The 57,510-nt window shown below is 68.4% G+C and carries 48 protein-coding genes and 1 pseudogene (2 of these 49 running past the window's edge); 29 read left to right on the top strand and 20 right to left on the bottom strand.

Annotated elements, in window-relative coordinates; genetic code table 11:
• Positions 1 to 532 carry the 5' end (the start) of a GumC family protein gene (locus AZL_RS18900; RefSeq protein WP_247894354.1) on the bottom strand. Its footprint begins 1,769 nt before the window's first position, so the window shows 532 of its 2,301 coding nt (coding positions 1-532); its start codon is at positions 530 to 532; its stop codon lies off the left edge, out of view.
• Positions 533 to 592: 60 nt separating this feature from the next.
• Positions 593 to 1,417 (bottom strand): WecB/TagA/CpsF family glycosyltransferase, encoded by an 825-nt coding sequence (locus tag AZL_RS18895; RefSeq protein WP_148219492.1) that lies wholly within the window; start codon positions 1,415 to 1,417, stop codon positions 593 to 595.
• Between the two features lie 448 nt (positions 1,418 to 1,865).
• Between AZL_RS18895 and AZL_RS18890 the strand changes: the two genes are divergently transcribed.
• Entirely contained in the window at positions 1,866 to 4,142 is a 2,277-nt protein-coding gene (locus AZL_RS18890; protein WP_012976087.1) for a helicase-related protein, read from the top strand.
• Between the two features lie 9 nt (positions 4,143 to 4,151).
• Here AZL_RS18890 and gpmA read toward each other — a convergent pair whose 3' ends face one another.
• The gene (gpmA, locus tag AZL_RS18885) at positions 4,152 to 4,913 is read right to left on the bottom strand and encodes a 2,3-diphosphoglycerate-dependent phosphoglycerate mutase (protein ID WP_012976086.1); all 762 of its coding nucleotides are present in this window, start codon (positions 4,911 to 4,913) and stop codon (positions 4,152 to 4,154) included.
• Between the two features lie 311 nt (positions 4,914 to 5,224).
• Here gpmA and AZL_RS18880 point away from each other — a divergent pair, with 311 nt between their 5' ends.
• The 4 genes from AZL_RS18880 (at position 5,225) to AZL_RS18865 (ending at position 10,240) form a co-directional block, all read left to right on the top strand.
• Positions 5,225 to 5,626, top strand: a complete 402-nt coding sequence (locus AZL_RS18880) for a MarR family transcriptional regulator (protein WP_012976085.1) — start codon at positions 5,225 to 5,227, stop codon at positions 5,624 to 5,626.
• A gap of 19 nt (positions 5,627 to 5,645) precedes the next feature.
• The gene (locus AZL_RS18875; protein ID WP_042444243.1) at positions 5,646 to 5,990 is read left to right on the top strand and encodes a hypothetical protein; all 345 of its coding nucleotides are present in this window, start codon (positions 5,646 to 5,648) and stop codon (positions 5,988 to 5,990) included.
• Positions 5,991 to 6,619: 629 nt separating this feature from the next.
• Positions 6,620 to 8,884, top strand: coding sequence for a hybrid sensor histidine kinase/response regulator (locus tag AZL_RS18870; protein WP_247894353.1), 2,265 nt, complete (start codon positions 6,620 to 6,622; stop codon positions 8,882 to 8,884).
• Positions 8,885 to 8,944: 60 nt separating this feature from the next.
• Complete coding sequence (locus AZL_RS18865) at positions 8,945 to 10,240, top strand: pentapeptide repeat-containing protein (RefSeq protein WP_012976083.1); 1,296 nt, start codon at positions 8,945 to 8,947, stop codon at positions 10,238 to 10,240.
• 97 nt (positions 10,241 to 10,337) lie between these two features.
• On the opposite strand, the gene AZL_RS18860 is transcribed toward AZL_RS18865, so the two are convergent.
• Entirely contained in the window at positions 10,338 to 10,556 is a 219-nt protein-coding gene (locus tag AZL_RS18860; protein ID WP_042444241.1) for a hypothetical protein, read from the bottom strand.
• A 180-nt stretch (positions 10,557 to 10,736) separates the two neighbouring features.
• On the opposite strand from AZL_RS18860, the gene AZL_RS18855 reads away from it, so the two are divergent.
• From AZL_RS18855 to AZL_RS18800, 12 genes are all read left to right on the top strand, one after another.
• Positions 10,737 to 12,335 (top strand): glycosyltransferase, encoded by a 1,599-nt coding sequence (locus tag AZL_RS18855; RefSeq protein ID WP_042444239.1) that lies wholly within the window; start codon positions 10,737 to 10,739, stop codon positions 12,333 to 12,335.
• 105 nt (positions 12,336 to 12,440) lie between these two features.
• A complete protein-coding gene (pseI, locus tag AZL_RS18850) occupies positions 12,441 to 13,496 on the top strand; it encodes a pseudaminic acid synthase (RefSeq protein ID WP_012976081.1) in 1,056 nt (351 codons plus the stop codon).
• A 7-nt stretch (positions 13,497 to 13,503) separates the two neighbouring features.
• Entirely contained in the window at positions 13,504 to 14,262 is a 759-nt protein-coding gene (locus AZL_RS18845) for a cytidylyltransferase domain-containing protein (protein ID WP_148219491.1), read from the top strand.
• Positions 14,263 to 14,293: 31 nt separating this feature from the next.
• Positions 14,294 to 14,527: a phosphopantetheine-binding protein gene (locus AZL_RS18840; RefSeq protein ID WP_012976079.1), complete on the top strand. Its 234-nt coding sequence runs from the start codon at positions 14,294 to 14,296 to the stop codon at positions 14,525 to 14,527.
• Positions 14,528 to 14,542: 15 nt separating this feature from the next.
• The gene (locus tag AZL_RS18835) at positions 14,543 to 15,406 is read left to right on the top strand and encodes an alpha/beta fold hydrolase (protein ID WP_042444237.1); all 864 of its coding nucleotides are present in this window, start codon (positions 14,543 to 14,545) and stop codon (positions 15,404 to 15,406) included.
• A complete protein-coding gene (locus tag AZL_RS18830) occupies positions 15,403 to 15,651 on the top strand; it encodes a phosphopantetheine-binding protein (protein WP_012976077.1) in 249 nt (82 codons plus the stop codon). Before AZL_RS18835 ends, AZL_RS18830 begins: the two co-directional genes overlap by 4 nt.
• Positions 15,648 to 16,862 (top strand): AMP-binding protein, encoded by a 1,215-nt coding sequence (locus AZL_RS18825; RefSeq protein WP_012976076.1) that lies wholly within the window; start codon positions 15,648 to 15,650, stop codon positions 16,860 to 16,862. The genes AZL_RS18830 and AZL_RS18825 overlap by 4 nt, the downstream gene beginning before the upstream one ends.
• Positions 16,859 to 17,620, top strand: a complete 762-nt coding sequence (locus tag AZL_RS18820; RefSeq protein WP_012976075.1) for an SDR family NAD(P)-dependent oxidoreductase — start codon at positions 16,859 to 16,861, stop codon at positions 17,618 to 17,620. The genes AZL_RS18825 and AZL_RS18820 overlap by 4 nt, the downstream gene beginning before the upstream one ends.
• A 27-nt stretch (positions 17,621 to 17,647) precedes the next feature.
• Entirely contained in the window at positions 17,648 to 18,706 is a 1,059-nt protein-coding gene (locus AZL_RS18815; protein ID WP_012976074.1) for a 3-oxoacyl-ACP synthase III family protein, read from the top strand.
• A 201-nt stretch (positions 18,707 to 18,907) separates the two neighbouring features.
• Positions 18,908 to 20,773, top strand: a complete 1,866-nt coding sequence (locus AZL_RS18810) for a flagellin (protein ID WP_042444235.1) — start codon at positions 18,908 to 18,910, stop codon at positions 20,771 to 20,773.
• 142 nt (positions 20,774 to 20,915) lie between these two features.
• Positions 20,916 to 21,335: a flagellar biosynthesis repressor FlbT gene (locus tag AZL_RS18805; RefSeq protein ID WP_012976072.1), complete on the top strand. Its 420-nt coding sequence runs from the start codon at positions 20,916 to 20,918 to the stop codon at positions 21,333 to 21,335.
• The gene (locus AZL_RS18800; protein WP_012976071.1) at positions 21,332 to 27,319 is read left to right on the top strand and encodes a tetratricopeptide repeat protein; all 5,988 of its coding nucleotides are present in this window, start codon (positions 21,332 to 21,334) and stop codon (positions 27,317 to 27,319) included. Before AZL_RS18805 ends, AZL_RS18800 begins: the two co-directional genes overlap by 4 nt.
• 134 nt (positions 27,320 to 27,453) lie before the next feature.
• On the opposite strand, the gene AZL_RS18795 is transcribed toward AZL_RS18800, so the two are convergent.
• The 3 genes from AZL_RS18795 to AZL_RS18785 all read right to left on the bottom strand — a co-directional run bounded on the left by AZL_RS18795 (position 27,454) and on the right by AZL_RS18785 (position 32,146).
• Positions 27,454 to 27,633, bottom strand: a complete 180-nt coding sequence (locus AZL_RS18795; RefSeq protein ID WP_012976070.1) for a YdcH family protein — start codon at positions 27,631 to 27,633, stop codon at positions 27,454 to 27,456.
• 233 nt (positions 27,634 to 27,866) lie between these two features.
• On the bottom strand, positions 27,867 to 28,550 hold the full coding sequence (locus AZL_RS18790) for a tetratricopeptide repeat protein (protein ID WP_012976069.1): 684 nt from the start codon (positions 28,548 to 28,550) through the stop codon (positions 27,867 to 27,869).
• Positions 28,547 to 32,146 carry a tetratricopeptide repeat protein gene (locus tag AZL_RS18785; protein WP_012976068.1) on the bottom strand — a complete coding sequence of 1,200 codons (3,600 nt, stop codon included), beginning with the start codon at positions 32,144 to 32,146 and terminating at the stop codon, positions 28,547 to 28,549. Before AZL_RS18785 ends, AZL_RS18790 begins: the two co-directional genes overlap by 4 nt.
• A gap of 135 nt (positions 32,147 to 32,281) precedes the next feature.
• On the opposite strand from AZL_RS18785, the gene AZL_RS18780 reads away from it, so the two are divergent.
• The gene (locus tag AZL_RS18780) at positions 32,282 to 33,535 is read left to right on the top strand and encodes a tetratricopeptide repeat protein (RefSeq protein ID WP_042444233.1); all 1,254 of its coding nucleotides are present in this window, start codon (positions 32,282 to 32,284) and stop codon (positions 33,533 to 33,535) included.
• A 31-nt stretch (positions 33,536 to 33,566) separates the two neighbouring features.
• On the opposite strand, the gene AZL_RS18775 is transcribed toward AZL_RS18780, so the two are convergent.
• Positions 33,567 to 34,475: a tetratricopeptide repeat protein gene (locus AZL_RS18775; RefSeq protein ID WP_012976066.1), complete on the bottom strand. Its 909-nt coding sequence runs from the start codon at positions 34,473 to 34,475 to the stop codon at positions 33,567 to 33,569.
• Positions 34,476 to 34,790: 315 nt separating this feature from the next.
• Here AZL_RS18775 and AZL_RS36700 point away from each other — a divergent pair, with 315 nt between their 5' ends.
• Together AZL_RS36700 and AZL_RS18765 are read left to right on the top strand one after the other, a co-directional pair.
• On the top strand, positions 34,791 to 35,330 hold the full coding sequence (locus tag AZL_RS36700) for a hypothetical protein (protein ID WP_052293708.1): 540 nt from the start codon (positions 34,791 to 34,793) through the stop codon (positions 35,328 to 35,330).
• A 40-nt stretch (positions 35,331 to 35,370) separates the two neighbouring features.
• Positions 35,371 to 35,577 (top strand): hypothetical protein, encoded by a 207-nt coding sequence (locus AZL_RS18765; protein WP_148219490.1) that lies wholly within the window; start codon positions 35,371 to 35,373, stop codon positions 35,575 to 35,577.
• A 55-nt stretch (positions 35,578 to 35,632) separates the two neighbouring features.
• On the opposite strand, the gene AZL_RS18760 is transcribed toward AZL_RS18765, so the two are convergent.
• Positions 35,633 to 36,037, bottom strand: a complete 405-nt coding sequence (locus AZL_RS18760; protein WP_012976065.1) for a flagellar basal body rod protein FlgC — start codon at positions 36,035 to 36,037, stop codon at positions 35,633 to 35,635.
• A 285-nt stretch (positions 36,038 to 36,322) separates the two neighbouring features.
• On the opposite strand from AZL_RS18760, the gene AZL_RS18755 reads away from it, so the two are divergent.
• Complete coding sequence (locus tag AZL_RS18755) at positions 36,323 to 37,165, top strand: PP2C family protein-serine/threonine phosphatase (protein WP_012976064.1); 843 nt, start codon at positions 36,323 to 36,325, stop codon at positions 37,163 to 37,165.
• A 9-nt stretch (positions 37,166 to 37,174) separates the two neighbouring features.
• On the opposite strand, the gene AZL_RS18750 is transcribed toward AZL_RS18755, so the two are convergent.
• A complete protein-coding gene (locus tag AZL_RS18750) occupies positions 37,175 to 38,824 on the bottom strand; it encodes a DUF4384 domain-containing protein (RefSeq protein ID WP_148219489.1) in 1,650 nt (549 codons plus the stop codon).
• Positions 38,825 to 39,063: 239 nt separating this feature from the next.
• Between AZL_RS18750 and AZL_RS18745 the strand changes: the two genes are divergently transcribed.
• From AZL_RS18745 to AZL_RS18735, 3 genes are all read left to right on the top strand, one after another.
• A complete protein-coding gene (locus AZL_RS18745) occupies positions 39,064 to 40,740 on the top strand; it encodes an alpha-amylase family glycosyl hydrolase (protein ID WP_247894352.1) in 1,677 nt (558 codons plus the stop codon).
• A 185-nt stretch (positions 40,741 to 40,925) separates the two neighbouring features.
• Positions 40,926 to 42,026, top strand: coding sequence for a TRAP transporter substrate-binding protein (locus tag AZL_RS18740; RefSeq protein WP_012976061.1), 1,101 nt, complete (start codon positions 40,926 to 40,928; stop codon positions 42,024 to 42,026).
• Between the two features lie 263 nt (positions 42,027 to 42,289).
• A complete protein-coding gene (locus tag AZL_RS18735) occupies positions 42,290 to 42,745 on the top strand; it encodes an RbsD/FucU family protein (protein ID WP_012976060.1) in 456 nt (151 codons plus the stop codon).
• Between the two features lie 151 nt (positions 42,746 to 42,896).
• Here the strand turns inward: AZL_RS18735 and AZL_RS18730 are convergent, their stop codons facing one another.
• The 9 genes from AZL_RS18730 to AZL_RS18690 all read right to left on the bottom strand — a co-directional run bounded on the left by AZL_RS18730 (position 42,897) and on the right by AZL_RS18690 (position 52,834).
• Positions 42,897 to 44,423 (bottom strand): UxaA family hydrolase, encoded by a 1,527-nt coding sequence (locus AZL_RS18730; RefSeq protein ID WP_012976059.1) that lies wholly within the window; start codon positions 44,421 to 44,423, stop codon positions 42,897 to 42,899.
• Positions 44,424 to 44,464: 41 nt separating this feature from the next.
• Positions 44,465 to 45,280, bottom strand: a complete 816-nt coding sequence (locus tag AZL_RS18725) for an amidohydrolase family protein (protein WP_012976058.1) — start codon at positions 45,278 to 45,280, stop codon at positions 44,465 to 44,467.
• Between the two features lie 3 nt (positions 45,281 to 45,283).
• A complete protein-coding gene (locus AZL_RS18720) occupies positions 45,284 to 46,345 on the bottom strand; it encodes an aldo/keto reductase (RefSeq protein WP_012976057.1) in 1,062 nt (353 codons plus the stop codon).
• A 107-nt stretch (positions 46,346 to 46,452) separates the two neighbouring features.
• Positions 46,453 to 47,397: an ABC transporter substrate-binding protein gene (locus tag AZL_RS18715; protein WP_012976056.1), complete on the bottom strand. Its 945-nt coding sequence runs from the start codon at positions 47,395 to 47,397 to the stop codon at positions 46,453 to 46,455.
• Positions 47,398 to 47,440: 43 nt separating this feature from the next.
• Positions 47,441 to 48,424 (bottom strand): ABC transporter permease, encoded by a 984-nt coding sequence (locus AZL_RS18710; RefSeq protein ID WP_173380509.1) that lies wholly within the window; start codon positions 48,422 to 48,424, stop codon positions 47,441 to 47,443.
• Between the two features lie 116 nt (positions 48,425 to 48,540).
• On the bottom strand, positions 48,541 to 50,115 hold the full coding sequence (locus AZL_RS18705; RefSeq protein ID WP_012976054.1) for a sugar ABC transporter ATP-binding protein: 1,575 nt from the start codon (positions 50,113 to 50,115) through the stop codon (positions 48,541 to 48,543).
• 115 nt (positions 50,116 to 50,230) lie between these two features.
• Entirely contained in the window at positions 50,231 to 51,076 is an 846-nt protein-coding gene (locus AZL_RS18700; RefSeq protein WP_012976053.1) for a fumarylacetoacetate hydrolase family protein, read from the bottom strand.
• A 75-nt stretch (positions 51,077 to 51,151) separates the two neighbouring features.
• Positions 51,152 to 51,895, bottom strand: coding sequence for an SDR family oxidoreductase (locus AZL_RS18695; RefSeq protein ID WP_012976052.1), 744 nt, complete (start codon positions 51,893 to 51,895; stop codon positions 51,152 to 51,154).
• A 135-nt stretch (positions 51,896 to 52,030) separates the two neighbouring features.
• Positions 52,031 to 52,834: an IclR family transcriptional regulator gene (locus AZL_RS18690; RefSeq protein WP_247894351.1), complete on the bottom strand. Its 804-nt coding sequence runs from the start codon at positions 52,832 to 52,834 to the stop codon at positions 52,031 to 52,033.
• Between the two features lie 921 nt (positions 52,835 to 53,755).
• Between AZL_RS18690 and AZL_RS35655 the strand changes: the two genes are divergently transcribed.
• Positions 53,756 to 54,241 (top strand): hypothetical protein, encoded by a 486-nt coding sequence (locus tag AZL_RS35655; RefSeq protein ID WP_148219487.1) that lies wholly within the window; start codon positions 53,756 to 53,758, stop codon positions 54,239 to 54,241.
• A gap of 183 nt (positions 54,242 to 54,424) precedes the next feature.
• Here AZL_RS35655 and AZL_RS37065 read toward each other — a convergent pair whose 3' ends face one another.
• Positions 54,425 to 54,778 carry an IS1 family transposase gene (locus tag AZL_RS37065; RefSeq protein ID WP_086935423.1) on the bottom strand — a complete coding sequence of 118 codons (354 nt, stop codon included), beginning with the start codon at positions 54,776 to 54,778 and terminating at the stop codon, positions 54,425 to 54,427.
• Between the two features lie 164 nt (positions 54,779 to 54,942).
• On the opposite strand from AZL_RS37065, the gene AZL_RS18685 reads away from it, so the two are divergent.
• The 4 genes and pseudogenes from AZL_RS18685 to AZL_RS18670 all read left to right on the top strand — a co-directional run.
• A complete protein-coding gene (locus AZL_RS18685) occupies positions 54,943 to 55,341 on the top strand; it encodes an IS66-like element accessory protein TnpA (RefSeq protein ID WP_042444229.1) in 399 nt (132 codons plus the stop codon).
• Positions 55,338 to 55,685 (top strand): IS66 family insertion sequence element accessory protein TnpB, encoded by a 348-nt coding sequence (tnpB, locus tag AZL_RS18680; protein WP_012976048.1) that lies wholly within the window; start codon positions 55,338 to 55,340, stop codon positions 55,683 to 55,685. Before AZL_RS18685 ends, tnpB begins: the two co-directional genes overlap by 4 nt.
• 84 nt (positions 55,686 to 55,769) lie before the next feature.
• Complete coding sequence (locus tag AZL_RS18675; protein ID WP_012976047.1) at positions 55,770 to 57,416, top strand: IS66-like element ISAzs21 family transposase; 1,647 nt, start codon at positions 55,770 to 55,772, stop codon at positions 57,414 to 57,416.
• Between the two features lie 18 nt (positions 57,417 to 57,434).
• Positions 57,435 to 57,510, top strand: a pseudogene (locus AZL_RS18670) (IS256 family transposase); its annotated part runs 1,136 nt beyond the window's last position; the annotation flags it as partial.

Raw genomic sequence — 57,510 nt, 5'->3', positions numbered from 1 at the left:
GGCGGGTGTCCTTGGTCATGTTGTCGCCATGGGCCAGGACGGCCGTGACGACGCCCGGCAGTTCCGGACCGAAGACGGCGTGGGCCCGCTCGCGGGTCCAGGCGGTGGCGCGCTCGATGAAGGGCTTCGTCTCGTCGGCCTGGACCGGCGGGTTGTACTCCTGGTTCGTCGCCAGTTTCAGGTCGGTGACCGCCTGGGACAGCACGGCCGTGGACTTGAGGATTTCAATCTCGCTGAGGATCGCGCCGTCCTCCGGCGTGATCGAGTTCAGCGCCTGATCCTCGGCGCGGACGACGCGGACCTGCCGGTTGTCGACCAGCAGAAGGGCTTCGGAGGTGTAGCGGTCCTTCATCAGCGAGACGGCGAAGGCCGACAGCGCGGTGAGCGTCAGCACGATGATGACGATCAGCGTCTTGTGCGCCGCCAGCACCCGCAGGATGAAGCGGAAGTCGGGACCCATCGCCGGAGCGGGGCCGTCGAACTCGCGCGGCGCATGCTGGCCGACCTGGGTGGGCCATGCGGGAGCCGGCACTCCGCCCTGGCCTCCCGGTCCATGGCCTCCGTGATTGATCTGGGGAAGATTTTCCACGTCTCAAAGCTCCTTCTGGACAGGCGACCGCCGGATCGGCGACGGAGGGATCCGGCTGGAAACGGGCGCTGCGGCGCCCGCTTCGCGGGTGCGGAGGGATGCGGCACGGCGAAGGCGGACGGTGCTCCAGGCGAAGCCGAAGGCACCGATGCAATAGCGGCGGAACAGGCGGCGCGGCTCCTGCGCCAGACGGAAGGCCCATTCCAGGCCGGAGCGCTGGACGGTTTCCGGGGCGCGCCTGAAGCGGCCGGCGAGGAAATCGACGATGGCGCCGCCATTGACGATCAGAACCGGATGGTCGAGCGCATGCCTCAGTTCCGCCGCGACCCGCTCCTGCTTGGGCATGCCCATGGCGAGCAGGATGATGTCCGGACGGGTGGCCCGCGCCTGGGCGATGTAATGGTCCGTCGGGTGGAAGCCGTGCTGGAGGTCGGTGTAGCGGTGCGGTGTCGCCGCCTCCAGCGCAAGCCGGGCACGGGTCAGCCATGGGGTGGCGGTGCCATAGATGGCGACGCTGCGGGCGGACAGCGATTTCAGCAGCAGCGGAATGAAGTCGGTGCCGTTCATGTTCAGGCCGGCCGGCATGCCCAGCACCGGCAGGACCGCCTGCAACCCGATCCCGTCGCGCAGCAGCACGTCCGACGCGCGGAAGGCGGCCAGCGCCGCGTCCGAACCCATGCAGACATTCAGGCCGTGCGCGTTCAGGAAGGACAGCACCGTCGGACGCTCCACCGCGCCCAGCCGATCGATCAGGGCCCGGCGCTCCCCATCGTTCGAAATGCACCGCATGCGCTCGATCAGTTCCAGGACCTCACGAGGGTTCGGCATGCGCATCTCCCCAAAAAATCAATTGGAACAGAGTATTGACAGCTTGTGCAGCCGATCCGGCGGGAGCTGCCCGCCGGGTGGCGGCGGTTAACCCGTTGGGGCGGACCGCCAAACCTGCGTGGCTCTATGTGGCCGGTCCTCCCCCCTTTTCGCACGAGCGGGATCGGCGAAACGGCGGCGGAATCGAATTAGCCCGGCCTTGCTCCGATCGGGGGATTCGGCTTGCCGAATCGGCCGGCCAGACCCATAAAGAGGGAGCCCGGCCATAAAGAGAGATCCCGGCGCCCTATGGCTGTCGTGGGGGGGGGGCTGTCGTGGGGGGGGGCTGTCGTGGGGGGGGGCTGTCGCCTGGACGCGGATCCCATCCGCCTTGCCGGATCGGCCGTCCGGCGGGTCGGCTCCACCGAACCGCTTGCATGACCGGGACAATTCCAACAAAAGACGCTTCATGACCGACGAGACCTCCGACAACGCCCGTTCCGGCCGCACCCCCGGCACCGCTGACGAATTCGACCGCCGCGACGCCCTGCGCGCGGTGGCCGCCGTGGTGCGCGGCGACGGGATCGAGGTGGATGCCGACAGCACCCCGGCGCGCTGGTCGGTCGCGGTCAACCATGTCGTCCAGATCCCCGGCACCGACCGCAAGCTGAAGCTGCGCTTCAAGGTGGCGCTCGGCCCGCTGCCCGACATCGAGGCCGACCTGTGGGGCCTGCTGACCATCGACGAGGGGTTCGGCCGTCCGCAGGCCAAGGCGCTGGGCAAGAGGGTGAAGGGCGCCTGCCTGTCGTCCCCCGCCATCGCCAAGGCCAAGGACCGGGTCGATGGCTGGGTCGCGTCGATGGGGCAGCGGGCGGCGGGCTTCGGCGACTCCTGGCGGCCGAAGGGCTTCGCCGACGAGCTGGGCCGCGTCGTCGGTTTCGGTGGCCGCATCCCGCGTTTGCAGACCCTGCTCGACGCGATGGAGGAGGCGTTCTCCACCGCGGCATCCCGCGCCGGTTTGAAGGTGCGGCGGGAGCGGTTGGAGAACGCGTCCGGCATGGGCGTCTATCTCGACAGCTTCACCACCGCCCGCGCGATGATCCGCAAGCTGCGGCTGTTCGTCGGCCCGACCAATTCGGGCAAGACCCATGCGGCGATGGACCGGCTGGCCGAGGCGGAGAGCGGCTGCTACCTCGCCCCCTTGCGTCTGCTGGCGCTGGAGGGGCAGGAGGCGCTGGAGACCCGTGGGCGCCCATGCAGCCTCGTCACCGGCGAGGAGCGCGACGTGCGGCCGGGAGCATCCTTCACCTCCTCCACCATCGAGATGGTGAACACCTCCCGGATCTGGGGCGCCTGCGTCATCGACGAGATCCAGATGATCGGCGACCCCGACCGCGGCTGGGCCTGGACCCAGGCGGTTGCCGGGGTGGCGGCGCCGGAAATCCTGATGACCGGCTCCGCCGACGCCATTCCCTATGTCAAGCGTCTGGCCGACGCCATGGGCGAGGAGCTGGAGGTCGTCGAATTCACCCGCAAGTCACCGCTGCGCGTGCAGGAGGAGCGGGTCAAGCTGGACGAGGTGAAGACGGGCGACGCGCTGATCGCCTTCTCGCGCAAGGACGTGATGGCGCTGCGCCATGACCTGCTGGGCCGCAACCACAATGTCGCGGTGATCTATGGCGCGTTGTCGCCGGAGGTCCGCCGGGCCGAGGCGCGCCGCTTCCGCGAGGGCACGGCGGATGTGCTGGTGGCGACCGACGCCATCGGCATGGGGCTGAATTTGCCGGTCGCCCGCGTCGTGCTGTCCACCACCCGCAAATATGACGGGCGGGAGGAGCGCGAGCTGACCGCGTCGGAGATCCGCCAGATCGGCGGCCGCGCCGGCCGTTTCGGCATGCATGAGGAAGGCCGCGTCGCCGTGCTGGACGGCGAGAGCATCAACCCGGTGCGCCGGGCGCTGACCTCGCCGCCGGTGCCGCCGGAGGATCCGCGCTCCTGGATCTCCCCCAATCTCAGCCATGTCGAGGCCATCGCGCAGGAGCTGGACACCGACAGCCTCGCCAAGGTTCTGCGCACCGCCGGTCAGGAGCTGTTGCGCGCCAACCAGACCTTCCGCATGACCGATCTGGAACAGCGCATCCAGGCCGCCGCCGCGGTGGACCGCGCCAAGCTGCCGCTGGCTCAGCGTGACATGCTGGCCCGCTGCCCGATCGACACCCGCGACCAGAACAACCTGCGCCTTCTCGGCGGCTGGGCGGTCAACCAGGGCAGGGGCATTCCCAACGCCGCCCCCGACGCCGCCGAACGCTTCCGCCACAGCGTCGGCACCGACGTGGAACTGGAGAAGGCCGAGCGCGCGGTGAAGGAGCTGACCGCCTATGCCTGGCTCGCCTACCGTTTCCCCGACGCCTATCCCGAGATGGATCTGTGCCAGGAGCGCCGGGCTCATCTGAACGCCTTCATCGAGCGGACGCTCGCCGAACGCTCGCTCGCCCGCGCCTGTCCGGTCTGCGGCACGCGGTTGAAGGCCAACCACCGGTTCCGCGTCTGCGACAACTGCTACAGCAGCCGTGTCGAGGAACGCCGTGGCGGCCGCCGGGGCGGGCCGGAGCGCGGCAAGGGCGAGAAGGCGGGCGGCCACCCGCAACATTTCCATCACCCGGCGGTGAAGGACGCCGGCCGGGACGCCTCCCGCACCGGCCGCGGCCCCAAGCGGCGAAGCGCCCCCTCCTCTCCCCGTGGGTGAGGAGAGGTTTCACGCCGCGGCGTTGCCGCCCTTGCCCGCCGGGTCGTCCTTCGACCAGCCGATCTCCTCCACCGCGCCGTTTTCGCCAAGGAAATAGCGGCGAAGCGGCGTCAGGTCGGCGCCGAGTTCATAGACCAGCGGGCGGCTGGTCGGAATCTCGAACAGCGGAATGTCCTGGTCGGCGACGGCGTCGAGATGCTTGACCAGCCCGCGCAGACTGTTGCCATGGGCCGACACCAGGACGCGGGCGCCCAACCGCAATGCCGGAGCGATCTCGTCGCGCCAGAAGGGAACGACCCGGTCTGTGGTGTCCTTCAGGCTTTCGCCGCGCGGCAGGTTGGAGCGGGCGATGCCGGCATAGCGCCGGCCGGTCACCGCCGATCGCGGATCGTCGGGATCGATCGGCGGCGGCGGGATGTCCCAGCTCCGCCGCCACCGGAACACCTGTTCCACCCCGTGGCGCTCCGCCGTCTCCGTCTTGTTCAGCCCCTGCAACGCGCCGTAATGACGTTCGTTGAGGCGCCAGTGCTTGTGCACGGGCAGCCACAGACGATCCATGTCGCGCAGCACCAGATGCAGGGTCTCGATCGCGCGGCTCAACACCGAGGTGAAGGCGATGTCGAGATCGATGCCCGCCGCCTTCAGCAGGTCCGAGGCCCGGCGGGTCTCGGCGATGCCACGGTCGGTCAGGCCGACATCGGTCCATCCCGTGAAGCGGTCTTCCGCGTTCCACACGCTCTGACCATGGCGCAGCAGGATTAGTCTGTGCATGGCGCGGGTTCCTCCTCCGTCTCCGCCCCGCCGTCGTCCCCCGTCGTCGGGCGCATCCGTTCTGAAACATGCCGGCCGCGGGCCGGTTCCCCGCCGCCCTATCCCCGCGACATATCAACGCACCATGGGGGCGGCGGAGTGGCGGCCCGCGGCCTCGGCCCGTGGTTTCAATCCGATTTCATGATTGCTTCCGGAGACACCAATTATGTCAGCCGCGAAATCGGGGCGACATACTTGAACAATAATCATGGGCTACGGTCACCTCATCTGAAAACACCGGCCGCGCCGGCCGCAGCGGATGGGAGGCGACGATGACGGAACCGAACACGGGATCGCAGACTTCACCGGGTGCCGCGGGCTTGCGCGGCGCGCTGCCGAACACAACCGATTATCGCTCCGGCAACCTGACAACCTTGCGTACCGAGGCCACGATGCTGCATCATCATGACGTCATCTCCAGAGCTGTATCGACCGACCGCGAGATCACTCTGGAGGCGCTTCGTGTGTTCACCTACCTGAGCCGCAGGCTCCATTTCGATCGTTCCGTTCCGGTGCTCCAGTCCGAGCTGGCTGACGCGCTGGGCATGCAGCGGCCTAATGTCAACCGGGCCATCAAGCTGCTGGAAACCAAGCAGATCCTTCTGCGGGAATCCAAACTGGGGCGCGCGATCACGTTCCGGCTCAATCCGGGACTGGAGGGCGGCCGGGCCTGAGTGTTTGGTCAGGGATGGAATGATCGTCGAGACACGGGAACTGTTCTTCACAAATTCCTCCCTGAAGAACGCACTAGGCTGGTACCAGAAGGCTCCGAATCAGACGGACCTGCCGCTGGGCGTCGTCACCATGGTGACGCCCACGTCCGAAGGCGGGCTGTCGGTTCAAATCCAGCAGAGCGGCGCCTCCCGATCACGGGAGGTTCTGTTCACACCCAGCAAGACGCTGGCGTTGCTTCTGCTGTTCTGCCGTCGTCAGAAGGTTCCGATTCCCCGCGGCGCCGGCAAAGAGATCGAAGCCGCGGACGACGGTCTGATCCTGATCGTGCGTGGCGAGACCCAGACCACAGCCCCTCCTCCCTGATCGCGGGCACCGTGCTCCGCTTTGCCGGGCCTGCACGGAGTGCCTGATCGCTCTCCGATAGCGCGGCGCATCCCTGCGACCCCGGCCGTCTTGCATTGCCTGACATACAACTTGCCGGCACCGCGCGGCTGAATTCTGGTAAACATAGACAGGCGATAAATAATGAGAAACATCTTAAGTGGCGGCCGCTGTAAAAGCCACACGTGACAGCCTGCGGTCTTGCCGAGTTTACGCTTACCCTATGGACAGGCTGTTTATGATAATGGTCATAGTCGCCAAGATCGGTCGCGCGTAATTTCTTGGTGTGATATTATTCATCGGACAATTGGGGCTAAGCTATAGTTCCGGATCATCCGTCGAGCGGAGAGACCTGCGCTGGCATTTTATACTGGCGGGCGGAATGACGGGCGGGAGTTCATTCCCGCTTGTTTGCGTTGGCCTGGATAGGACGCGCGTCAGTCGCACCGGATCGTCCGCCCTGATCCGTCGCAGCGAAGTTTCGTGACCGCCGAGGATTTTGCGTCGATGATCGTCACCCGCCCGCCACTGCGGCTTTGGGAAACTCCTCGGCATCGCCTGCCGGGAGTCCTTCCAATGCCTGTCTGACCGGGCCGATGACATCGCCCCTGATGCCGTCACCCTTGACGTCGATGTCCGATCCGCTCCGTCGCATCGCCTCGTCCCCGCGTCTTCTGGTCGCGGTGCTCTGCGCCGTGCTGGCCCTGTTGGGAACGGCGTCCTGGGCCGCGGTCACCACGCTCGACTACCGGGACACGCTTGAACGCGCGGAAGAGGACGCCCGGCAGGGAGCGGTCCTGTTCGACAGCAATGCGCATGGTCTTCTCGAAAGCAGCGTCGGCCTGCTGGAGCGTGTCGCCGACCGGATGGACGGCCATGGTCTGGACTCCTGGACGGAGCGCAGCTTGGCGGAGGCAATGGCGGTTGAGAGCAACGGGCGGCTCACCCTGCTCGGTGCCGATGGATCGCTGCGCTATGGCTCCGCCGTCGCGTTCGCGGCGCCCGAGACCGCTGACGGATTGTCCCTGCTGCTCCGCCCCGTGGCATCGGAGGAGGATCGGGATATCCTGCCGGCCTTCGGCCATATGGCGGGACGGCCCGCCATCCTGCTCGTCCGTCGCATCCGTACCGCCGCCGGTGTTTTCGACGGCGCGGTCGTGGTTGGGCTGCCGGTGTCGGTGTTGACGCCGGTGCGCAATGCCTTCGGCGACGGGACGGCCCGCTCGGTCGGGCTGTACCGGCCGGATGGCGTCCGGCTTGCCGGAGCGGGATCGGCATCGCTGGACGCCCTGCCGCGCCTCGACCCTGGGGCCATCCGGGTCGAGATGGATTGGAGGGGGGGCGGCGCGCCATCGGTCCTCGGACTGAAGCGGATGGGCCCGCTGCCGATCCTGTCGGCGGTCATGATTCCGCGTGCCGTCGTTCTTGCCCCCTGGTATGTCCGCATGGAGCGCGGCCTCTTCGTGGTGGTCGCCGGTGTCGCGGCGCTCGCCGGCTTGTCGTTCATGGGGGCGACCAGCCTGCGGCGCGAGGCGCTCGCCCATCAGGCGCTGACGCAAGCCAATGTCCAGCTCGAACAGGCCAATGCGCAGTTGGAGGAGAGGGTCGAGGAGCGCACCGCCGCCCTCAGCGCCCTCAATGTGAAGTTGAGCCGCGCGCTTGAGGAGAAGGAGCGGGCCAACCAGGCGAAAGGCCGTTTCCTGTCGGCGGCCAACCATGATTTGCGCCAGCCTTTCCAGGCTTTGCGGCTGTTTCATCACATTCTGATGGAGCGTCTGGCCGACCCGCGCGACCACGGCATCGCCGAGAAGATGGGCGAGGCTCTGGATGCCGGGGAAAGGCTGCTGCATGCGCTGCTGGAGGTGGCGACGCTGGATGCGGGCGTTGTGCGGCCGCAGCTCGCCGATGTGCCGGTGTCGGCCGTGCTCGAGGAGTTGGTGGGTGAATTCCACGGCATGGCGACGGAAAAGGGGCTGAGCCTGCGGGCGATCCCCAGCCGCATGGTGGTCCGCACCGACCGCATGCTGTTGATCCGCATGCTGGGCGATCTGGTGCGCAACGCCATCCGCTTCACCGACGAAGGCCGTGTCACCATCGGCTGTCGCCGTCATGGCCGGTGGTTGCGCATCGAGGTCTGGGATACCGGCACCGGCATCCCCGCTGAACAACTCGACAATATCTTCGAGGATTTCGTGCAGCTCGGCAATCCGGAACGCGACCGCCGCCAGGGGCTGGGGCTGGGGCTCGCCAAGGTGCGGCGCAAGGCGGCGTTGCTGGGGCATGCGGTGGAGGTGCGGTCGCTTCAGGGCCGCGGTTCCGTCTTCGCGATCAATGTGCCGGTGGTTGGAACGGAACGGCTGCCGACGGCGGTTCCGATGCCGGAAGCCGATCCGCCGGGAACCGGCGACCGCATGATCCTGGTGGTGGAGGATGATCCGATCCAGCGTGACGCCGTGAAGCTGCTGCTTGAAAGCTGGGATTACCGCGTGATGGCGGCCGTTGAAGGCGAAAGCGCATTGGCGCTGTTCGGCGATCCGATTCCCACGCCCGCTTCGGCAACACCCGATCTGCCTTCACCGGATCTGCCCCCACCTGACCTGATCGTCAGCGACTTCCGGCTGCCGGGACGGCTGACCGGTGTGCAGACCGTCGCGAAGGTGGGGGAGCGGCTGGGCCGCAGGATTCCGGGGCTGATCCTGACCGGCGACACCGCGCCGGAGCGTATCCGCGAGGCGATGGCCACCGGATGCCGCCTGCTGCACAAGCCGGTGTCTCCCGAGGATCTGCGCCATGCCATCGCCGCCATCCTGGCGGAGCGTCCGGGCTGCCGTCCGGATGCCGGCGAGCAGGCGTTGGAGAACGAATCGGCGGCCTGAGTTAACCCTTTCTGAAGCCCGGCCGTCCGACACTCGGCCGGAAAGGGAGTTCGCCGCAACATGGTGCAGCACCGCACTCTACAGCGTATCGATCAGACCCAGCTCGATCAGGTGGTGCGGCGGCACGAGATGTTCCGCAATGCCCGTATCGGCGGCGCGCGCGCCAACCTGTCCTTCTGCGATCTGTCGGGACTGGACATGGCGGGCCGTGATCTCGCCCATGCCGATTTCGTCGGCGCCAGCCTGCGCGGCGCCGATCTGTCCGGGGCGCGGCTGGATTGCGCCTCCCTCTTCGTCGCCGATCTGCGGCAGGCCAATCTCGACGGTGCCAGCCTGATCAAGGCCGATCTGCGCGGCGCCTGCCTGCGCGGGGCGATCCTGGTCGGCGCCAACCTGTTCGAGGCCGACCTGCGGGACGGCTCGCTGGCCGAGAAGGACCGCTCCGGTCATCTGCACATGGTGCAGATCGACTCCAATCCGGCCGAGGCCGACGGCGCCGACCTGTCGGGGGCCAATCTGACCAATGCCCGGATGTCGGGCGTCATGGCGATCCACACCGATTTTTCCGACGCGGTGATGCGCGGCTGCAAGCTGGTGCGGGCAACCATGCGCGGCGCCAATTTCACCGGCTCCAACATGGAGGGGGCCGATCTGTCCGGTGCCGATCTGCGCGGCGCCTGCCTGCGTGGCGCGGTGCTGACCGGCGCCACCATGACGATGACCGACCTCACCGACGCCGACGTCGAAGAGGCGCTGACCGACAAGCCGGTCGGCCGGGTGGTGGCGGAGCTGGGGCGGTCCCTGGAGGAGCTTCTGGCCGATCACATGAGCTGGGTGGGATCGAGCGGGGCGCAGGGGGCGATGCTGGACCTGTCCGGCTTCGACCTGCGCCATGCCCCGTCCCTGGCCCATATGTGCCTGACCATGCTGCGGGCGGTCGGGGCGACGCTCTACGGCCTGGACCTCTCCGGCGTTCAACTGCAAGCCGCCGTCCTCGACAAGGCGGATTTGCGCGGGGCGACGCTGACGGACGGCGATCTGCGCGGCATCGGCTTGCGGAACGCGAAGCTGAACAATGCCGACCTGCGCAACGTCAACCTGCGCCCCCTGGTGTTCGACGAGCAGCGCTCCCGCCCCGCCGACCTGTCGGGGGCGAAGCTGCGCTATGCCGACCTCGGCGGCGCCTGTCTGCGGGCGGTCAATCTCGGCAATGCCGACCTGTCCTTCGCCAACCTGCGCGGCTGCGATCTGACCCGGACCGACCTCACCGGCGCCAAGCTGTTCGGCGCCAAGATCGAGCGCCGCACCCTGGCCGAGGGGGCGATCCTGGACGGCGTCGCCGGGTTGAAATTTTAGAGTCTGTCTGATGCTTGTTGAAGCATCAGACAGACTCTGATCTTTTGATTTTCGCGCGATTCACGCTTCGGACGATTCCGTCTGAACCGATCCCACTTCAAGCCGGTATGCGGGGAACCCTCTGGACCAGCCGCCGCAGTTCCAGGGCGGCGCGGTCGGCGATGCGCTGAGCCTCCACCAGCACGCTGGTAAGGTCACCGACCTCCGGCGCGATGTCGCCCGCCGCGTCGGACATCGCGTCCAGCTCGGCGGCGGCCTTTTCGAGCAGTCCGGTCACCACGCCGGCGGGGCCGGCGGCAGAGTCGAAACCAGCCATGAAGGTTCCCCTCATAAAAATATGGTTATTCGGAGTGTGTCGCATTCCGGCACGCGGCGCAACGGCTTCCGCCGCGCCGCACAACGACACCCGTCCGGGCCGTGGCCGACAGCGTTCGCTTGCACGGCCCATGGTCGCGGCGGTACACACGGGCAAGCTGTCAGAGGAAAGGTCCAGACGATGCCGGAAACGGTCCAATCCGACCGCGTGACCGCGGCCGCCGCGGCTCTGATGGTCCATTTGACCGACCGGCAGTTCGACGCCGACAAGCTTAACCGGCTCACCGCGCTGTGCGAGGAAACGCGCCGCACCCTGGACCTCGACAGCCGGCTGGCCTTGGCCGAACGGCTGGAGCGTGACGCGCCGTCGAACGACACCGTCCGGCTGCGCTCCGTCCTGTTCCTGCTGACCGGGGATCTCTATCATTACGAACGCATTCTCCATTACCTGATCCTGGGCGCCGACAGCGCCGAGCCGGCGATTCTGCACTACACCCACTGGTGCATGTCACGGCAGCTGTTCCTGGGGGTGGCGAGCGGCGACAAGCAGGCCAGCTTCGTCGCCTGCGACCAGTTCCGCTATTACACGGCGATGGTCCGCCAGATCGCGCGGAGCTGGGGCCTGACGCCGCCGCCGGCAGCACTGCGCGACGGGCCGATCCGCCGTGTCGCGGTGGTGACCAACCAGTTCACCAACCAGGGCCATCAACCGACCCGCGATTGCTTCGACTTCGCCGCCCGCATGCAGGACGAGTTCGGGCTGGATGTCGCCATCATCAACGTCAACGGCCTTCCGGGCCGGGTGGAGAATGTCTTCATCCCACCGATGGTCGCCGAGATCGCCGCCGATCTCGACGGCGTCTATGCGCTGAAGATGTTCGGCCGGCAGGTCAAGACCGCATCCTTCACCGAACCGGTCTTCAGCCGGAACAAGCTGAGCGTCATCGTCGAGGCCATCGACGGCTATGATCCCGACCTGATCGTCGCCTTCGGCGGCTCCAACATCGTCGCCGATCTGTTCGCCATGTCCGGCGCCCGCCCGGTGGTGGCGCTGCCCACCAGTTCCGGCATCACCCTGTCGCTGGCGCCCATCGTGCTGGGGTTCGAGGAGAGCGACCACACCCAGTCGATCCCGGCGCTCTACCGCGGCCCCTTCGCCCGCCGGTTCCGTCCCTTCACCTTCGGCTACACCCTGCCGCCGTCGGCAGGGGTGCGCATCGACACCGGCTTTCCGGAGGGCGCCACCCTGTTCGTGATGGTCGGCACCCGGCTGGACCAGGAGGTGACGGGGGAGGTGTTGGGACTGCTCGACGACATCCTGGACCGCCGCCCCGAGGCCGGGCTGGTCTTCGCCGGTGATGTGGACGAATTGCCGGCGCGCCTCGCCGCCCTGCGCAATGGCGCCCGCATGCGGTGCCTGGGCCATGTCGCCGACATCCGCGCGCTCTACGCCCGCTGCCATGTCTTCCTGAACCCGCCACGCCAGGGCGGCGGCGGCGGCGCGGCCTTCGCCCTCGCCGAAGGGCTGCCGGTGGTGACCTATGGCTGGGGCGACGGCGCCGTCGTCTCCGGCCCGGACTTCTGCGTCTCCGACCGCGACGGCTATCTGTCGCGGGCGGTGGCCCTGACAACCGATGCCGCCCTCCACAGCGAAGCCGCCGCCGCCGCCAAGGCGCGTTTCGGCGAGATCGGCGACCGCAACCGCTGCGTCGAACGGCTGATCGCCTATGGCGAGGAGGCCAGGGCCCTGCTGCGGGCCGAGCGCGCCGGCGCGAATTAACCTTCCTTCATGTTTTCGTGGAAGACTGGTCCCATCCTCCGCAGTCCGTTGGAAAGCCCGCCCGTGTCGAACGCCACGTCCCCGCACCTCCCCAGCCGTCCGCCGATGTCCATCGCCGGCCGCCCGATCGGGCCGGGGCATCCGCCCTACCTGATCGCCGAGATGTCGGGGAACCACAATGGCGATCTCGGCCGTGCCCTGGCGCTGGTGGACGCGGCGAAGGAGGCGGGGGCCGACGCCGTCAAGTTGCAGACCTACACCGCCGACACCATCACCATCGCCCATGACGGCCCCGGCTTCCGGCTGGAGGGCGGGCTGTGGGCTGGGCGCACCCTGCATGACCTCTACCGCGAGGCGCATACGCCGTGGGCGTGGCATGCCCCGCTGTTCGAACGGGCGCGGTCGCTGGGGCTGACCATCTTCAGCTCTCCGTTCGACGAGACCGCCATCGAGCTGCTGGAGGGGCTCGACGCTCCGGCCTTCAAGATCGCGTCCTTCGAACTGATCGACCTGCCGTTGATCCGCCGTGCCGCCCGTTCCGGCAAGCCGCTGATCATCTCCACCGGCCTGGCGACCCTGGGCGAGATCGAGGCGGCGGTGGCCGCGGCCGGCGATGTGCCACTGGCCCTGCTGCATTGCGTCAGCGGCTATCCGACCCCGCCGGAGGACTGCAACCTCCGCACCATTCCGCATCTGGCGGAGATGTTCAGCGGCGTCGCCGCCGGGCTGTCCGACCACAGCGAGGGCATCGCCGTGCCGGTCGCCGCCGCCGCCCTGGGCGCCACGGTGATCGAAAAGCATTTCACCCTGTCGCGCGCCGATGGCGGGGTCGACAGCGCCTTCTCGTTGGAACCGGCGGAGTTCAAGGCGATGGCGGCGGCCGTCCGCACGGCCACCGCCGCCCTGGGCCGGGTCGATTACACGGTGAAACCCAGCGAGGCCGGCGGGCGCGATTACCGTCGCTCCCTTTATGTCGTCGCCGACGTCGAGGCGGGCGAGTCGTTGAGCCCGACCAATGTCCGTTCCATCCGTCCCGGTTTCGGCATGGCCCCCGGACATCTGCCGGATGTGCTCGGCCGCCTCGCCATCCGCCGCCTGAAACGGGGAGAGCCGCTGTCCTGGGACATGCTGGCTCCCCCATCGGAGGGGCGGAATGGATAGGGGCGGAATGGATAGGCCCAGGATCATAGCGATCTCCCAGGCGCGCATGACCTCCACGCGGCTGCCGGGCAAGGTGCTGCTGCCGGCCGCCGGCCGCCCGTTGCTGGCGCATCATCTGGAGCGGCTGTCCCGCACTCCCGGCCTGGACGGGGTGGTGCTGGCGACGACGGTGAACGCCGCCGACGATGCGGTCGCCGATTGCGCCCGGGCCCTGGACGTCACCGTTTTCCGCGGCGACGAGCAGGACGTGCTGGGACGCTTCGCCGGGGCGGCGGCGCTGGCGGGAGCCGATCTGGTGGTGCGCGTCACCGCCGATTGCCCGCTGATCGACCCGGCGCTGGTCGGCCGCCTGATCGCCGCCTTTCACGACAGCCATCGGCAGGGCCAGCCGCTGGACCATCTGTCGATCGACAGCACCCGCTATCCGCGCGGCCTGGACGCCGAGATCGTGCCGCGCCGCCTGCTGGACGAGGCGGCGGCCAACGCCACCGACCCGGCGGAGCGGGAGCATGTCACCCCCTACATCTATCGGCGACCCGACCGTTTCCGGTTGGGGGTGGCGTTGGTGCCGGACGAGGCGGTGGATCCGCCGGGCCAGCGCTGGTGCGTGGACGAGCCCGCCGATTACGAACTGGTGCGCCGTCTGCTGGAGGCGCTGTTGCCGGCAAATCCCGGTTTCGGCTGGCAGGATTGTTGCAAACTTCTTCGCGACCACCCCGATTGGGTGGACATCAACCGTTCGGTCCGGCAAAAGACGCTGCACTGACGTCGCGCCGGTTCGATCAAGGAGAAAAGTTATGGATCGCAACGAATTCCTTCTCGCTCTTGACGAGATGCTCGAACTGGATCCCGGCACCTTGACCGGCGACGAGGCCCTGGAATCGCTGGAGAGCTGGGACTCGCTGGCGGTCATCAGCTTCATCGCCCTGGTGGATGAGAAGACCGGCGTGGTGGTGGAGGGCGAGAAGCTAGCCAAGGCCAAGACGGTCGCCGACCTGCTGGTTCTTGCGGGGGCCCCGGTCGCGGCCTGATCGGTGCCCAGACCAATGTCCGGGCCCATATCCCGGCCGGTCTCCGAGGGCAGCCGCCTGCGCGCCGGTGTCGCCACCGTCGCGGGCGGGCAGGCCGCCTATCTGTCGGTTGGCGGCGGCGGGGTGCCGGTCCTGCTTGTGCATGGCTTCGCCGGTGACCGGCTGACCTGGCAGTTCAACCTGTCGGCCCTGTCGGTCCGCCGGCGTGCCATCGCCGTCGACCTGCCGGGCCATGGCGGATCGACGCCGGACGTCGGCAGCGGACGGGTCACCGACTTCGCGCCCTGGCTCATCGAGTTCCTCGACGCGCTGGAACTGCCCCTGGTCCATCTGGTCGGCCATTCGATGGGCGGCTATGTCGCGCGCGAACTGGCGCGGTTGGCGCCCGACCGGGTGGCGAGCCTGACCTTGCTGGCCAGCGCCGGTCTGGGCACGCCCTTCGATCTGGCCTTCCTGCGGCGGGTGATCGCGCCGGCCGACGTGGCGGAGGGCCGGGCCTGCGCCGAACGGCTGTTCGCCGGCCCCTCGCCGCTGATTCCCCGCTTCGCCGAGGTGCTGCACGCCCAGGGCGCCGACCTGACGCGGCGGGCGGGACTGGAGCGGATCATCGAGCTGTCCTTCGCCCCCCATGCCGACGGCGGCGGACCGCCGGTCGATTGGGGGGCCTATCCGATGCCGATCCAGATTCTGTGGGGCCGCGACGACCGCATCATCCCGTTGCCGCCGCCGGACCGGCTGCCGCCGGACGCTCCCTTCCGGATCTTCGACGCCGCCGGGCATCTGCCGCACATCGAGGCCGCCAGCCCGGTGACCGCCGCCATCCGGAGCTTTCTGGACGGTTGCGACGCCGCCCAATCCGTTGAGCCGAGCACACCATGACCGATCGCATCTTCGCCCTGATCGCCGAGGAACTCGGCCGCATCGCCGCCGACAAGGGGGAGGTTCTGCCGCCCCTGACGGATGAGAGCCGGTTCCTGGATGGAGGCCTGCCCATCGACTCGCTCGACCTCGCCACCTTGCTGGTGGTGCTGGAGCAGCGGACCGGCCAGGATCCGTTCCGCGCGGGCTTCCGCCAATTCACCACCGTCGGCGAGCTGGCGGCTCTCTACACCGTTCCGGCATGAGTGGCAGCCGCCCAGACTGGATCCATCCCGCCTTTCGCCTGATCGAGGGGGAGGAGTCCTTCGGCTGGGCGGATCTGGCGTCCCTTCCGCCGCCGGAGGGCGGTGTCCTGCGCGCCGACCGGCCATCCCGCGTGCTGGCGGCGCTGGCCGCCGCGCAAGAGACCGGGCAGGGGATCCTGCTGGCCCGCGGCATGGCGGATACGGCAGGCTGGAAGCCGGGGCGGGGCTTTTCCATCACGCTCGAAAGCTCCGGCACCACCGGCAGGCCCAAGCGCCTGCGCCACGACTTCGCCCGCCTGCGCGGCCGGCTGCGCGGCGTGGCGGGGGAGGGCGCGCGCTGGCTGCTGACCTATGATCCCGGCGCCTTCGCCGGCCTTCAGGTGATGCTCACCGCCGCCGCGGCCGGGGCGCTGCTGGTCGCCGTACCCGCCGGGAGTTCCGCCGGGAGTTCCGCCGGGGGCTCCGGCGGCAGCGCCGGCATCGTCGCGGCACTTGCGCAGGCGGCCCGCCGTCATGCGGTGACCCATGTCAGCGGCACGCCCAGCTTCTGGCGCGCCTTCCTGATGGCGCTGGGCGGGGCGGACTTGCCGCTGGCCGCGGTGACGCTGGGGGGCGAGGCCGTCGACCAGCCGCTTCTCGACCGGTTGGCGGAACGCTTTCCCGCCGCCCGCCTGCGCCATATCTACGCCTCGACCGAAGCCGGCGCGTTGTTCGCCGTCGCCGATGGCAGGGCCGGCTTTCCGGCGGCCTGGCTGGAGGAGGCCCCGGACGGGCTGGCGCTGCGGATCGCCGACGGCGTTCTGGAGGTGCGCAGCCCGCGCGCGGCGGCGGGCACGGTCGATCTGGAGGGCTGGCTGTCCACCGGCGATCTGGTGGAGCGCCGGGGCGACCGGGTGCTGTTCGCCGGACGGCTCGACGGTCTGGTGAATGTCGGCGGGGTCAAGGTGTCGCCGGAAGCGGTGGAGCGCCGCCTGCTGGCGGTGGAGGGGGTGGCCGATGCCGCGGTCGTCGCCGTGCCGAGCCCGATCACCGGCCATCTGCTGACCGCCACCATCGTGCCGGCCCCTGGTGCCGACGAGGCGGTCCTGCGCGTTGCCCTGCGGGGCGCCACCGCCGATCTGCCTCCGGCCGGCCGGCCGCGCGCCCTGACCTTCACCGACCATATCCCGCTGAGCGCCGCGGGCAAGAAGAGCCGAAAGGGGGCATCATGACCGCGACGGCCGCCGTCCGATCAAAGCGACACGTCATCGTCACCGGCGGCAGCCGCGGCCTCGGCCTCGCGCTGGTCGAGGCTCTGCTTGCCGACGGCTACCGGGTATCGACCTGTAGCCGCTCGCCGTCCGAGGCGTTGGAGCGCCTCGCCGGTCCCGACCTGTTCTGGCATTCCTGCCGGATCGGCGACGGCGGCGAGGTGCGGGCCTTCTTCGACGCCGCCCTCGCCTGGAGCGGCGACGCGCCGCTGTGGGGGCTGGTCAACAATGCCGGCATCGCCCGCGAAGGCGTGCTGGCCACCTTCCCGGAGGTGGATGCCGAGGCGGTGATCGAGACCAACCTGACCGGCGCGCTCCAGGCCGCCCGCGCCTTCCTGCGCGCCAAGCTGGTGGCGCGGGGGGCCGGCGCCAAGGGGGGGCGCATCGTCAACATCTCCTCCATCATCGGCCAGCGCGGCTATGTCGGGCTCGCCGCCTATTCGGCGTCGAAGGCCGGGCTCGACGGGCTGACGCGGGCGCTGGCGCGCGAGGTCGGCCGGCGGGCGATCACCGTCAATTCGGTGGCGCCGGGCTATCTCGACACCGAAATGTCGGGCAGCCTGTCCGAGGGGCAGCGCGACCAGATCGTGCGCCGCACGCCGCTCGGCCGGCTCGGCGCCGCGGCCGACGTGGTGCCGCTGGTCCGTTTTCTGCTTGGCGATGGCGGCGGCTTCATCACGGGTCAGACCCTTACGGTGGACGGCGGCATCACCTGCTGAGGCCGCATGGGAACAGGGGAGGCGGAAATGGTCGCCAGCCGGATCGACGGGGTGGGTGTGCGCGGCGTCGTCGGCTGTGTGCCGGAGGGGCGCGAGACGATCGGGGATCTCGCCCGCCGCTTCGGCGAGGAGGCCGCCCGCAAGGTCGCCGCCGCCACCGGGATCGAGGAACGGCGGATCGTTTCCCCCGGCCAATGCACCAGCGACCTCGCCGCCGCCGCCGCCGGCCGGCTGCTCGACGGGTTGGGCTGGGATCCGGACAGCGTCGACCTTCTGGTTCTGGTGACCCAGACCCATGACCACACGCTGCCCGGCACCGCGTCGCTGCTGCACCGGCGCCTGGGGTTGCGCAAGGGGGCGGCGGTGCTCGACCTGACCCATGGCTGTTCGGGGTTCATTTATGGATTATGGACCGCCGCCGGACTTCTGAAGGCGGCCGGGCGGCGGGCTCTGCTGCTGGTCGGGGACACCACCTCGAAGCTGGTCGATCCGGAGGACCGCGCCGTCGCCCCGCTGTTCGGCGACGGTGCCGCGGCGATCGCGCTGGAGTTGGACGACACGGCCGCGCCGATGGTTTTCGACCTGGGCAGCGATGGCGCCGGCGCCCCCTATCTGGCGGCCGAAGGTGGGGCGATGCGCCATCCCGGCCGGCCGGCGCGCCTGTTCATGGACGGAACCCAGGTCTTCGCTTTCACTTTGCGCGAGGTGCCGGGCAGCGTCCGCGCCGTGCTGGACGCTGCCGGCTGGACGACGGGCATGGTCGACCATCTCGTCCTCCACCAGGCCAACGCCCAGATGATCCGCCATCTCGGCCAGAAGCTGGGGGTTGCGGCCGACCGCAACATCATCGCCCTGCGCGAGGTCGGCAACACCAGCTCGGCCTCGATCCCGCTGGCGCTCGCCGCCGCGCTGCCGGACCGGCTGGCCGCCGGTCCCCGCCGGCTGCTGCTGTCGGGCTTCGGCGTCGGCTGGTCCTGGGGCAGCGCGGCGCTGGTGATCGGGCCGCTGTCCATCTGCGAAACGACCGTTCTGCCCGGCAGGAACTGCCCGGCAGAATCTGCCTCATCGGCAAGCCCTGCCCCCTGACCGGCAGAAATTGCCGGCAGGCCGGCAAAATTTGCCGATCCCTTTCCTGCCCATGGGCACCGATTGCCAAGGAAACCCGGCAAATTTGAGCTGGCCCGCTTCTTGCCTATCCCTTTGGCGGGGGAATTAGTCCCCTTCCGGATCCCGGCACCCCGAAAGCGGCGCGCCACCGGACATTGATCCTCCAAAGGAGTGGCTATCATGGCTGGCAACGTTACCCTGTCCGCGTCCATGCGGACCAACCTGCTGCAACTGCAAAGCACGCAGGAACAGATCAGCAAGAAGCAGAACATCCTGTCGACGGGCAACAAGGTCAACACCGCCCTCGACGGTCCGACCGCCTTCTTCTCGGCCAAGGGCCTGAACCAGCGCGCCGGCGACCTGTCGTCGCTGAAGGACGCGATGGGCCAGTCGATCAGCACGATCCAGGCCGCAGACAAGGGCCTGACCGCGATCGATTCCATGGTCGACCAGGCCAAGGGTCTGACCACCGCCGCCTACGCGGCGCTCGGCAACGATGCCGCCTCCATCGCCACCCGCAAGTCTCTCGCCAGCCAGTTCAACACGCTGCGCGGCCAGATCGACAAGCTGGCCGCGGACAGCAATTACGGCGGCAAGAACCTGATCGCCGGCAACGGCCTCAGCATGGACAGCACCAGCGCGTCGCGCGCCGCCGTCAACACCATCGTCGGTGTCGACAACGCCCGCGTCACCAATGTGCAGGCGCCGGACACCTACTCGATCCGCATCAAGGGCGACGGTGCCGTCAGTGGCAGGACCCAGGACATCAATGACGCCCAGAACGCCCATGGCCTGACCGGCCTGAAGCTGTCGGGCACGATGTCGAGCACGCTCGGCAACTTCTCCAACGTCCAGATCGAGGTGCGCGGCGCCAACGGCCGGACCCGCGACTTCATCGTGTCGGATGGCAGCGAAAGCCGCACCATCTCCTACTTCGACAACAGCCAGACGATGTCGAGCAATCTGGTGTCGCCCGCCAAGTCGGGTTCGGCCCAGGTTTCCACGGTGAATGTCGGCGGCACCGTCGAGGAAGGCGACATCTTCACCGTCACGGTCGAAGGCCAGACCTTCAGCTACACCGCCACCAGCGGCGACGTCGCCACCGGCCAGAACGCCGCCAAGAACGTGGCGACCCAGCTGAAGGCCTCGATCGCCACCGCCATCAGCAGCGGCACCGGCCGCCTGAACGGCAAGGACGTCGCCTCCGCCACGGTCGGCACCAGCGGCACCATCACCCTGACCGGCGCCACGACGTCCGGCGTGGTGCGCGACTTCACGCTGACCACCGGCACCACCAACGCGCTGACCAAGAAGATCTCGGAAAGCTTCTCCTCCGGCACGATCGTCTCCTTCACGGTCGACCGTCGTCTGTTGGAGGCGGCGAACAACCAGGGCAACGGCGTTTCGACCATCGAAAAGAAGACCAACGTCCAGATCCAGGTCACCAACTCCAACGGCGCCCAGGTCACCCGCGATGGCATGAGCGACCAGGGTGACGGCAAGCTGGCGAACGGCGACCAGGCCTTCGCCTTCGACAGCGGCACCGTCCACCTGGATGTCGATGCCAAGACGATCAAGCAGGCGGCCTCGCACAACTGCTCGGCCAACATCGTCACCAAGCAGATCTCCGACGCCAACTCGAAGAACGACATCACCGTCCAGCTGAACGAGACGAACACCAACTCGATCACGGTCAACGCGGTGAACCTGACCACCAGCGGTCAGGGTCTGAAGCTCGACGAGGCGCAGAACAACTGGACCGACCGCGCCGACATCGACAAGGCGGTCGCCGGCCTGGATAACGCCAAGGCGACGATCCGCTCGGCCTCGCAGTCGCTGTCGACCAACCTGAACGTCATCACGACCCGCGAAAACTTCACCAAGGAGTTCAGCGACGTGCTGACCGAAGGCGCCAGCAAGCTGACGCTGGCCGACCAGAACGAGGAAGGCGCCAGCCTGCTGATGCTCCAGACCCGGCAGCAGTTGGGCACCATCGCCCTCTCGCTCGCCAACCAGTCGCAGCAGTCGATCCTGCGCCTGTTCTAAGGCGTAGAGTTCGGACGGCAAGTTCGGGTAGGATCACGCCCGGCGGGCGGCGGCATCAGGCCGCCGCCCGTTTCTTTTTTGGGCCGGACCGGGCCGGCAAAGGCCGGGCGGCGTCGGCCCGCAAGCCCCGGGTTCCTCGCTCATGCCACTCAAGTTCGTGCTTCGCCCCAACGAGAAGGTCATCATCAACGGTGCGGTCATCGGTGCCGGTGACCGTCCGGGCTCGTTCTTCCTCTACAACACCGCGAATTTCCTGCGGGGACGCGAGGTGCTGAAGGAAGAGCAGATCGACAGCATCGAGAAGAAACTCTATTTCGTGATTCAGCTCGTCTATATCTTTCCGGAAGATTCAAACCTGAATCTGCAACGTTTCGCTTCCATACTGGACGAAACGCGCGAGGCGCGACCCGACGCCGCCAAGACTCTGGACGAGATCGCCCGCCTGGTCGAAGGCCGCAACTACTACCGCGCGCTCAAGCTTTGCCGGAAACTGTTCAAGGCCGACGGCGGCGCCAATACTGGCGAAGAGGACGACACCCAGACGGGCGACCGGATGCCGTGACAGCCGTCGATCTGCTCGACACCGCGTTGCCGCTGCACCAGGCCGGCCGGTTCGCCGAGGCGTTGGCGCTTTATCGCCGGATTCTGGTGGACGATCCGGCGAATGCCGACGCGTTGCACCTGTCGGGCATGATCGCCCATCAGACCGGGCGGACCTTGGAGGCTCTGTCCAGTCTGGGCGCGGCGCTGGCGCTGCAACCCCGGTTTCCGTCGGCTTACAACAGCCTTGGCAACGTGCTGGCCGATCTGGGGATGCTGGACGAGGCGCTTGCCGCCTATTCGGTCGCGATCCGGCAGAACGACCGCTATGTCGAGGCGTATGGCAACCGGGCCACGGTGCTCCAGCGCCTCGGCCGGCGGGAAGAAGCGGAAGAGGCCTATGTCCGTGCCCTGACCATGAACCCCGACAACCTTACGGCCCGCTTCAACTATGGCATCCTGCAGCGGGAGATGGGCCGGATCGCTCCCGCCGCCAACGCCTTCTATATGGTTGTGAAGGCCGATCCTTCCCATTCCACCGCCTGGCGTCATCTCGCGATCTGTCTGCGCGGGCTGGGCCATCCGGATGCCGAGGCCTGCCTGCGCCGTGCGCTGGAGGGGGCACCGGTCGATCAGGAATTGTCGCTTGAACTGGGGGTGTTGCTGAACGCCCAGGGTGATCATGGGGCGGCCTGCGATATCCTGGCTCCGGCGGTCGCAGCCCATGGCGGCGATGCGAAGCTGCGCTTCGCCTTTGGAACCGCCTTGCAAGCCATGGGGCGTCTCCAGGCGGCGGCGGTGCAGTACAGGCTTGCCTTGGACCGCGAGCCGTTGTCGCAGGGCGCCTGCAACAATCTGGGCGTCGCCCTGCTTGAACTCGGCGCCGTCGCGGCTGCTGCTCCGGTGTTGCGTCGGGCGATGGCGCTCAGCCCCGATGACGCCCTGGTGGTGAACAACCACGGCACCTCTCTTGAAGACCGCCACGATCTTGAAAGCGATCTGGAACGGCCGGCGCGGTGGTACCGGCGCGCTCTGCGCCTGCGTCCCGACTATGGCAAGGCCCTGATCAATCTGGCCGGCATCCATATCGCGAAGCGGGAGACCGAGCGTGGCGAATTCCTCTATCGCCGGTCGGCGGCGGCGGACCCCGGGAATGTCGAGGTCTATGCCAATCTCGCCGGTCTTTTGCTTGATCGGGACGATCCTGCCGGAGCTCTGCGGATGTCACGGCGGGCCTTGGCGATCGATGCCGAGAGTCCGGCCAGTCTCACGGGCCATGGGCTTGTCCTCCAGACACTCGGCCGCATCGACGAGGCGGAGGCGGCCCACCGGCGCGCGCTGGCGATCGATGGCCGCAACGCCGAGGCGGCAGGCAATCTGGGCCTGTTGCTCTGGCAGTACCGCCAGGATCACGAGGCCGCCGAGCCTTTGATGGCGCTTGCCCTGTCGATCAATCCGGCACTTGGCACGGCACACCTCAACCGCGGTATGCTGCGGCTCACTCTCGGCGATCTGGCGGGCGGCTGGGAAGGGTATCGCTGGCGCTTCCGGGCCAAAGGTTATGTGAACCGCAGAATCCCCGTCCCATTATGGCGTGGCGAGCCGTCCGCGGCCCTCCGCCTGCTGGTCTGGCGCGAGCAGGGGGTGGGCGACGAGATCCTGTTCGCCTCCTGCTATCCGTCCTTGATGAGGCTTGCGAACCATGTGGTGATCGAATGCGACGAGCGTCTGGTGCCGCTGTTCCGCCGATCCTTTCCCCAGGCGACCGTCCGGGCGGAGTCGTTCAGCGCGACAGGGGATGAAACCATCCTGCCGTCGGACATCGATGCCCATGTTCCGGCCGGCGACCTGCCGGGACTTCTGCGCGGCAGCCTGTCGGCCTTCGAGCCCCAGGGTCCCTGGCTGGTGCCGGACCCGGCGCTGGTGGCGCGCTGGGGCGAAAGGCTGGCGGCGCTGGGGCCGGGCTTGAGGGTCGGCATCGGCTGGCGCAGCCAGATGATGACGGCCGAGCGCAAGGCGGCCTACGTCATGCTGGAGCATTGGGGGCCGCTGTTCGCCGTTCCCGGCCTCGTGCTGGTCAATCTCCAGTATGGCGATTGCGAGGCCGAGCTGCGGGCGGCGGAGGCGCGCTTCGGCGTGACCATCCACCGCTGGGCCGACCTGAACCTGAAGGATGACTTCGACGGGGCTGCGGCGCTGACATCGAACCTGGATCTGGTGATCTCGCCGGCGATGTCGGCGGGCGAGCTGGCCGGGGCGCTGGGCGTGGCGGTCTGGCGCTTCGGCGGCCGGGACTGGACGCAGCTCGGCACCGGTGTGCGCCCCTGGTTCCCCACCATGCGCCTGTTCCAGCCGAACCCCGGAGAGGGGCTGGAAACCATGCTTGCCCGCATGGCCAAGGATCTGAAAAAGATGGGAGCTTCCAACCGTTCCGCGCCTGTTTCCGTTCCCGTGGCGTCTCAGGAACCGGCAATCGACATCAACCGGACGATGGCGGAGGCCGTCACCCTTTACCGTGGCGGCCGGATGGATGAAGCGGCGTCGCTGGTGCGACAGGTGCTCAATATGGCGCCGGAGCACCCGGTCGCCCTGCATCTGGCCGGCGTTCTGGCGAAGCGGAGCGGCTCCCTGGAGGAGGCGCGGGCGCTGCTGGTCCGCGCCGCCGCCGCCGATCCGACCAATGCTTCCGCCCCTGCGGCTCTTTGCGAGGTTCAGCAGGGGCTGGGCCAGTTCGATGCGGCGGAGCGCGCTTCGCGGGCCTGTGTCGTCGCGCAACCCGACGGCGCCGGCCATTGGGTCAACCGGACCGCGCTGCTGCGCCGCATGGGACATGACGGGGCGGCCCGTTCCGCCGTCACCCATGCGTTGCGCCTGACCCCCGATCTGGTGCCCGCCCATGGGCATCGCGCCGAGCTGGCCGCCAGCCCGGAGGATGCGGTGGAGGGGCATCGCGTCGCGGTCTGCCTGGCGCCGGGCCTGGCCGAAATCCACAGCAATCTCGGCGCGGCTCTCCACAAAACGGACCGGTTCGCCGAGGCCGAGCATGTGCTGACCCGCGCGATCCGGTGCGACCCGGCTCTTGCCGTCGCCTGGACCAACCGTGGCAACGCCGTGGAAGCGCTGGGCAGGGTCGCGGAGGCGGAAACCTGCCACCGGACCGCCATCGGCCAGAACCCGTCCCTGGCCGATGCCCACGCCAACCTGGCCCATCTGCTGGATCGGCACGGGCGGGCCGAGGAGGCTCTGGCCGCATTCGATGCGGCGCTGGAGGCCGATCCCAAGCACCCGCAGGCCCATTACAACCGTTCGCTGTTATTGCTGAAGACCGGCGTCCTGCGGGGCGGCTGGACGGACCATGAATGGCGGTTCGCGACACCGCAGTTCCAGGGGCAGCGGCGCCGGCTGGCCATGCGGGCCTGGCGTGGCGAGAACATCGCCGGGCGACGCCTGCTGGTTTGGCGTGAGCAGGGAGTGGGCGACGAGATCCTGTTCGCCTCCTGTTACGACGAGGCGATGCGGCGCGCAGGACGGCTGGTGATCGAATGCGACCGCCGGCTGGTGCGGCTGTTCGCGCGCTCTTTTCCCACTGCCGATGTCCGGCCGGAGAGCGCCGACCCGCGTGATGCCGATGTGCAGATCGCAGCAGGCAGCCTGCCGCGCCTGCTGCGTGCCGACCTGAAGCGCTTTCCGGAACGGCCGTCCTGGCTGGTGCCGGACCCGGCGCTGGTGGCGCGCTGGGGCGAAAGGCTGGCGGCGCTGGGGCCGGGCTTGAGGGTCGGCATCGGCTGGCGCAGCCAGATCATGACGGCCGAGCGCAGGGCGTCCTATGTCATGCTTGAGCATTGGGGGCCGCTGTTCGCCGTTCCCGGCCTCGTGCTGGTCAATCTCCAGTATGGCGATTGCGAGGCCGAGCTGCGGGCGGCGGAGGCGCGCTTCGGCGTGACCATCCACCGCTGGACCGACCTGAACCTGAAGGATGATTTCGACGGGGCGGCGGCGCTGACATCGAACCTGGATCTGGTGATCTCGCCGGCGATGTCGGCGGGCGAACTGGCCGGGGCGCTGGGCGTGGCGGTCTGGCGCTTCGGCAGCCGGGACTGGACGCAGCTCGGCACCGGCACGCGTCCCTGGTTCCCCACCATGCGCCTGTTCCAGCCGAACCCCGGACAGGGGCTCGAGGCGACGATCGGCGCCATGGCCACCGAACTGCGCGTCAGGACTTCGCCACGGGGAAGGGGACCACGGCCGGTTCGGTCGGGCGATGGCGAAACGCCCGATCCGGAGCCGGAGCCCGCTACCGCCCCCGACATGCTGCTGGAACAGGCTGTCGCCGCCCATCGCGCGGGGGCGGCGGACCTGGCGGCCTCGCTCTATGAGCGGGTATTGGCCAGCCGTCCACGTGATCCGGTGGCGTTGCACCTGTCCGGCCTGCTGGCCCACCAGTCGGGAGCGCCGGAGCGAGGGGAGCCGCGCATCGCGGCGGCGGTCGCGGCGGCACCGGATTATGGGACGGCGCATGTCAGCCTGGGGACTGTACGTCTGACGCTTGGACGTGCCGACCAGGCGGCGGTGAGCTTCCGGACCGCCCTGGCGCTGCAACCCGGCAATGCAGCGGCGCTGACCAATCTCGGCAATGCCCTTGAAACGCTGGACCGCAGCGCGGCGGCGGCGCGGCTCCACCGGTTGGCGATCGCCGCCGACCCCGATCTGGCGGAGGCCCATGACAATCTCGGCGTCGCCCTGGCCCGATTGGGCCGCTGGGACGAGGCGGAGCGGGCGCATGCGCAGGCTCTTCGCCGGGCGCCGGCCCTGGAGGCGGGCTGGGTCAACCTGTCGTTGGTGTTGCGGCGTCTGGGACGGCTGGGCGCCGCGGAGCGGGCAGGGCGGCTTGCTCTGGCGCTCTCCCCCGCATTGGCCGACGGCATGGCGAACCGTGGTCGTCTGTTGCGTGAAATGGGCGATGACATCGCGGCGGCTCTGTGGTGCCGGCGCGCCCTGGTGGTGGAGCCGGGCCATGCGGCGGCCGGCTTCAATGGCGGGATTCTGGATCTCGTCGCCGGCAGACTGGCGCGGGGCTGGGAGCGCTATGACCGTCGGTTCGAGACGCGCGACCTGATCGCGGCGGCCCGCCGTCCCGGCGTGCCCCTCTGGGACGGCCGGGACCTCTCCGGAAAGCGCCTTCTGGTCTGGCGGGAGCAGGGGATCGGCGACGAGCTGATGTTCGCCCAGCGCTTGCCGGAGCTGATCCGCCGGGCCGACGGTGTCGCCGCCCACATCGTGGTGGAATGCGACCCGCGTTTCGTGCCGCTGTTCTCCCGCTCCTTCCCGGGAACGACGGTGCGGGCGCGGCCGGTCTCGCCCGACGCGTCTTGCGGCGACGTGGATTGCCATATCGCCATCGGATCGCTGTCGCGCCATCTGGGCACGTCGCTGTCGGCCTTCGCGCAGGTCGAGCCGGCCTTGCGTGCCGACCCGGTGGCGGTGGCTGGTTGGCGCCGGCGTCTTGCGGATTTGGCGACCGGTCCAGGGGAGGGCCTGCGGATCGGCATCGCTTGGCGCAGCGGCCAACTCGATCCCGACCGCGTGTCCAATTACACCCGGATCGAGGATTGGGGGCCGGTGCTGACCCTGCCCGGCATCATACCGGTCAACCTGCAATATGGCGAGTGCCGGGCGGAATTGGCGGTGGCATCCGACCTCTTCGGCCGGGCGCCGCATGCCTTTGCCGATCTCGACCTGCGCGACGATCTCGACGGCGCGGCGGCGCTGATGTCAGCCCTGGATCTGGTGATCGCTCCGGCGACCTCCACCGGCGAGCTGGCGGCGGGGTTGGGAAGGCCGGTCTGGCGGCTGGCGAGCGCGGGGGATTGGACGGCGCTCGGCACCGGGGTCAGGCCGTGGTTTCCGTCGATGCGGCTGTTCCGGACCCGTCCCGGCCAGACGGTGGGTGATCTGCTGCCGGCGGTCGCCGCGGAGCTCGTGCGTCTCCGCAAGGCGGATGGTTGAGCCGCCATATCATCGCAGGCCCATCATCGGCAAGACGGGACGTAAAAAAGCCGGGAGAGGCGGTCCGCCTCAACCCGGCCTTAAAACCCCGGTCTGGGGGTGCTGTGTTAAGGTCGATGCCGTGTTTGGGGGGATTAATTGATCGGGCCGGTGCGCGTCAGGCGGTCGATCTCTTCCTTGACGTGCAGTTTTTCAAGTTTGAGGCGCTTCACGGCGCTCTCATCCGGCCAGGAGCGCTTTTCCTCGTCGAGGATCGCCCGATCCAGGCGCATGTGCTTTTCTTGCAGAGACGAAAGGCGAGCTTCAGTGTGCATGAGTCGCTCTCCATAGGATCAATCCGCGTCCCGCCACAATGTGACGGCACGGTGACTCCAGTGTTCACCCATCCGAAGCGCCGAACAACCCTAATCTTGCGTTTTATGCGGTCAAACCATGCGAAAAAATGCCCCAACCGTTCAGAGGTATGACAGTCGGCCGCAGGGGTGGGGTCTTGAAATCACTTCGCGCAATACCATCCGGAGGATGGCCGCCCCTTTGATCCGAAGGGTTATGCCGTTGGTTCCCGCCTGTTGGAGAGGGTGGTGATCCCGGTGAGCGACCGGCGGATCTCGCCATGGCCGGGGTGGAGCACCAGGGCGTGGCGATACCATCCCGCAGCTTCGCTGTGGCGCCCCAGCCTCTGGAGGATTCCGGCCAGCCGCAGGGCGACCGACGGCATGGCGGGGGCGAGGTGGGCGGATCGTCGCAAAGCTTCCGCCGCCTTGTCCATATCGCCGATGCTCTCCAGCGCGATTCCCCATTGATGCAGCACCGGCGCACCGGCTCCGAGCCGAGCCGCCCGGCCGTAGGCTCCGGCCGCCGCCGCCAGGTTCCCACCTTCGCGTTCGGCATGGCCAAGCCCCTCGAATGCCGTGAGCAGATCGGGGATCATCGCCAGGGCGCGGCGGAAGCGGCCGGCCGCCGCGCCGGGTTTTTGAAGGGCACGCAGGATCTTGGCATGGTTGACCGCCGCTTCGGCGTCCGCCGGAGCCAAAGCCAATGCCCGGCTCAGCAGCCGGTCGGCCTCCTCCAGCCGGCCAAGCTGGGCGGTCAGCAGCCCGAACCGGTGCAGGCCATCGGCCCGTGCCGGTTCGATGGCGAGAAGACGGCGATACAGCCCTTCCGCTTCCGCGAAACCGCCGGTCTGGTGGTGGTCGAACGCTTCGGCAAGCAGGGCATCGGAGACGGTCACCGGACGGGCGCCAGCGCCGCCAACGCGCGCACGGCCCGCTCGACGGCACGGTCCAGCCCGGCGCCCTCCGGCGGCTGGATGAGCCGCATCGACGGGAACCAGGGGCGCACGCCGGTTCCCATCTGCGTCCAGTCGCGGGTGCCGAGCCGCCAGACCGGCACGCCCAGCGCCCCGGCCAGCTCACCCACCGCCGTGGCGGGCGAAATCACCAGATCCAGGTTGGCGATCAGGGCGGACACGCCTTCGAAATCGTCCTTGAGGTTGAGGTCGTCCCAACGGTGCAACTGGCGGCTTGCCGTCTCCACCCGCTTCAGCTCGGCGGTGCAGTCGCCATATTGCAGCATGACCACGCTGACGCCGGCCAGATCGAGCAATGCCGTCCAATCGGCAAGCCCGGTGTAGGCGGCGGACCGTTGGGCGGTGACGATCTGGCTGCGCCATGCCAGACCCACCTTCAGGCCGGGCAGGTCGGCGATGCGGTCGCGCCACAGGGCGACGCGGTCCGGGTCGGGGCGCAGATAGGCGGGGCGATCGGGGAACCGTGCAACCCGGTCGCGGACCAGGGCCGGCAGGCTGCCGGCCGGAATCTGGAGGTCGCAGTCCGGCGGGTCGATCAGTTCCCGTCCGTGAGGATCGGCCGTCTCCGCCCGGACCGTGACCCAGGGGAAGGAGCGGGCGAACAGGCTGACCAATCGACGATCACATTCGACCGTCACCGGCCCGCTCAATCCTTGCAGGGCGTCGAAGCTGGAGGCGAACAGGATCTCGTCGCCCACCCCCTGTTCCGACCAGACCAGCAGCCGGCGGCCCCGCAACGGCTCGCCGGCCCAGACCGGCCGTTCGATGCGGCGGGCGCGCTGCAACTGCCGGGCGGAGAAGCGGCGGGAATAACCAGCCCATCCTTCGGCGATACGCCCGTCGGTGAGGTCCATCAGGCCGAGGTTCCACGCCGCCAACGCGAAATCGGGATCGACCCGCAGCGCGTGGCGCAGATGCGCCTTCGCCGCCTCCGTCGAACCGGACAGCGTCGCCATGGTGGCGAGGTTGTTGCAGGCGTCGGCGGAGTCGGGTTGCAGGGCCAGGGCCCGGCGGTAGTGGCCGGTGGCCTCCGCCGTCCGGCCCGTCAATTCGCAGGCATGGCCGAGATTGGCATGGGCCGGAGGATTCTCCGGCTGGACGATGATGGAGCGTCGGTGCAGCCGCATGGCGTCCCCGACCTGCCCGCCGCTCTGCTGGACAAGCCCCAGATGGGTCAGCGCCTCCGGGAAGACGGGATTCAAGGCCAGGGCGCGGGCGAAGGCGCGGGAGGATTCGGTATGGCGCTTCTCCGCTTCAAAGACCAATCCGAGATGATTCCACGCCTGGGGAAAGACCGGATCGTTGCGCAGCGCCTCGCCGATCAGGGTCAGCGCCTCGGCCTGCCGTCCGGTCTGATGCATCAGCAGCCCCAGCAAATGCAGCGCGTCGGAATGGCCGGGAGCCTTGCGCCGGGGATCGGCGGCTATGGCGGCGTGATATGCGGCTTCCGCCGCCTCAAGCCGGCCGTCGCGATGAAGATCGACGGCATGGGGGAGCAGAGTCTCGAAGTCGGGCCGCCCTTGGAAAGGGGGCGGCACCATTGCCGCGGGGGCGGTCACCGCAGCCTCAATGGGGGCGACCTCGATCGGGGCGGGCTTGGCTGGAGCAGACTTCGGCATCGCGCGGCGCAAGGCTTTCGCCATGGCGCCGATCGTCGCCTCCAGCCCCTGTCCGGGGTTTGGCTGGAACAGGCGCATGGCGGGGAACCAGGGGCGCACGTCGGCGCCGAGCTGCGTCCAGTCCCGGCTGCCGAAGCGCCAGACCGCCACGCCCAGCGCCCCGGCCAACTCACCCGCCGACATCGCCGGCGAGATCACCAGATCGAGGTTGGCGGTCAGCGCCGCCGCCCCGTCGAAATCATCCTTCAGGTTCAGGTCGGCCCAGCGGTGGATGGTCACGCCGAAGCGCTCCTCCGCCGCCCGCAGCTCGGCCTCGCAATCGCCATACTGGAGATTGACCAGCACGAGGCCGGGAACGGCGAACAGCGGCCCCCAATGCTCAAGCATGACATAGGCCGCCTTGCGCTCCATCGTCATCATCTGGCTGCGCCAGCCGATGCCGACCCTCAAGCCCGGCCCCAGCGCCGCCAGCCTTTCGCCCCAGCGCGCCACCAGCGCCGGGTCCGGCACCAGCCAGGGCCCCTGGGGCTCGAAGGCCGACAGGCTGCCGCGCAGGAGTCCCGGCAGGTCGCCGGCCGGAACCTGGAGATCGCAGTCGGCCGGAACGATGGTCTCCCGCGGGCCGTCGCCGAAAGCGTCACCGGTGCAGCTTTCGGCCCGCACCGTCGCCTTGGGGAAGGAGCGGCGGAACAGCGGCACCAGCCGCCGGTCGCATTCGATGGTGACCGGACCGCCCGCCCAGGCGACGACGTCCGGATAGCAGGAGGCGAACAGGAACTCGTCGCCCACGCCCTGCTCACGCCAGACCAGCAGGCGCTTGCCGCGCAACAGTTGGCCGCCCCAACGCGGACTGTCGAACCGGCGGTTCGGCATCACCTCCCCGGCGGCGAACCGCCGCTCGTACCCCTCCCAGCCGCGCGGCAGGTCTCCATGAAGAAGCGCCAGGAGCGACAGGTTGAAGCTTGCGGTGGCAAGGTTTGGTTGCCGTGCCAGCGCCTCCTCGAAACAGGCCGCCGCTTCCTCGTAGCGCCCCTGCGCCTGGAGCGCGTTGCCGAGATTGTAGCGCGCCTCCACGAAATCGGGATGCAGATCCAGCGCCTGGCGGTGGCAGAGTTCCGCCTGGTCGGGGCGTCCCAGCCGCTTCAGCACACTGCCCAGATTGTTCAGCGCCGCGCTGTGGCGCGGGTTGCGCTTCAACGCCTGCCGGTAGGCGATCTCCGCCCCTTCCAGGGCGCCCTTCTGTTGCAGGACCGCGCCCAGATTGTAATGCGCGGTGGCGTCGTCGGGACGGTGCCGGGTCACCAGCCGGTGCTGGACGATGGCCTCGTCCAGTCGGCCGGTCATCGCCAAGGCGTCGCCCAGATTGTTGTGCGCCTCGACCATCCCCGGCGTCAGCCGCACCGCATGATCGAGCGCGGTCACGGCATCGGCGTAGCGATGGCGCGCGGCAAAGCCGTTGCCGAGATTGTACCAGGCCTTGGCATAGTCAGGTTTCAGCGCGAGCGCGGCGGTGAAGGCGCGCTCCGCCTCCTGGTGGCGGCCCTGGACGGCGAGCGCGTTGCCCAGATTGAGCCGGCGCTGGGCGCCTTGCGCATCCAGCGTGGCGGCGTTGCGATGGGCCTGCACCGCCTCGGCCGGTCGGCCGGCGGCGGACAGGGCGCTGCCCAGATTGTCCCAATAATCCGCCACCCCCTTCGCCTGCGCCAGCGCCTCGCCGATCAGGGTCACCGCCTCCTCGGCGCGGCCGGACTGTAGGGCCAGCACTCCCAGCAGATGCAACGCGTCCGCGTTGCGCGGATCGGTGGCCAGCACCGCGCGGTAGCCGCGCTCGGCCTCCATGGCGCGCCCGGCCTGATGGTGCGCCACCGCCTGCGCCAGGGTGTTGCTGTGCTTCGCCACGTTCCGGCCCCGTTCCTGCCTGTCCGCACACTCAAAGGAAGTGCCATCATCGGCGGATCACGGTAAAGATGCCATTGATATCGGCGACAATCCCGACCGGCGGTGGAGCCGGCGGCGGAGAAGGGGGAGGACAGGATGGCGGGGTCACGCTTGTCCCTGCGCGGCGGGATGCGCGGGGTCTCCCCGTCTCCGGCGCTGACGCTCAGCCGGCAGGCCGACGCGCTGGCCGCGACGGGCGACGCGGCGGGGGCGGAGCCGCTTTATGCCCGCGCGCTGGCCGCCGACCCGACTTTGGCGGGAACCCACAACAACCACGGCAATGTCCTGCGCGCTCTTGGCCGCCTGGAAGAGGCGGCCTCCGCCTACCGCGCGGCCATCCTCCACGGTCTGCACGAGGGCATGGCGCACTATAATCTGGGCTCCGTCCTGCGGCAGGCGGAAGGGCGGGACGAGGCCGACGCGGCCTTTCGTCAGGCGCTGGCGTTGCGGCCGGACCATGCGGAGGCCTGGAACAACCGCGGCAATCTGCTGCGCGATCTCGACCGGTTCGGCGAGGCGGCGGTGGGCTACCGGCGGGCGCTGGCGTTGCGGCCGGACTGGGCCGACGCCCATGACAATCTCGGCGCGGTGCTCTACCTGCTGCACGAGCAGGGCGGAGAGATGGCGGCGGCGGCGCTGGCCCGGCTGTGGCGCCGCGACCATCCCGCCAACCCGCTGGCCCGCCACATCGGTGCCGCCATCGCCGGGGAAGAGGCCGACTCGCGCGCTCCCGACGATTACGTCCGCCAGACCTTCGACCTGTTCGCCGAGGAGTTCGACCGCAAGCTGGCGGAGCTGGATTACCGCGCGCCGGCCCTGCTCGCCGGGATGCTGGCGGACGAGACGCTGGGCGGCGCCCTCGACGTGCTCGACGCCGGCTGCGGCACCGGGCTGTGCGCCGCCGCTTTGCGGCCCCATGCCCGCCGGCTGGTCGGCGTCGACCTGTCCGAGGGCATGCTGGACCGAGCCCGCCATCGGGGCCTTTATGACGAGCTGCATGGCGCGGAACTGGTCGGCTTCCTTGCCGGCCGGCCGGACTCCTTCGATCTCGTCATGGCGGCGGACGTGTTCTGTTACTTCGGCGTGCTCGACGACGCGCTGGCCGCCGCCCGTTCGTCCCTGCGGCCCGGAGGCCGGCTGGCCTTCACGGTGGAGATGCTGGAGCCGGCCGACGACCGGCCCCATCGCATCGCCACCCACGGCCGCTATGCCCATGCCGAGAGCTATGTCCGGGCGGCGGTGGCGGCGGCCGGCCTGGTGATGCGGCGCTGCGACCATGACCGGTTGCGCTTTGAAAGCGGCGAGCCGGTGATGGGGCTGGTGGTGCTGGCCGAACGGCCCGGACCTTGATCCAGCGTCCTGAACGGCGCTCCCGGACGGTTCAGCGGCGCGGACGACGGCGGGGAGAGGGCGGCTTTGCCGGGGCCTTTGGCGGCTGAGAGGCCGATTGGGGTGGCGACGGCCGGGCCAGCGCGTCGGCCTCGCCGTCACGGCCGAGGGATCTCAGCGCCACGACCAGCCTCTCGCGCGGCGCGGGGTGGGCCGGGTCGATCCGCACGGCATGACGCAGCGGTGCCAGCGCCGCGGCGGCCCGTCCGGTCACGGCGAGCGCGATGCCGAGATTGAGCGCGGCGGACAGGAAATCCGGCACCAGCGCCAGCGCATTGCGGAAGGCGATCACCGAATCGGCGCGAAGCCCCGCCGCGAACAGCGTGCTTCCCAACAGGAACGCGATGTCGGCGTCCCGCTGGTCGAGCGCCGCCGCCCTGATCAGGTCGGAGAGGGCCGGCGTCACCTGCCCGGTCTCCAGACGCAGACGGCCGCGCTTATGCAGCAGGTCGACCAGCTTTTCGCGCGCCGGCCCCAGATCGGGCTCGACCCGAAGGGCGCGTTCCAGCATTTCGGTGACGGTATCGACGTCCGCCGGATCGCCGCGACCGCCGCGGGCGAAGGCGCGGTCGGTCCAGGCTTCCGCGAAGTCGGGTCGCAGGGCGAGCGCGCGGCGGTAGCCGTCGTCCGCCTCCGCCAGTCGACCCAGGCCGCGCAGCAGGTTGGCGCGGTTGGCATGGATGTCCGCGGCGTCCGGCCGCAAGGTGGCCGCCTTGTCGACCAGCGTCAGGCCGACCTCGCCACGGCCGATCTGTCCGGCCAGGACGCCCAGATAATGCAGGGCGTCCGGCTGCTCCGGTTCGACTTCGAGAATACGGGTATAAAGCTCCTGCGCCTCGCCGAAGCGGCCGGCGAGATGCAGGTCGAGCGCCTGCGTCAAAGCTTCGAGGATCGTGGCCATGGGTCAACGCTTTAGGCCGCCGGTGCCGCCGCCGCAAGCCCATCTGGTGGGGATTTCGGATTTCCGGCATGCATACCAGGGTGTTGCGAAATGTTGTTGCGTCAAACAGGTTCCATTCGTTAATGCAGGCAAGAGTAAATAAACCCTTTACGGCGCGTCCGGATCGCGGTAATTTAATGTTGAATTCTCATCATATCGGGTAATCCGGTCATGAACGTGGCGGCAGCCACATCGACGGTCTCGCGACCGTCAGCCTTCATGACGCCCCGCGGCAGCGACGCCGCAGAGTCTGGGGCGGGAACCCGGATTCCCTCCTTGCCCGCCTCCGCCGCCAGTGGCGCCGCCGAAATCGAAACGGGCGGCAGTGGAACCAGCGGTGGAACCGATCCTCTGGTCAATCGCTTCCCGACCATCGCCTTCAGCTATGACACTGACGCCTCGCGGTTGGTGATGCTTTACCGCGATCCGGCCAACGGGAAAACGGTATCCCAGATTCCGACCGAATCCGCCTTGAAGCAGTACAAGGAAGCGCAACAGAAGGAGAAGGACGCGGAACGCGCCTCCCTGTTGAAGCTTTCGATTGGTGGAGGCGGGCAGGGTGGTGGAAGCGGGGCCGGGCCGGGGACCGGACAAGGCGGCACCGGCTCCGCCGGATCCGGGCTTGGCGGATCCGGGCTTGGCGGATCCGATGGTGCGACGGCTTCGGCCGCTGCCGGACGGGGGGGGCGGACCACCACTGTTCCAGGTCCGGTTTCCGCACCGTCGGCTCCGGTACCTTCCGCGACGATCCCATCCGTGGTACAGTCCTTCTCCAGCGGCGCGGTGAACACCGCACGGGTGAATGTGGTGATCTGAGGACGCGCCCTTCCATGGGAGCGCTGGCCGGGGGTGCAGGATGGGCATGGACGTCACGTCATCGACCGCCGGTGCGGCTCTTTCCCTGAAGCAGGCGCAAGGCCAGATGGATTTCGGCGTGAAGGCGCTGAATCAGAACGCCGAACAGCAACAGGCCACGGTGGCGGCCCTCATGCGGTCGGGCGGTGGATCGGGTGGCGGGAACGTCACCCCGACGCGCGGACAAACTCTGAACATCACCGTCTGATCGCGCACCGGCGGGATTGAAGCCGGCGGGATCGATCGCGAACGGAACCTGCGCGTCAGACCTTGGAGTCGAGCAGCGACTTCATCATCTCGTCCTGGGTGCGCACGACGGCGACGTTGGCGCCATAGGCCCGGTTGGCGGCCATCTGGGTGATGCGCTCCGTCGCCAGATCGACATTGGGCGCCGCCACCATCCCGCTTCCGTTCGCCGCGCTGTCGTCCGGCGCGTATTCCTGGAGATAGGCCGGCGTGATCGGCGTAAAGGTCGTCCGCGTCCCCGGATTGCCGTCGGTCTGGGCGACCGCCAGCGGTTGATAGGCGGCGCGCTTGCCGTCCGTGGAGCCATCCTTGGCCGGGACGGCGCTGGTGGAGCGGACATTCGCGACGTTGGAGGCGGAGGCGTCGAGGCGCCGCGTCTGAGCGGTCAAGCCGCCGAGCGCGATGCCGATGCTGCCGACCATGGCGATCCATCTCCCGTCCAACCCCGTGTCGGACGACCTTACCACATCGAACCGCCAAGACCAGCCGGATGGTGACGGCAAGGCCGCCGCACTTTCCCATCCATCGCCCCGGTATCTTTCGCCCCTGTATCTTTCAAGGGGCTTGCGCCATGATCGGACAAATGGCCGTCGCGTTTTGTCCGTGCCCGGTTCCCTCCGCGGCATCCGGTTCCGAACGCGCCGGTCCAGAAATCAGGCCCCGCATCGAAGGGCCCTGACAGTCGCGAGACGGGAGCCGCCGCCTGAATGACGAACACCGCCTTTGTTCTGAGCATCGCCGGTTTGACCGATGTCGGCCGCGCCCGCGCCCGCAACGAGGATGACTTCCATGTGAGTGGGGGCCAGACCGGCAAGGCTCAGACCGGTGGCGGTGAATTCGCGGTCGTCTGCGATGGGATGGGTGGGCATGCCGGCGGCGATATCGCCAGCCGCAAGGCGGTTCAGGTCATCGCGGGCTCTCTTCGGAACCATGTCCCGGATGACGCGGCCTTGGTGGCCGGCGGTGCCGATTCCGACCTGACCCAGACGGATCCGGCGGCGACCGAACCGTCGGTGCGCCGGGCGCTGTCGGTTGTCCGGACGGCGATACAGCAGACCAACCGGACGATCTTCGAGATGAATCAGGCCCGCGGCTTCGCGTCGGGCCGTGGCATGGGCACCACGGTGGCAGGCATCTGGCGGATTCCGGGCACGGCGCGGATGATCGTCTTCCATGCCGGCGACAGCCGGGTCTACCGGCTGCGCGACGGCGAACTGCGCGCCCTGACCCGCGACCACAGCCTCTATCAGATCTGGCTCGACAATGGCGGGCGGGGTGCCGTGCCCCAGCGCAACATCATCGTCCGGGCGCTCGGCACCGGGGAGGAGGTCGAACCGGAGGTCAGCGTGCATTCGCTGATGCCGGACGATGTCGTGATGATCTGCTCCGACGGCTTGAACGGCATGCTGCCCGACGGTTTCATCGCCCGCATCCTGCGCCAGGAGGCCGATCCCCCCCGCGCCGCCGCCGCTCTGGTCGACGCCGCGAACGCGGCGGGCGGGCAGGACAATGTCACCGCGGTGGTCGGCCGCTTCATCGCGACCGCCTGACCATCGGCGTCACGGCCCCGTGGCGATGAAGCGCGCGTCGGCCAGCGCCGCCACGGCGTCCTCCGGCATCGCCGCCAACGCGTCCGCCAGCGCGGCCAGATAGTCGGCGGCCGGCTCCTGTTCCGGCCGTGGCGCCGGAAACAACGGCGCCGCCGTGGCGATGGTCAGCAACAGCTCGATGCCATAAGGCGGGCCGATGGTCCAAAAACGCCTCTGCCGCGCGGCCCCGGCCTCCGGCTTGTCGCCGAGACGGCGGGACGCGCCGGCATCGAGCGCGGTTCCGCCGTCCGATGGGTTGGGCAGCAGATGGATGACCGTGCCGTCGACGGTGAAATAGTCGACCTGCACCCGCACCGGATGCGCGGGGGCCTTGATCTCCAGGGTCAGCGCGTCACCGGCATTGAGCGCCGGTCCAGCCAGCACCCCCGCCAGCACTTCCGTCGTCAAGGGCTCCGCCAGCCCACGGTTGGCATCCAGCGCCGCGGCGGCGATGCTCAGGGGAGCGCAGAATCGATCATCCGCGACGGCGAGATCGAAACCATGCTCCCAGCCGGCGGCCAGGGCCCCGACCGTCTCGCGCACGTCCGTCTCCGCCTGGCCGCCCGCCACGGTTCCGAAGGTCAACAGACGGCCTCCGGTCATCTCCACGGTGATCAATGCGCAGGGGATGGCGCGCAACGCCCGGGTCACCGCCTCCACCGGTGGCCGACCACGCGGCGCCGGAGGCTCGGGGGGCCTAAGGGCCGGGATCGGTTCTGAAGCCGTGGTCGTGGCGGAGGGCGGAGCCGGGGGCAGGGGCAGGGGCAGTGAAAGGGGGGCCGGCCTGCTGTCCGAGACCGCCACCATCACGATTCCAACCGCCAGGGCGCCGGCCACCAGAACCGCGCCGCCACCCCACAGCGGCCAGCGGCGGACCCGTGCCGTCGACCGCTGCGGGGGAAGGGCGGGGAATGCGGGCTCGCCGGTCAGGCGGGCGACGGCGCGGCGCAAGGCCGCGGCATCGGGAAAGGCGCCGTCCCCGCCAGTGCGCGATGCCGTCAACAGCGCAACGGCCGCAGGGCGGTCCTCGTGCCCCGCCAGCAGCGCTTCGACCAGAAGCCTCGCCCCGGCAAGGTCGTCGCCGGCATCCGTCGGCGCGACGCTCAGCGCCATCCGGCCGAATCCGGTGACCATCGCCGCCGGTCCGCCATTGCGGACGGCTTCGGGGCCAAGCGCGCCATGAAGGATACCGGCGCGGTGGGCCGTGGCAAGCGCGTCCAGCACACGGTCGAGCGTCGAAACCGTCTCTTCCCAGTCCAGCGGACCGCTGGCCAGCCGTTCGGCGAGCGTCGGTCCCTCCACCAGCGCGCTGGCGACGAACGCGATGCCGCCATGCTCGCCGGAGGCCAGGATGGCGGGGATCGCGGGATGGGACAGCCGTCCTGCCGCCGCGGCCGTCCGTCGGAACCGTTCCAGCCCCGCGGTATCGTTGCACAGGCGGGACAACGGCGCCGTCCACAGCGACACGGCCTGTCCGTTGCCATCCAGCGCGAGATGTTGCCGGACATCGCCATCCCGCCCGATCGGATCGAGCAGCCGAAAGCGGCCCAGCCGCCCCTCGGCCCCGCCCGCCGCCGCTGCCCCGGCAGCCCCCGCGTTTGCCGCCTTGCCCCGTCGCATGCCCACTCCCCGATCAGCATCGTCTGATATAGCCGCAGTGCGGTGCGACGGCCAAGGGGCTGGCATTCATCGGCGGGGGCCTGTTCCAACGGCTAACTCCAATGGCCGATCCGCGCCAAAGTCCCGCACCAAAGGCCGGGGCCTGTGACCAGGAAAGGCCGGTAACCTTTCGTTAGCCATGATGGGCGGAAGCTGGTTCGGCGAATCCCCTGGCGCGACCCTGGCGCGGAGCTGCTGACTTGCCCGACCTCTCGTCCCTGTCCGAACCGCCGGCTCCGAACAGCTTGGGGCCGAATTCCTCCTGGCTCTCGGGAGCGGCGCTCTACCAGATCTACCCGTTGAGTTTCCGCGACCATGGCGGCGATGGCTGGGGCGATCTCGACGGCGTGATCGAGGGGCTGGAGCATGTCGCCTCGCTGGGCGTGGACGGGGTGTGGATCAGCCCCTTCTACCCGTCTCCGCGTGACGATTTCGGCTATGACGTCGCCGATCACCGGGCGGTGGATCCGCGCATGGGCAATCTCGCCGTCTTCGACCGGCTGGTCGAGCGCGCCCACGCGCTTGGGCTTAGGGTGCTGGTCGATCTGGTCTGCGGCCACACCTCCAACGCCCATCCCTGGTTCATCGACAGCCGGCGGTCGCGGGACGGCGAGAAGGCCGACTGGTATGTCTGGGCCGACGCCAAGCCCGACGGCACCGCGCCCAACAACTGGCTGTCGGTGTTCGGCGGGACCGCCTGGACGTGGGAGCCGCGGCGGCGCCAATATTATCTGCACCATTTCCTGTCGAGCCAGCCGGCGCTCAACCTGCACCAGCCGGCGGTGATGGATGCGCTGTGCGAAACGGCGGCGTTCTGGATGGAGCGCGGCGTCGACGGCTTCCGCATCGATGCCGTCGATTTCTTCGCCCATGACCCGCAGCTCCGTTCCAACCCCGCCGCCATCCGAAGCGGGGCCGAGCCGCCGCTGAAGCCCTTCGCGCTGCAACAGCATATCCACGACATGATGCACCCCGCCATCGGCGGCATCCTGTCCCGCCTGCGCCGGACGGTGGAACGCTATCCCGGCCGCGTCCTGCTGGGCGAACTGTCGAGCCAGCCCGGCGCCGGGCAGCGCATCGCCGCCTATTGCACGCCGCAGGGCCTGCACGCCGCCTATACCCTGTCGCTGGCGAAGCAGCCTTTCAGCGCCCGCGGCTTCGCCCAGGCGCTGAGCGCCACGGGGCGGCCGGAATCGATCTGCTGGAGCCTGTCCAACCATGATGTGGAGCGCGCCGCCAGCCGCTGGCTGCCGCCCGGCGCCGACCCGCGGGATTTCAACGCCCTGCTGGCGATGCTGGCGGTGACGCTGCCCGGCACCGTCTGCCTCTATCAGGGGGAGGAATTGGCCCTGCCCAACGCGGTGCTGGAACAGCACCAGCTCCGCGATCCCTTCGGGATCACCTATTGGCCCGACTTCCAGGGGCGCGATGGCGGCCGGACCCCGATGCCCTGGCTCGCCGCCGCCCCCAATGCGGGATTCTCCAGCGCCGAACCCTGGCTGCCGGTGTCCGCCTCCCATCTCGACCTCGCGGTCGACCGTCAGGAGCGGACGCCGGGCAGCCCGCTGGCGGTGTGGCGCGCCGCGCTCTCGCTGCGCCGGACCCTGGAGGCGCTGCGCAGCGGCGGCGTCGCCGCCGTGGAGGAGCAGGGCGACCTGCTGTCCTTCGAACGCCTCTGCGCCGGCGAGCGCTTGCTCGCCGTCTTCAACATGGCCGACCGCCCGGCCGAGTTCGCGCTGCGCGGCCGCGGTCAACCGGACGCCTTGCCGGTGCCGCGCGCTCCCGGCGCCCTGCCGCCGGAGTTGACCGCCGACGGGCGGACGCTGGTGATGCCGCCGCTGTCGGTCTTCCTCGGCCGCCTGCGCCCCACCGCCTGATACCGGCATCGGATAGCCCGTTCGAGGGGGGGCGCCCCCTCGAAAGGCAGGCATGCACATTTATGCGATGCGGGGCGCCGCATCGGATGGTTTGTTACACTCTTGGCTAAACCGCTGTAATTCCCTGATTCACCGTGGATGGAGGGAATTGTCGGCGACGCACACAATCTTGCGGAGTGGCAGGAGTGGAAAGAAGAGCGTTTCTCACCAAGGCCGGCGTCGGCGCCGTTTCGACCGTCGCCGCCTCGACCCTCGCGGCTCCGGCCATCGCCCAGACCCAGCCGGCCATCCAGTGGCGCCTGGCGTCGAGCTTTCCGAAGAGCACCGACATCCTGGTCGGCACCTCGGAACTGATCGCCAAGCGCGTCTCCGAGGCGACCGACGGCAAGTTCCAGATCCGCGTTCATGCCGCTGGTGAGATCGTCCCCGGCCTGCAGGTGCTGGACGCCGTGCAGAACGGCACCGTCCAGTGCGGCCACACCTGCGGCTACTATTATGTCGGCAAGGATCCGACCTTCGCCTTCGACACCGCGATCCCCTTCGGCCCGAACGCCCGCCAACAGAACGCCTGGTTCCAGTATGGCGGCGGCCAGGAGGTGATGCGAACCTTCTTCGCCAAGCATGGCATCGTCCAATTCCCGGCGGGCAACACCGGCGCCCAGATGGGCGGCTGGTACCGCAAGGAGATCAAGTCGCTGGCCGATTTCAACGGCCTGAAGATCCGCATCGCCGGCATCACCGGCCAGATCATGGCCAAGCTGGGCGCCGCCCCGACCCAGATCGCCGGCAGCGACATCTATCCGGCGCTGGAAAAGGGCACCATCGACGCGGTCGAGTTCGTCGGCCCCTATGACGACGAGAAGCTGGGCTTCGTCCAGGTCGCCAAATATTACTATTATCCGGGTTGGTGGGAAGGCGGGCCGCAGGTCTCGCTCTACATCAACCAGAAGGAATGGGACGCGCTGCCCAAATCCTATCAGGCCATCCTGACCGCCGCCTGCGCCGAGGCGAATGGCGCGATGACCGCCCGCTACGACGCGGAGAACGCCCGGGCGCTGAAGCGTCTGGTCGCCAAGGGCGCCCTGCTGCGCCCCTTCCCGCGCGACCTGATGGAAGCCGCCCACAAGATCGCCTACGAGCTGTACGACGACATCGCCAAGACCAATCCGGACTTCAAGGCGGTTTACGACAGCTGGAAGCCGTTCCTGGACGAGGTGCAGCTGTGGTTCCGCGTGGCGGAACTGCCCTACGACAACTTCACCCAGTCGGCCGGCCGGTCCAAGTAGCAGGCACAGGACCGGCAAAGGGGAAGGAGCGGGCGGCTTTCCCGCTCCTTCCAGCGCCGTATTCGCAAGCGGGCCCGGCGCCGGGCCGATCGGTTGGCCGGGCGCCTTACCGCAGCGAGATGGCGCGGTCGCCGACGCTCAGGATATGCTCGCGCATCGTCGGTGGTGCCGGGGGGCGGCGCTGGGGGCGGTGAGCGCCGACGAGCTGCGGCCCGGCTTCCGGCCGCGCTGTGGCCCGACCTGAACGAACAAGGAAAGCCGCCATGCTGAAAGGACTGGATCCGCTTCTGTCTCCCGACCTGCTGTGGGTGCTGGCCGCCATGGGGCATGGCGACGACCTGGCGCTGGTCGACGCCAACCATCCGGCGGAGGCCATCGCCCGCGCCACCATCTCCAGCCGGCTGATCACGCTGCCGGGGGTGACGATGGCGCGGGCCGCCCGTGGCATCCTCAGCGTCTTCCCGCTCGACGGCTATGTGCCCGATCCGGTGCGCCGGATGGAGGTGGTGGGCGATCCCACCGCATTGCCCACTGTGCAAGGCGAGGTGCAGGCGGAGATCGACCGCGCCGAGGGGCGGCCGCTGCCCTTGCGGGGGATCGAGCGTTTCGCCTTCTACGACGCCGCCCGCCGCGCCTTCGCCGTGGTGCAGGTGGGCGACCCGCGCCCCTATGGCTGTTTCCTGCTGCGCAAGGGCGTCATCGCCGGCGACGCGCCCTGACCACGCCTGTTTCCCAGACCCCGAAAGCGACAAGCCCGGTGGCGGCTTCCCCCACAAGGAGGGTGACATCGTCACCATCGCCGTCCCGATGCGCGCCCTGGTCCGGTGGTGGGCGCTGCGCGGCTAAGCGGCGCCCCCGGTTCACGCCCCCTCACATCACCGCGCCGATCTGCCAGGGAACGAACTCGTTGTCGCCGATGCCGTTCTCCTCGCTGCGGGTGCGGTGGCCCGACGCGGTGTCCAGCATCAGGCGGAACAGGGCGGCACCGGCCTCCGCCACGCTGGTGCCGCCATCCAGCACGGCGCCGCCGTTGAAGTCCATGTCGTCGCCCATGCGGGCATAGAGCGCACTGTTGGTGGCGATCTTCAGGGATGGCGTCGGCTTGCAGCCATAGGTCGAGCCACGGCCGGTGGTGAAGGCGATCAGGGTGGCGCCGCCCGCCACCTGGCCGGTGGCGGACACCGGGTCGTAGCCCGGCGTGTCCATGAAGACGAGGCCATGGTCGGTCACCGGCTCGGCGTAATCGACCACGGCGTTCAGGCGGGTACCGCCGCCCTTGGCGACCGCGCCCAGCGATTTCTCCAGGATGGTGGTGATGCCGCCGGCCTTGTTGCCGGGCGACGGGTTGTTGTTCATGTCGCCCTTGTGCATGCGGGTATAGTCCTCCCACCAGCGGATGCGGTCCATCAGTTTGCCGGCGACGGCGGGGGAGGCGGCGCGGGCGGTCAGCAGATGCTCGGCCCCGTAGATCTCCGGCGTCTCCGACAGGATGGCGGTGCCGCCATGGGCGACCAGCAGATCGACCGCGGCGCCCAGCACCGGGTTGGCGGTGATGCCGGAATAGCCGTCGGAGCCGCCGCATTGCAGCCCGACCGTCAGATGGCTCGCCGGCACCGGCTCGCGCCGCACGTCGTTGGCGGTCGGCAGCATGGCGCGGACCAGGGCGACGCCGCGCTCGATGGTCTCGCGGGTGCCGCCTTCCTCCTGGATGGTCAATGTGGCGATCAGCCCGTCGGGACGCGGTGCCAGCGTCTGGGCCAGCGGTGCGATCTGGTTCATCTCGCAGCCCAGCCCGATCAGCAGCAGCCCGGCGAAATTGGCGTGGTCGGCATAGCCGCGCAACGTGCGGCGCAGGATCTCCATCCCCTCGCCGGTGCCGTTCATGCCGCAGCCGCTGCCATGGACGATGGCGACCACCCCGTCGACATTCGGGTAATCGGCCAGCGCGGTCCCACCGAAGGCGTCGGCGATGCGCTTGCAGACGGTGGCGGAGCAGTTCACGCTGGCGATGACGCCGATGTAGTTGCGGGTGGCGACCTGCCCCGACGGCCGGCGGATGCCGAGGAAGGTCGCCTGCTCCGCACCGCGCTCGGCCTCGACGATGCCGGCGGGGCCGTGGCCGAGCCGGGCCTCGCCCATGCCGAGATTGTGGACATGGACATGCTGGCCGGGGGCGATCGGCTGGGTGGCGACGCCGATCACCTGCCCGTATTTGACCACCGGCTCACCCGGCGCCATGGCGCGGATGGCGATCTTGTGGCCGCTGGGGATGGTGGCGGCGGCGGTGCCGGTGAAACCGCCGACGCCGACCGGGCTGCCCGCCGGGATCTCGCGGGTGGCGACCGCCACGCTGTCCGACGGGTTCAGCAGGAGAAGTTCGGGAACGGAAGACGGCATCGCTGTTGTCCTTGAAGGAAAATCGGGAATGGCGGGCTTTGTCAGCCCAGCCGGTAGACGGTCGCGGCATTGCCGCCGAACACGGCGTCATGCCCCTCGACCGGGACCAGCCGGCGGCACATCCGCAGCCAGCCCGGATAGTCGCCGGCCAGCCGCAGGACCGGCCAGTCGCTGCCCCAGATCAACCGCCCGGTGCCGAACAGGGCGATCAGCCGCTCGGCATAGGGACGGATATCGTCGGTGGCGGCGCGCTCCCCCGCCTCGGTCAGCAGGCCGGACAGCTTGCACCAGACATTGGGCAGGGTGGCCAGCGCCGCCATGTCCTCCGCCCAGCCGGGGGAGCCGCCGCTGGCGATCTCCGGCTTGGCGGCATGGTCGATGACGATGGCCAGCGATGGATGCCGCCGGGCGAAGCGCAGCAGCGACGGCAGGTGACGCGGCAGGACCAGCGCGTCGAAGCTCAAGCCGGCCTGCGCCATCGCGGCGGCCGCCGGGTCGAGGACGGGATCATCCAGCCAGTCGGCCGCTTCCGCCTGCACCATGGGCCGCAGCCCCTTCAGCTTGGGCTTGGTGGCGAGATCCCGGATCCGTCGCGGCGCGTCCGGCGCCTTCAGGTCGGTCCAGCCGACCACGCCGCGGATGAAGCCATGCCGGGCGGCGAGATCAAGCATGAAGCCGGTGTCCGCCTCGCTCGACAGGGTCTGGACCAGGATGGTGCCGTCGATGCCGCTTTCCAGCAGCAGCGGCAGCAGGTCCGGCGGCAGGAAGTCGCGGTGAATGGGGCCGAGGTCCGGCGGCGGCCATTCGCCCCGCCGTTCCGCCATCAGCCAGAAATGCTGGTGGGCGTCGATGCGCATCGCTCACCTCCCCACCGGAACGGGCGCCGCTTCATCCAGCAGGCCGCGTGCCTTCAATGCCTGCCAGAAGGCGGCTGGGACCCTGGCCCGGAGCCAGGCGAGGTTGGTCGTCAACTGCCGGGCGTTGCGCACCCCGGTGACGCAGGAGGCGACCGCCGGATGGGCCAGCGGGAATTGCAAGGCGGCGGCGGGAAGCTCCACATCGAACTCCCGGCAGGCGGCGGCGAGCGCCTCCACCCGCCCGATGGTCTCGGGCGGAGCGTCGGCATAGTTGAACTTGCCGTTGCCGGCGAGGATGCCGGAATTGAAAACGCCGGCGGCGGCGATCCGCGTGCCGGCGGCGAGGCAGCGCTCCAGGAAGGGCGACAGGCTGGTCTGTTCCAGCAGGGTGTAGCGGCCGGCCAGCATGACGCAGTCAAGATCGACCTCGTCCATCGCCTCCAGCGCCACTTCCCATTCATTGACGCCGAGGCCGATGGCCGGGACCGCGCCATCGCGCCGCAACTTTTCCAGCGCGCGGAAGCCGCCGCCACGGGTCAGCGCCTGCCAGTGATGGGCATGGCCGTCGCCATGGGTGACCCGGCCGATGTCGTGGACGTAAAGGATGTCGATACGGGCGAGGCCGAGGCGCTGGAGCGAATCCTCCACCGAACGCAGGATGCCGTCGCGCGAATAGTCATAGACCGGGTGAAAAGGCGGCGGATCGGCCCAGCCATCGCCATCGACACCGCGCACCCGCGCACCGCCGGTGTTCGGGCGGATCAGCCGGCCGACCTTGGTGGACAGCATGAATCCGTCGCGCGGCCGGTCGCACAGCGCGGCACCCAGCCGCCGCTCCGACCGGCCATAGCCGTAATAGGGAGCGGTGTCGAAATAGCGGATGCCGGCATCCCACGCCGCCGCGAGAAGGCCGTCGGCCTCGGCCGGGTCGGTGGGGCGGTAGAGGCCGCCAAGCTGCGCGCAGCCCAGCCCGATCGCCGGGAGCGACAGGCCGGAGCGCGGCAGGATGCGGCGGTCGGCCAAATGGTCGGGCAGGGAGGCGGGCAGAGGGGCGGTCAAGGTCATGAGGGGATCGCCTCGGCTGGAGATAATCCTGCGTGGAAGAAAGCGGCGTGCCCGGCGGGGGACCGGGCGCCGCGCACGCCCAAGGCCAGGAGAAGAGGGGGCGGGGCTCAGTACAGGACGTTCTGGGCTTCCGGCGTCGCCAGATTGGCCTTGGTCACCAGCACGACGCCGGTGTCGATGGCCTTGTCGACCTTCTCGCGCTTGGTCAGCTTGACCGCCGCCTGCACCCCGAGATAGCCCATCTGGTAGGAGCCCTGGACGGCGATGGCCTCCAGCGTGCCGTCCTTGACGAAGCCCTGGAGATCCTGGTTGCCGTCGAAGCCGACCGCGACGACGCGGCCGGCCTTGCCGCTCTGGGCCAGCGCGCGGCCCATGCCGATGGCGGTCGGCTCGTTGGCGCCGAAGATGCCCTTCAGGTCGGGGTTGGCGGCCAGCACGTCGGTGGTCTGGTTCAGCGCCGTCGCCATCTGCGACTGCGAATAGAAGGGACCGACGATCTCCAGCTTGGAATGGTCCTTGATGTATTTGGTGAAGCCGCCGACCCGGCCGATCTCCGACCCCGCACCGGCGACATAGGACATGACGGCGATCTTGCCGCTGGTGCCGACCTTGTCGATCAGGGCCTTGGCGCACAGTTCGCCGGCCTTGACGTTGTCGGTGGACAGCATGGCCTGATAATACTGCTTGCCGGCGTCGGAAATCGCGGAGTCGATCAGCACGACCGGGATCTTCGCCTCCCACGCCTTCTTCAGCGCCGGGACCAGCGCGTCGGGATCGGATGGGGCGAGCACGATGCCGGCGACCTTCCGGTTCACCGCGTTCTCCACCATGTTGACCTGGTCGGCGATGGCCGATTCCGCCGCCGGCCCCTGGAAGGTCATGGTGTAGCCGTCCGCCTCGTTCCGGGCGGCGGATGCCCCCTTCTGCACATTCTGCCAGAAGGTGGAATTCACGGTCTTCACCACCACCGCGATTTCCTTGTCGGCGGCGAGGGCCGAACCGGCGGCGAGAGCGATGACGGACGCCAGACAGGCCGAAACGAAGCGCTTCATGGTTTCACTCCCGATTGGTTTGTTTGCTTGTCGATAACGCCGATCAGCGCCGGTTACGGATCTGGTCGATCCAGACGGTCAGCAGGATGACCAGACCGATGATGATCTGCTGGGTGAAGGCGGAGACGCCGTTCATGTTCAGCCCGTTGCGCAGGATGCCGATCACGAAGGCGCCGATGGCGGTGCCGGAGATCGTGCCGACCCCGCCGATCAGCGAGGTGCCGCCGATGACGGCGCTGGCGATGGCGTCCAGCTCGTACATCACGCCCTCGTTGGGCTGGGCGGTGACGAGGCGGGACATCAGCACGCAGCCGGTCAGGCCGGCCAGCGTGCCGGACAGCACATAGGTGAACAGGGTGACGCCCGCGACATTGACGCCCGACAGGCGCGCGGCCTCGGCATTCGATCCGACGGCGTAGATGTGGCGTCCCAGCGTGGTCCGGCTCAGCATCACCGACACCGCGATGGCGATCACCACCATCAGCACCACCGGATAGGGGATGCCGGGGAAGACCACGTCGGGAAATCCGTCCTCGCCGATGCGGACGATGCGGAACATGGCGCCGTTGCCGAGTTCGCCGAAGGCCTCGCCCAGTCCCGAGACGGCGCGGGCGCCGGTGATCTGCAAGGCGACGCCGCGCGCCACCATCATCATGCCCAGCGTGGCGATGAAGGGCGGCAGCTTCAGCCGCGTCACGCACAACCCGTTCAGCAGGCCGCAGAAGGCGCCGACCAGGATGCCCAGCCCCATGCCCAGCGGCAACGGCGCCCCCGCCTTGACCGCCAGCGCCGCGACCACCCCGGCCAGCGCCAGGACGGAACCAACCGACAGGTCGATGCCGCCGGTGATGATGACGCAGGTCGCGGCGACGCCCAGATAGGCGATCGAGGTCACCTGCAAGGCGATGGTCATGCCGTTGCCGACGCTGAGGAAGGCGTCGCTGGTCAGCGAGAAGACGGCGACCAGCACCAGGAGCCCGGCTAGGGCGGCGAATTTCTGGATCAGGTCCTTGCGCCGGTCGTTCATCACCCGGCCGCTCATAGCCTGGGCGTTCATGACCTGGGCGTTCATGGCCTGCGGGCCGTCGCTTGGCGACTGGCGGGAAGGCGCGGCGGTTTCCAAGATTTTGGTGGTTGGATTGCTCATGGCGTTCCGGCTCCCGGCGCCGCCGGGCGGCCATGGCCCGAGGCGAAATGCATGATCTCTTCCTGGCTGGTCGCGCGCGTGTTCAGCACGGCGGTGATCCGGCCCTCATGAAAGACGGCGACGCGGTCGGTCAGGCCGAGGATTTCCGGCAGCTCGGAGCTGATCAGCACCACGCCGATCCCCTCGGCGGCCAGCCGGTCGAGAAGCTGGTAGATGGCGAATTTGGCCCCGACGTCGATGCCGCGCGTCGGCTCGTCGAAGAACAGGATGCGCGACTGGCGGAACAGCCACTTCGCGATGACGATCTTCTGCTGGTTGCCGCCCGACAGCAGGCGCGCCACCTGATGCGGCGACGGCGTGCGGATCGACAGCATCTGGATGTAGCGCCAGGCCGCCTGTTCCTCCGCCTTGCCATCGATGAACCCCAGGGCGTTGGACACCGCCGCCATGTTGGCCATCGTCAGATTCTGGGTGACCGACATCTTGACCGCCAGCCCATGGCTCTTGCGGTCCTCCGACAGATAGGCGATGCCGTGGGCGATGGCGTCGCGCGGGGTCTTCACCGTGATCTCGCCACTCCCCAGCCGGATGGTGCCGGCATCCAGCGGGTCGGCGCCGAAGATCGCGCGGGCGACCTCGGTGCGGCCGGCGCCCATCAACCCGGCGAATCCCAGGATCTCGCCACGCCGCAGCTCGAACCCGACATCGTGGAAGACGCCGCGGCGGCTCAGTCCGCGCACCTCCATCAGAACCTCGCCGGTCGGGACGCTGGTACGCTCGGGAAACTTGTCGTCCAGCGAGCGGCCGACCATCCGCGCGACGATCTCGTCGACGCAGGTGTCGGCGAAGGTGCTGGTGTCGACGAAACGGCCGTCGCGCAGCACCGTCACCCGGTCGACGATCAGCGCCATCTCGTCCAGCCGGTGGGAGATGTAGACGATTCCCACCCCCTGCTCCCTCAATTCGCGGATCACCTGGAACAGCAGGGCGGTTTCGGATTCGGTCAGGGACGAGGTCGGCTCGTCCATGATGACGATCTCGGCGTTCAGCGACAGCGCCTTGGCGATCTCCACCATCTGGCACTGGGCGACCGACAGCGATTTGACCGGCGCGTCGGGGCGGATGTCGACGCCCAGCCGGTCGAGGCAGGACCGGGCCTGCCGGCGCAGCGCCGCGCGGTCGATGAACCAGCCGCGTTTCGGCTCGCGCGCCAGGAAGATGTTCTCGGCCACGCTCAGATGGGGGACGAGGTTCAGTTCCTGGTGGATGATGGCGATGCCCGCCCGTTCGGCGTCGAGCGAGGAGGCGAAGCGCCGGACCTCGCCCTTGTAGGTGATGCTGCCCTCGTCGGGCTGGTACTGGCCGCTGATGATCTTCATCAGCGTCGATTTGCCGGCCCCATTCTCGCCGCACAGCGCATGGACCTCGCCGCGGCGCAGGTCGAAGCCGACGCCGTCCAGCGCCAGCACGCCGGGGAACCGTTTGGTGATGTTGTCCAGCCGCAGCAGCTCGGTCCCCGCCATCGCCGCGGGGAACCGGCCGGGGGCCGTGTGGAGCGACGCTTGCTGCATGGCACCTCCCCATCCGGCGCGCCCGGTCGTCCGGGCGGCACCGTCTGGCCGCTTTGTCGAGCAAACCGCTTATTCCGCCGGCCGCGCCATCCGTTCGGGCGCGGCCGGGGTGGCGTCACTCCGCCGCCCGCACCTGCTGGCGCTGGCGGCCGAGGCCCCGGATTTCCAGCTCGATCCGGTCGCCGGGCTTCAGATAGGTCGGCGGCTTCAGCCCCAGCCCGACGCCCGGCGGCGTGCCGGTGGAAATGACGTCGCCCGGATGCAGGCTCATGAAGCGCGACAGGTAGGAGACGATGTGGGCGACGCCATAGACCATCGTCCGGGTCGAGCCGTTCTGATAGCGGTGGCCGTTGACCTCCAGCCACATGTCCAGCGCCTGCGGGTCGGGAACCTCGTCCTTCGTCACCAGCCAGGGGCCGATGGGGCCGAAGCTGTCGCAGCTCTTGCCCTTGGTCCACTGGCCTTGGCGTTCGATCTGGAATTCGCGCTCCGACAGGTCGTTGACCACGCAATAGCCGGCGACATGGTCCATCGCCTCGGCCTCCGACACATATTTGGCGGTCTTGCCGATGATGACGCCCAGTTCGACCTCCCAATCGGTCTTGGTCGAGCCGCGCGGAATCTCCACCGGGTCATCCGGCCCCTGGATGGCGGAGGTCGCCTTCATGAAGATCACCGGCTCGGACGGAACCGTCGCCCCGGTCTCCGCCGCATGGTCGGAATAATTGAGGCCGATGCAGACGAACTTGCCGGTGCCGGCGACGCAGGGCCCCAGCCGGGTGGCGGCATCGACCAGCGGCAGACTGTCCACCGGCAAGGCGGCGATCCCCGCCAGCCCGTCGGGCAGCAGCCAGCGGCCGGCGATGTCGCCGACATGGGCGGACAGGTCGCGGATGCGGCCCTGGGCATCCAGCAGGCCCGGTTTCTCGGCCCCCCGCGGGCCATGGCGCAGAAGCTTCATCGAGCGTTTCCCCAGATTTCCTGTGCAGGCGTTTTTATCGTTTCGGCGGATGGAATTGGCTGCTCCGCCGCCCGTTCAGGTGTTGGTCCAGCCGCCGTCGATGGCGATGGCCTGTCCGGTCATGAAGGCGGACTCGTCGGATGCGAGATAGACGGCGAGCTTCGCCACCTCCTCCGCCGTGCCCAGCCGGCCCATCGGCTGGCGGGCGATGAAGGCGGCGCGGGCGGTATCGTAGTCACCCAGCGCCCGCATGCGGTCGTGCAGCGACGGGCTGTCCACCGTGCCCGGACAGATGGCGTTCACGCGGATGCCGCGGGTGACGTAATCGGCGGCGACCGATTTGGTCAGGCCGATCACCGCCGCCTTGGTGGTGCCGTAGATGAAGCGGTTCGGCGCCCCGATCAGGGAGGAGGCGACCGACGACATGTTGACGATGGACCCGCCGCCGGCCTCCAGCATGCCCGGCAGGAAGGCGCGGATCATCCGGTACATCGAGCGGACGTTCAGCGTGACGGCGAAATCGAACTCGTCCTCGCCGCAGTCCAGAACCGTGCCGGCATGGACGAAGCCGGCGCAGTTGAACAGCACGGACGGCGCCGGCGTTTCGGCCGCGAAAGCCTGGATCGCCATCGGATCGCAGACGTCGAGGCGGCGGGTGACGATGCCGGGCATGCCGTCCAGTTCCGCCAGCAGCCGCTCGTTGATGTCGGTCGCCACCACGCTGGCGCCCTCCGCCGCGAAGGCCAGGGCGGCGGCACGCCCCATGCCCTGCGCCGCGGCGGTGACGATGGCGGTCTTTCCCTGCAATCTGGCGGTCATGGCGGCGTCTTCCCCCCAGTCGATGCATGGTCTGCCGGATGCCCATTCCGTCGAGGTTCGACGGAGCGGCCATAATCCGCATCGCGGATCATATGTTTTATATACACATCGCCGTTGCGCCTGTAAATCGATCCGTCAGCCCAACGAAAAGATTTCCGATATACGCCGACCGGCCTCATCCAGGGCGGCGAGGATCTCCTCCGGTTCCTTGGGGACCTGCCGGGTCCGCAGATAGGGGCAGGTCAGGGCGGCGACGGCGCCGCCCTCGCGCCGGTCGGTCACCGGGCAGGACAGGTCGATCACCGCTTCGGTGATGCCGCTGGGGCGGGCGACATGGCCGGCGGCGCGGATGGCGTCGAGCGTCCGGTCCAGCGTGTCGAGATCGATCCACGGATCCTCGGCCCGCAGTTCCTTGTACAGGCCGTGGCGCCGCCGGGCGCTCATGAAGGCCATCAGGCAATGGCCGGAGCCGGTCAGGATCAGCGGCTGGCGATAGCCGATGCGGACGGTGAAGCCGATGTGGCTGGTGCTCTCCACCCGCGCCACCACCGCGATCTGGGTGCCGGACATCACGGCGAGATGGCAGGAATAGCCGGTCGTCTCGGCGAAGCTGTTCATGACCGGCAGGGCGGTCTCGATCAGCGAGCGGTTGACCGGACGGTTCAGCCCCAGCCGGAACAGCCGGTCGGTCACCCGGAAACGGTCATCGCCTTCCAACCGCTCGATATAGCCGCGCTGGGCCAGGACCGAGACCATGCGGAAGATCTCGCCCTTGGTCCGTCCCACCCCGTCGCCGATCTGCTGCAAACTCTGAGGGTCGCGGCATTCCGAGAGAAACTCCAGGATATCCAGGCCCTTTTCCAGCGCCGGGGCGGAATAGCGCCGTTCCCGCTCGGGAGCGTCGGGCATCTCCATCGGATCGAGGTCGGTCCCGTTCACGTTGGCGTCCCCTCTGTTGTCGCCGCAAAGCTGTTTTATATATGATTCTACGGTTTCATATGAAAAACAACGCAAGATCCGCCGGGGGTGAGCGGCACCATCCGCCAGCCAGGGCGGCATCGCCCGGACGCCTATGCGATGTCGCATGATGATCCAGGGATTTCCATGATCCATCCGCTTTTCGCAATCCGGCGAGAGGCTTGTTGGCATCGTCTCCCGGACTGATGAGCGAACCGGTCACCATCGATCGGCTTTTCCGCCGCTCATCCTTTTCGCCGGTGTCGCGCTGGTTCCGGCTGCCGCCGACAAGTGGCAATCGAGGGGGCGGCGGTTGCCGCCAAGGAGACGTGACGTGTCGCGACATGATGCCGCAATACCGGCATCCGGGCTCGAAGCAGAGGTCGACCAGCCCGGCCTATCTTTGCGAAATCGCCGGAGTTTCCACTGCGGTTCGGTTGTGACCGCGACCGCCCGGATACCGGACCCAGCGGAACAGAATTTCAAATTTTAGAGTTTTTTGAAACAATATTCCTGTTTTATAGGGGTGTCTTGGAACGTCTATCAGGTTGTGCGATGCAATATTTCAAAATAAAAAGCTGCGCACAAGATGGTTTGACGGGAGAATAAAAAGTTTCAAGAAATACTGCCGATGACATTCATTGCTTAGCCCGCTTGCATATTTTAACTCTTATCGAATTGTTATCAATGAAACTCCGCATTAGCATATCATTGTATGGCTTCGCTGCTTCGGTATCGCTTCGTCGTTGGTGGGAAATTGGATTGTGATGACTGATATCATCCCTGTCCGCACGAACCATGATCGTGAGGCATGCGAACCGTTACCTCGTTGGAACTCCGACAGATCCTTGGCGATGGGATTGTCTATTGGACCTCGAGCAGACAAAGCTTGGTGAGGCGATCATGAACAGCATTCAATCGAGATTCGTGTCTTGGAGCGGAGAAGACCGGAAAATTGGCGAGTTGGTGGAAAAAAGGCTGGAAGGAAAATTATCGGATATCATATCTGATACATACAATGTTGTTTACAAAAAAGCAAAAGCGGAAAAGTCATCGGAAGAACGAGAAAGAAGGAAATTCTCTTATATATCCAAGGGAGATTCCCAGAGCGATTATTTTAAGACGATCGAACTCGTTATCAAATATATCAGCTCCCATCTCGATCTTACCGATTATCTCGTCGGCGCATACGCGACATATACGACGGGACTTGTCACCGCACTGCTGAAAAGCGGCCGCCTATTCGACGGACAGCGCGACCTGTTGCTGGCCAGCCTGATCCGGTCGGTGTTCTCGGACGTGGCGGTGGTGGTGCATTATTTCGTCGAAGCGGTGAATCAGAAGGCCGAGGCCGAGAAGCGCCAAGCGATGGAGAGGAGAGAGCGATAGGTGTTAGGTAAACAACGCTAAGGTAGAACGAATGGAGAATATGATCTTCAGGCGACGCGGCGTTGGCGCTCAAGATTCAGTGGTCGTCGCCCAACTGGGGCGGATGCTGCCCGCTCCCATAGGAAATCGCCCGACAGGCCGATATGCTCCCAGCTGGAGGGTATCACGACATAACGACGGATTTTAGGCAATTCCTGTCCGTCCGCTCAGCACTCCTGGAAGAGTGCGCATTTCCGGTGGGGCATCGCCGTTGACGTGAAGATGAGCGAACAGGGTTATTCGACGGTCCACCATGGCTTTGCTCTTGGAGACGATGATTGACTTGCGCCGACAGGCGCCGACCCAGTGGCGCTGCTGGCCATTGTTGCGTTCGAGCGCGACGGTCTGATCCTTGCCTTGGTAATGCCGCCCTGCCGCCAGCACGTTTTCATAAGGCGCGAAGTGGTCGGTGCAAATCAGTCTGGGGGACCAACGCCGGAGCCGGTCGAACAGGCGGCGGAAGGTGGCCTCGTCGCGGGCGCCGCATTCCGGGAGTATCCGGAATTTCGTGCTCGGCGGGGTTATCCTGAAGCAGAAGGAGACCCTGAATGGCCGTAACCGTCCGACGATGGCCGCCTTGCGGGGAGTGGACGAAGCGGGCTGAGTGAGGACGCCGCGGATGGCCGCGGCTTGGTCCTATGTCCAGCCCCATGGCTATGCTTATGACTTACCAGCGCGTCGAGGTGATCACGGGATCGGAGAAGCGCCGCTTTTATAGCGCCGCGGACAAGGCGGGCTTGGTGGCGGAAGCGTTCCGGCCCGGCGTGGTGGCGTCCGAGGTGGCTCGTCGGCACGGCCTCAACGTCAGCCTGCTGTACCGCTGGCGCCGGCAGATCGAGGAGGAGCAGGCGAGCCCGTCGCCCGAACCAGCGGTGAACTTCGTGCCCGTGCGGATCGCCGACGCCCCGCCGTCCTTCCCGGACGACAAGATGGCGCCCCTTCCGCCCGCCGGAACCGGCATCATCGAAATCGTGCTGCCCAGCGGCCATTGCCTGCGCGTCGATCGCCATGTCGATGCGGGCGCCCTGCGTCGGGTCCTCGCCGTTCTGGAGCGCCGATGATCCCGGTCCCCGCCGGCGTGCGGATCTACCTGGCGATGGGCGCCACCGACATGCGCAAGGGCTTCGACGGCCTCGCCCTGTTGGTCCAGGAGGTTCTCAAGAAGGATCCCTACTCCGGCCATCTCTTCCTGTTCCGGGGCCGCCGAGCCGACAAGATCAAGATTCTCTACTACGACACCAACGGCCTGTGCCTGTTCGCCAAGCGCCTTCAGCGCGGCCGGTTCGTCTGGCCGGTGTCGCGCGAGGGCGTGGTGACGCTGACCCCGGCGGAGCTGGCGATGCTCGTGGAAGGGCTGGACTGGCGCGCGGCGGAACGGACCTGGAAGCCCGACTTGGCCGGCTGACCCGGCGCGGGCCGGGCGCGACACGGTGACTCAGCCGCCCTCGGGCCGGTCGTCGGGATCCCGGTGTCCTGGTAAAATCGCGCCATGGTTTCCGATCCCGCCCAGCTTCTGGCCGACAACGCGGCGTTGCGGCAGCTCGTCGCCGAGCAGGCGGCCCGGCTGCATGCCCAGGAGGCGGCGTTGCGCGCCAAGGACGCGGCGCTCGGCGCGGCGCTGGAGGGCATCAAGAGCAAGGCGCTGGAGATCGAGAAGCTGAAGCTTCAGCTCGCCCGGCTGCGCCGCATGCACTTCGGCCAGTCCTCGGAAAAGCTGGGCCGAACCATCGCCCAGCTGGAACTGGCGCTGGAAGACCTGGAAGCCGCCGAAGGCGAGCAGGCCGCCATCGTCACGCAGCCCGACGCGCCGCCAGAAGACGCCGAAACTAGGCGCCGGCCCAAGCGCACGCTGCCGCCCGAGCATCTGCCGCGCGAGGAGCAGGTGCACGAGCCCGAAGGCGGCACCTGCACCTGCGCGCAGTGCGGTGGCGCGCTGCGTCGGCTGGGCGAGGACCGCGCCCGGCAGCTGGAATACGTGCCGGCGCACTTCAAGGTGGTCGAGCACGTCCGCCCGAAGTTCTCGTGCCGGCGCTGCGAGGCGATCACGCAGGCACCAGCGTCGCTGCCGATCGAGCGGGGCCTGTTCGGGCCGGGGCTGTTGGCGCACCTGCTGGTTAGCAAGTTCGACGATCATCTGCCGCTGTATCGCCAGGCGGAGATCTTCGCCCGCCTGGGCCTGGAGTTGAGCCGCTCCACCCTGGCCGATCAGGTCGGCCACGCGGCTCGGCTGCTGCGCCCGCTGATCCAGGCGATCGAAACCAGCGTCATCGGTTCCGCCAAGCTGCACGCCGACGACACGCCGGTCCCGGTGCTGAGCCCGGGGGCCGGGCGGACCAAGACCGGCTACCTGTGGGTCTACCTGCGCGATGATCGCCCCTGGAACGGCCCGTCGCCTCCGGCGGCGCTGTACCGCTACAGCCCCGGGCGCGGCGGCGAGCACCCGTGCGGCCACCTGAAGGATTTCCACGGGGCGCTGCAGGCGGACGGCTATGCCGGGTTCAACGGCCTGTACGAACCGGGCCCCGACGGGCGGGCCCGGATCATTGAAATTGGCTGCATGGCCCATGGCCGTCGCAAGTTCAACGACGTGGCGGTCTCGGCCAAGGGCAAGGCGCCGATCGCGGCCGAGGCACTGCGGCGGATCGGCGAGCTGTATGCGGTCGAAGCCCAGATCGCCGGCCGGGATGCCGACGAGCGCCGGCGCGTGCGCCAGGCCGAGGCTGCCCCGAAAATGGCCGCGTTGAAGGCATGGCTGGAGGAGACGCTGGGCCGGCTCGACGGCAAGTCGGACACGGCCAAGGCGGTGCGCTACCTGCTCAACCGCTGGACGGCGCTGACCCGTTACCTGGACGATGGCCGTCTGGAGATCGACAACAACGCCGCCGAAAGGGCCTTGCGGGCCGTCGTGGTGGGCCGCAAGAACTGGCTGTTCGCCGGAGCCGATGTCGGGGGTGAGCGGGCCGCGGCGATGTACACGCTCATCGAGACGGCCAAGCTCAACGGGCTCGACCCCGAGGCGTACCTGCGCGACGTGATCGCCCGGATTGCCGATCACAAGATCAGCCGCATCGACGAGTTGCTGCCCTGGAACTGGACCAAAGCCGCCGACGTTACCGAAAACGCCGACGCCGCGTAGCTCGGCGGACGCTTACGAATGGCCCGACACAAAGACCCGATCATCCCCGACGCGATCCTCGACCAGCTCCTGGCGGGGGCGGATGCCAAGACGG

The organism is Azospirillum sp. B510 (assembly GCF_000010725.1).
GTDB lineage: Bacteria > Pseudomonadota > Alphaproteobacteria > Azospirillales > Azospirillaceae > Azospirillum > Azospirillum lipoferum_B.
Note: the sequence above shows the minus strand (reverse complement) of the source record. Positions and strands in the feature narration are given on the sequence as shown.

Excerpts from the sequence above, each read along its gene's own strand:
- AZL_RS18895 (WP_148219492.1), bottom strand. The coding sequence starts at position 1,417 with ATGCCGAACCCTCGTGAGGTCCTGGAACTGATCGAGCGCATGCGGTGC.
- AZL_RS18890 (WP_012976087.1), top strand. The coding sequence starts at position 1,866 with ATGACCGACGAGACCTCCGACAACGCCCGTTCCGGCCGCACCCCCGGC.
- gpmA (WP_012976086.1), bottom strand. The coding sequence starts at position 4,913 with ATGCACAGACTAATCCTGCTGCGCCATGGTCAGAGCGTGTGGAACGCG.
- AZL_RS18880 (WP_012976085.1), top strand. The coding sequence starts at position 5,225 with ATGACGGAACCGAACACGGGATCGCAGACTTCACCGGGTGCCGCGGGC.
- AZL_RS18875 (WP_042444243.1), top strand. The coding sequence starts at position 5,646 with ATGATCGTCGAGACACGGGAACTGTTCTTCACAAATTCCTCCCTGAAG.
- AZL_RS18870 (WP_247894353.1), top strand. The coding sequence starts at position 6,620 with ATGCCGTCACCCTTGACGTCGATGTCCGATCCGCTCCGTCGCATCGCC.
- AZL_RS18865 (WP_012976083.1), top strand. The coding sequence starts at position 8,945 with ATGGTGCAGCACCGCACTCTACAGCGTATCGATCAGACCCAGCTCGAT.
- AZL_RS18860 (WP_042444241.1), bottom strand. The coding sequence starts at position 10,556 with ATGGCTGGTTTCGACTCTGCCGCCGGCCCCGCCGGCGTGGTGACCGGA.
- AZL_RS18855 (WP_042444239.1), top strand. The coding sequence starts at position 10,737 with ATGCCGGAAACGGTCCAATCCGACCGCGTGACCGCGGCCGCCGCGGCT.
- pseI (WP_012976081.1), top strand. The coding sequence starts at position 12,441 with ATGTCCATCGCCGGCCGCCCGATCGGGCCGGGGCATCCGCCCTACCTG.
- AZL_RS18845 (WP_148219491.1), top strand. The coding sequence starts at position 13,504 with ATGGATAGGCCCAGGATCATAGCGATCTCCCAGGCGCGCATGACCTCC.
- AZL_RS18840 (WP_012976079.1), top strand. The coding sequence starts at position 14,294 with ATGGATCGCAACGAATTCCTTCTCGCTCTTGACGAGATGCTCGAACTG.
- AZL_RS18835 (WP_042444237.1), top strand. The coding sequence starts at position 14,543 with ATGTCCGGGCCCATATCCCGGCCGGTCTCCGAGGGCAGCCGCCTGCGC.
- AZL_RS18830 (WP_012976077.1), top strand. The coding sequence starts at position 15,403 with ATGACCGATCGCATCTTCGCCCTGATCGCCGAGGAACTCGGCCGCATC.
- AZL_RS18825 (WP_012976076.1), top strand. The coding sequence starts at position 15,648 with ATGAGTGGCAGCCGCCCAGACTGGATCCATCCCGCCTTTCGCCTGATC.
- AZL_RS18820 (WP_012976075.1), top strand. The coding sequence starts at position 16,859 with ATGACCGCGACGGCCGCCGTCCGATCAAAGCGACACGTCATCGTCACC.
- AZL_RS18815 (WP_012976074.1), top strand. The coding sequence starts at position 17,648 with ATGGTCGCCAGCCGGATCGACGGGGTGGGTGTGCGCGGCGTCGTCGGC.
- AZL_RS18810 (WP_042444235.1), top strand. The coding sequence starts at position 18,908 with ATGGCTGGCAACGTTACCCTGTCCGCGTCCATGCGGACCAACCTGCTG.
- AZL_RS18805 (WP_012976072.1), top strand. The coding sequence starts at position 20,916 with ATGCCACTCAAGTTCGTGCTTCGCCCCAACGAGAAGGTCATCATCAAC.
- AZL_RS18795 (WP_012976070.1), bottom strand. The coding sequence starts at position 27,633 with ATGCACACTGAAGCTCGCCTTTCGTCTCTGCAAGAAAAGCACATGCGC.
- AZL_RS18780 (WP_042444233.1), top strand. The coding sequence starts at position 32,282 with ATGGCGGGGTCACGCTTGTCCCTGCGCGGCGGGATGCGCGGGGTCTCC.
- AZL_RS18775 (WP_012976066.1), bottom strand. The coding sequence starts at position 34,475 with ATGGCCACGATCCTCGAAGCTTTGACGCAGGCGCTCGACCTGCATCTC.
- AZL_RS18765 (WP_148219490.1), top strand. The coding sequence starts at position 35,371 with ATGGGCATGGACGTCACGTCATCGACCGCCGGTGCGGCTCTTTCCCTG.
- AZL_RS18760 (WP_012976065.1), bottom strand. The coding sequence starts at position 36,037 with ATGGTCGGCAGCATCGGCATCGCGCTCGGCGGCTTGACCGCTCAGACG.
- AZL_RS18755 (WP_012976064.1), top strand. The coding sequence starts at position 36,323 with ATGACGAACACCGCCTTTGTTCTGAGCATCGCCGGTTTGACCGATGTC.
- AZL_RS18750 (WP_148219489.1), bottom strand. The coding sequence starts at position 38,824 with ATGCGACGGGGCAAGGCGGCAAACGCGGGGGCTGCCGGGGCAGCGGCG.
- AZL_RS18735 (WP_012976060.1), top strand. The coding sequence starts at position 42,290 with ATGCTGAAAGGACTGGATCCGCTTCTGTCTCCCGACCTGCTGTGGGTG.
- AZL_RS18730 (WP_012976059.1), bottom strand. The coding sequence starts at position 44,423 with ATGCCGTCTTCCGTTCCCGAACTTCTCCTGCTGAACCCGTCGGACAGC.
- AZL_RS18725 (WP_012976058.1), bottom strand. The coding sequence starts at position 45,280 with ATGCGCATCGACGCCCACCAGCATTTCTGGCTGATGGCGGAACGGCGG.
- AZL_RS18720 (WP_012976057.1), bottom strand. The coding sequence starts at position 46,345 with ATGACCTTGACCGCCCCTCTGCCCGCCTCCCTGCCCGACCATTTGGCC.
- AZL_RS18715 (WP_012976056.1), bottom strand. The coding sequence starts at position 47,397 with ATGAAGCGCTTCGTTTCGGCCTGTCTGGCGTCCGTCATCGCTCTCGCC.
- AZL_RS18710 (WP_173380509.1), bottom strand. The coding sequence starts at position 48,424 with ATGAACGACCGGCGCAAGGACCTGATCCAGAAATTCGCCGCCCTAGCC.
- AZL_RS18705 (WP_012976054.1), bottom strand. The coding sequence starts at position 50,115 with ATGCAGCAAGCGTCGCTCCACACGGCCCCCGGCCGGTTCCCCGCGGCG.
- AZL_RS18700 (WP_012976053.1), bottom strand. The coding sequence starts at position 51,076 with ATGAAGCTTCTGCGCCATGGCCCGCGGGGGGCCGAGAAACCGGGCCTG.
- AZL_RS18695 (WP_012976052.1), bottom strand. The coding sequence starts at position 51,895 with ATGACCGCCAGATTGCAGGGAAAGACCGCCATCGTCACCGCCGCGGCG.
- AZL_RS35655 (WP_148219487.1), top strand. The coding sequence starts at position 53,756 with ATGAACAGCATTCAATCGAGATTCGTGTCTTGGAGCGGAGAAGACCGG.
- AZL_RS18685 (WP_042444229.1), top strand. The coding sequence starts at position 54,943 with ATGACTTACCAGCGCGTCGAGGTGATCACGGGATCGGAGAAGCGCCGC.
- tnpB (WP_012976048.1), top strand. The coding sequence starts at position 55,338 with ATGATCCCGGTCCCCGCCGGCGTGCGGATCTACCTGGCGATGGGCGCC.
- AZL_RS18675 (WP_012976047.1), top strand. The coding sequence starts at position 55,770 with ATGGTTTCCGATCCCGCCCAGCTTCTGGCCGACAACGCGGCGTTGCGG.